General features: G+C 67.6%; 75 protein-coding genes. 68 read left to right on the top strand and 7 right to left on the bottom strand.

The genetic code is table 11. The features are described from left to right. Nucleotides 1-137 precede the first annotated feature (137 nt). Together ABT158_RS48850 and ABT158_RS48845 are read left to right on the top strand one after the other, a co-directional pair. Nucleotides 138-647: a YkgJ family cysteine cluster protein gene (locus tag ABT158_RS48850; protein ID WP_352365954.1), complete on the top strand. Its 510-nt coding sequence runs from the start codon at nucleotides 138-140 to the stop codon at nucleotides 645-647. Nucleotides 648-690: 43 nt separating this feature from the next. Beyond that, on the top strand, nucleotides 691-1,344 hold the full coding sequence (locus tag ABT158_RS48845) for a hypothetical protein (protein ID WP_352365952.1): 654 nt from the start codon (nucleotides 691-693) through the stop codon (nucleotides 1,342-1,344). On the opposite strand, the gene ABT158_RS48840 is transcribed toward ABT158_RS48845, so the two are convergent. Next, a complete protein-coding gene (locus ABT158_RS48840) occupies nucleotides 1,345-1,758 on the bottom strand; it encodes a GntR family transcriptional regulator (RefSeq protein ID WP_352365950.1) in 414 nt (137 codons plus the stop codon). It lies immediately after the preceding gene. 139 nt (nucleotides 1,759-1,897) lie between these two features. On the opposite strand from ABT158_RS48840, the gene ABT158_RS48835 reads away from it, so the two are divergent. Together ABT158_RS48835 and ABT158_RS48830 are read left to right on the top strand one after the other, a co-directional pair. Next, nucleotides 1,898-2,050: a hypothetical protein gene (locus ABT158_RS48835; RefSeq protein WP_352365949.1), complete on the top strand. Its 153-nt coding sequence runs from the start codon at nucleotides 1,898-1,900 to the stop codon at nucleotides 2,048-2,050. Next, nucleotides 2,047-2,685, top strand: a complete 639-nt coding sequence (locus ABT158_RS48830; RefSeq protein WP_352365947.1) for a hypothetical protein — start codon at nucleotides 2,047-2,049, stop codon at nucleotides 2,683-2,685. The genes ABT158_RS48835 and ABT158_RS48830 overlap by 4 nt, the downstream gene beginning before the upstream one ends. Here the strand turns inward: ABT158_RS48830 and ABT158_RS48825 are convergent. After that, nucleotides 2,675-3,226: a hypothetical protein gene (locus ABT158_RS48825; protein ID WP_352365945.1), complete on the bottom strand. Its 552-nt coding sequence runs from the start codon at nucleotides 3,224-3,226 to the stop codon at nucleotides 2,675-2,677. The two genes, ABT158_RS48830 and ABT158_RS48825, sit on opposite strands and share 11 nt — an antisense overlap. Nucleotides 3,227-3,580: 354 nt before the next feature. Between ABT158_RS48825 and ABT158_RS48820 the strand changes: the two genes are divergently transcribed. From ABT158_RS48820 to ABT158_RS48755, 14 genes are all read left to right on the top strand, one after another. Next, nucleotides 3,581-3,874 carry a hypothetical protein gene (locus ABT158_RS48820; RefSeq protein WP_352365943.1) on the top strand — a complete coding sequence of 98 codons (294 nt, stop codon included), beginning with the start codon at nucleotides 3,581-3,583 and terminating at the stop codon, nucleotides 3,872-3,874. Further along, a complete protein-coding gene (locus ABT158_RS48815; protein WP_352365941.1) occupies nucleotides 3,871-4,548 on the top strand; it encodes a vWA domain-containing protein in 678 nt (225 codons plus the stop codon). Before ABT158_RS48820 ends, ABT158_RS48815 begins: the two co-directional genes overlap by 4 nt. Before the next feature lie 64 nt (nucleotides 4,549-4,612). After that, a complete protein-coding gene (locus ABT158_RS48810; RefSeq protein WP_352365939.1) occupies nucleotides 4,613-5,344 on the top strand; it encodes a DUF2786 domain-containing protein in 732 nt (243 codons plus the stop codon). A 55-nt stretch (nucleotides 5,345-5,399) separates the two neighbouring features. Then, complete coding sequence (locus ABT158_RS48805; protein ID WP_352365937.1) at nucleotides 5,400-5,840, top strand: hypothetical protein; 441 nt, start codon at nucleotides 5,400-5,402, stop codon at nucleotides 5,838-5,840. 29 nt (nucleotides 5,841-5,869) lie between these two features. After that, complete coding sequence (locus ABT158_RS48800; protein ID WP_352365935.1) at nucleotides 5,870-6,217, top strand: hypothetical protein; 348 nt, start codon at nucleotides 5,870-5,872, stop codon at nucleotides 6,215-6,217. Between the two features lie 4 nt (nucleotides 6,218-6,221). After that, the gene (locus ABT158_RS48795) at nucleotides 6,222-6,548 is read left to right on the top strand and encodes a hypothetical protein (RefSeq protein WP_352365933.1); all 327 of its coding nucleotides are present in this window, start codon (nucleotides 6,222-6,224) and stop codon (nucleotides 6,546-6,548) included. After that, nucleotides 6,545-6,775 carry a DNA-directed RNA polymerase subunit alpha C-terminal domain-containing protein gene (locus tag ABT158_RS48790; protein WP_352365932.1) on the top strand — a complete coding sequence of 77 codons (231 nt, stop codon included), beginning with the start codon at nucleotides 6,545-6,547 and terminating at the stop codon, nucleotides 6,773-6,775. Before ABT158_RS48795 ends, ABT158_RS48790 begins: the two co-directional genes overlap by 4 nt. A gap of 430 nt (nucleotides 6,776-7,205) precedes the next feature. Next, the gene (locus tag ABT158_RS48785) at nucleotides 7,206-7,754 is read left to right on the top strand and encodes a hypothetical protein (protein WP_352365930.1); all 549 of its coding nucleotides are present in this window, start codon (nucleotides 7,206-7,208) and stop codon (nucleotides 7,752-7,754) included. After that, the gene (locus tag ABT158_RS48780) at nucleotides 7,751-8,215 is read left to right on the top strand and encodes a DUF6166 domain-containing protein (protein WP_352365928.1); all 465 of its coding nucleotides are present in this window, start codon (nucleotides 7,751-7,753) and stop codon (nucleotides 8,213-8,215) included. The genes ABT158_RS48785 and ABT158_RS48780 overlap by 4 nt, the downstream gene beginning before the upstream one ends. After that, nucleotides 8,215-8,961: a hypothetical protein gene (locus ABT158_RS48775; RefSeq protein ID WP_352365926.1), complete on the top strand. Its 747-nt coding sequence runs from the start codon at nucleotides 8,215-8,217 to the stop codon at nucleotides 8,959-8,961. The genes ABT158_RS48780 and ABT158_RS48775 overlap by 1 nt, the downstream gene beginning before the upstream one ends. Continuing rightward, on the top strand, nucleotides 8,958-9,338 hold the full coding sequence (locus ABT158_RS48770) for a DUF6197 family protein (protein ID WP_352365924.1): 381 nt from the start codon (nucleotides 8,958-8,960) through the stop codon (nucleotides 9,336-9,338). The genes ABT158_RS48775 and ABT158_RS48770 overlap by 4 nt, the downstream gene beginning before the upstream one ends. 53 nt (nucleotides 9,339-9,391) lie before the next feature. After that, nucleotides 9,392-10,333: a hypothetical protein gene (locus tag ABT158_RS48765; RefSeq protein ID WP_352365923.1), complete on the top strand. Its 942-nt coding sequence runs from the start codon at nucleotides 9,392-9,394 to the stop codon at nucleotides 10,331-10,333. Between the two features lie 193 nt (nucleotides 10,334-10,526). Further along, nucleotides 10,527-11,444 (top strand): helix-turn-helix domain-containing protein, encoded by a 918-nt coding sequence (locus tag ABT158_RS48760; protein WP_352365921.1) that lies wholly within the window; start codon nucleotides 10,527-10,529, stop codon nucleotides 11,442-11,444. Beyond that, entirely contained in the window at nucleotides 11,383-11,643 is a 261-nt protein-coding gene (locus tag ABT158_RS48755) for a DUF397 domain-containing protein (RefSeq protein ID WP_352365919.1), read from the top strand. The genes ABT158_RS48760 and ABT158_RS48755 overlap by 62 nt, the downstream gene beginning before the upstream one ends. Nucleotides 11,644-11,689: 46 nt before the next feature. Here ABT158_RS48755 and ABT158_RS48750 read toward each other — a convergent pair whose 3' ends face one another. Next, nucleotides 11,690-11,923: a hypothetical protein gene (locus tag ABT158_RS48750; protein WP_352365917.1), complete on the bottom strand. Its 234-nt coding sequence runs from the start codon at nucleotides 11,921-11,923 to the stop codon at nucleotides 11,690-11,692. A 521-nt stretch (nucleotides 11,924-12,444) separates the two neighbouring features. On the opposite strand from ABT158_RS48750, the gene ABT158_RS48745 reads away from it, so the two are divergent. After that, nucleotides 12,445-12,627, top strand: a complete 183-nt coding sequence (locus ABT158_RS48745) for a hypothetical protein (RefSeq protein WP_352365915.1) — start codon at nucleotides 12,445-12,447, stop codon at nucleotides 12,625-12,627. A 353-nt stretch (nucleotides 12,628-12,980) separates the two neighbouring features. Continuing rightward, nucleotides 12,981-13,928: a helix-turn-helix transcriptional regulator gene (locus tag ABT158_RS48740; RefSeq protein WP_352365913.1), complete on the top strand. Its 948-nt coding sequence runs from the start codon at nucleotides 12,981-12,983 to the stop codon at nucleotides 13,926-13,928. Between the two features lie 2 nt (nucleotides 13,929-13,930). On the opposite strand, the gene ABT158_RS48735 is transcribed toward ABT158_RS48740, so the two are convergent. Next, nucleotides 13,931-14,458, bottom strand: a complete 528-nt coding sequence (locus ABT158_RS48735; RefSeq protein ID WP_352365911.1) for a hypothetical protein — start codon at nucleotides 14,456-14,458, stop codon at nucleotides 13,931-13,933. A gap of 249 nt (nucleotides 14,459-14,707) precedes the next feature. Between ABT158_RS48735 and ABT158_RS48730 the strand changes: the two genes are divergently transcribed. From ABT158_RS48730 to ABT158_RS48525, 42 genes are all read left to right on the top strand, one after another. Beyond that, nucleotides 14,708-15,235 carry a helix-turn-helix domain-containing protein gene (locus ABT158_RS48730; RefSeq protein ID WP_352365909.1) on the top strand — a complete coding sequence of 176 codons (528 nt, stop codon included), beginning with the start codon at nucleotides 14,708-14,710 and terminating at the stop codon, nucleotides 15,233-15,235. Further along, nucleotides 15,232-15,543: a hypothetical protein gene (locus tag ABT158_RS48725; RefSeq protein WP_352365907.1), complete on the top strand. Its 312-nt coding sequence runs from the start codon at nucleotides 15,232-15,234 to the stop codon at nucleotides 15,541-15,543. The genes ABT158_RS48730 and ABT158_RS48725 overlap by 4 nt, the downstream gene beginning before the upstream one ends. Next, the gene (locus ABT158_RS48720) at nucleotides 15,540-15,710 is read left to right on the top strand and encodes a helix-turn-helix domain-containing protein (protein ID WP_352365905.1); all 171 of its coding nucleotides are present in this window, start codon (nucleotides 15,540-15,542) and stop codon (nucleotides 15,708-15,710) included. The genes ABT158_RS48725 and ABT158_RS48720 overlap by 4 nt, the downstream gene beginning before the upstream one ends. Next, nucleotides 15,710-15,859, top strand: a complete 150-nt coding sequence (locus ABT158_RS48715) for a hypothetical protein (protein WP_352365904.1) — start codon at nucleotides 15,710-15,712, stop codon at nucleotides 15,857-15,859. The genes ABT158_RS48720 and ABT158_RS48715 overlap by 1 nt, the downstream gene beginning before the upstream one ends. After that, nucleotides 15,856-16,248 (top strand): hypothetical protein, encoded by a 393-nt coding sequence (locus ABT158_RS48710; protein ID WP_352365902.1) that lies wholly within the window; start codon nucleotides 15,856-15,858, stop codon nucleotides 16,246-16,248. Before ABT158_RS48715 ends, ABT158_RS48710 begins: the two co-directional genes overlap by 4 nt. After that, nucleotides 16,245-16,643 (top strand): hypothetical protein, encoded by a 399-nt coding sequence (locus ABT158_RS48705; RefSeq protein ID WP_352365900.1) that lies wholly within the window; start codon nucleotides 16,245-16,247, stop codon nucleotides 16,641-16,643. The genes ABT158_RS48710 and ABT158_RS48705 overlap by 4 nt, the downstream gene beginning before the upstream one ends. Beyond that, a complete protein-coding gene (locus ABT158_RS48700; RefSeq protein WP_352365898.1) occupies nucleotides 16,640-17,065 on the top strand; it encodes a hypothetical protein in 426 nt (141 codons plus the stop codon). The genes ABT158_RS48705 and ABT158_RS48700 overlap by 4 nt, the downstream gene beginning before the upstream one ends. Then, nucleotides 17,059-18,006 carry a YqaJ viral recombinase family protein gene (locus ABT158_RS48695; RefSeq protein ID WP_352365897.1) on the top strand — a complete coding sequence of 316 codons (948 nt, stop codon included), beginning with the start codon at nucleotides 17,059-17,061 and terminating at the stop codon, nucleotides 18,004-18,006. The genes ABT158_RS48700 and ABT158_RS48695 overlap by 7 nt, the downstream gene beginning before the upstream one ends. Then, the gene (locus tag ABT158_RS48690; protein ID WP_352365895.1) at nucleotides 18,003-20,738 is read left to right on the top strand and encodes a recombinase RecT; all 2,736 of its coding nucleotides are present in this window, start codon (nucleotides 18,003-18,005) and stop codon (nucleotides 20,736-20,738) included. The genes ABT158_RS48695 and ABT158_RS48690 overlap by 4 nt, the downstream gene beginning before the upstream one ends. A 65-nt stretch (nucleotides 20,739-20,803) precedes the next feature. Then, a complete protein-coding gene (locus ABT158_RS48685) occupies nucleotides 20,804-21,478 on the top strand; it encodes a hypothetical protein (protein ID WP_352365893.1) in 675 nt (224 codons plus the stop codon). Continuing rightward, on the top strand, nucleotides 21,475-21,750 hold the full coding sequence (locus tag ABT158_RS48680; protein WP_352365891.1) for a hypothetical protein: 276 nt from the start codon (nucleotides 21,475-21,477) through the stop codon (nucleotides 21,748-21,750). The genes ABT158_RS48685 and ABT158_RS48680 overlap by 4 nt, the downstream gene beginning before the upstream one ends. Then, nucleotides 21,747-21,884, top strand: coding sequence for a hypothetical protein (locus ABT158_RS48675; protein WP_352365889.1), 138 nt, complete (start codon nucleotides 21,747-21,749; stop codon nucleotides 21,882-21,884). Before ABT158_RS48680 ends, ABT158_RS48675 begins: the two co-directional genes overlap by 4 nt. 95 nt (nucleotides 21,885-21,979) lie before the next feature. After that, entirely contained in the window at nucleotides 21,980-22,177 is a 198-nt protein-coding gene (locus tag ABT158_RS48670) for a hypothetical protein (protein WP_352365887.1), read from the top strand. 200 nt (nucleotides 22,178-22,377) lie between these two features. Next, entirely contained in the window at nucleotides 22,378-22,524 is a 147-nt protein-coding gene (locus tag ABT158_RS48665) for a hypothetical protein (RefSeq protein WP_352365885.1), read from the top strand. After that, a complete protein-coding gene (locus ABT158_RS48660) occupies nucleotides 22,521-22,952 on the top strand; it encodes a hypothetical protein (RefSeq protein ID WP_352365883.1) in 432 nt (143 codons plus the stop codon). The genes ABT158_RS48665 and ABT158_RS48660 overlap by 4 nt, the downstream gene beginning before the upstream one ends. A gap of 127 nt (nucleotides 22,953-23,079) precedes the next feature. After that, on the top strand, nucleotides 23,080-23,307 hold the full coding sequence (locus ABT158_RS48655; RefSeq protein ID WP_352365881.1) for a hypothetical protein: 228 nt from the start codon (nucleotides 23,080-23,082) through the stop codon (nucleotides 23,305-23,307). Beyond that, nucleotides 23,304-23,804, top strand: a complete 501-nt coding sequence (locus ABT158_RS48650; protein WP_352365879.1) for a RusA family crossover junction endodeoxyribonuclease — start codon at nucleotides 23,304-23,306, stop codon at nucleotides 23,802-23,804. The genes ABT158_RS48655 and ABT158_RS48650 overlap by 4 nt, the downstream gene beginning before the upstream one ends. Then, nucleotides 23,801-23,992, top strand: a complete 192-nt coding sequence (locus ABT158_RS48645) for a hypothetical protein (RefSeq protein ID WP_352365877.1) — start codon at nucleotides 23,801-23,803, stop codon at nucleotides 23,990-23,992. Before ABT158_RS48650 ends, ABT158_RS48645 begins: the two co-directional genes overlap by 4 nt. Before the next feature lie 326 nt (nucleotides 23,993-24,318). Then, on the top strand, nucleotides 24,319-24,696 hold the full coding sequence (locus tag ABT158_RS48640) for a hypothetical protein (protein ID WP_352365875.1): 378 nt from the start codon (nucleotides 24,319-24,321) through the stop codon (nucleotides 24,694-24,696). Between the two features lie 89 nt (nucleotides 24,697-24,785). Beyond that, nucleotides 24,786-25,274, top strand: coding sequence for a hypothetical protein (locus tag ABT158_RS48635; protein WP_352365873.1), 489 nt, complete (start codon nucleotides 24,786-24,788; stop codon nucleotides 25,272-25,274). Next, on the top strand, nucleotides 25,267-25,692 hold the full coding sequence (locus ABT158_RS48630) for a hypothetical protein (RefSeq protein ID WP_352365871.1): 426 nt from the start codon (nucleotides 25,267-25,269) through the stop codon (nucleotides 25,690-25,692). The genes ABT158_RS48635 and ABT158_RS48630 overlap by 8 nt, the downstream gene beginning before the upstream one ends. A 37-nt stretch (nucleotides 25,693-25,729) precedes the next feature. Further along, a complete protein-coding gene (locus ABT158_RS48625; RefSeq protein ID WP_352365869.1) occupies nucleotides 25,730-26,056 on the top strand; it encodes a hypothetical protein in 327 nt (108 codons plus the stop codon). Then, on the top strand, nucleotides 26,053-26,604 hold the full coding sequence (locus tag ABT158_RS48620) for a hypothetical protein (protein ID WP_352365868.1): 552 nt from the start codon (nucleotides 26,053-26,055) through the stop codon (nucleotides 26,602-26,604). The genes ABT158_RS48625 and ABT158_RS48620 overlap by 4 nt, the downstream gene beginning before the upstream one ends. Continuing rightward, nucleotides 26,601-27,749 carry a hypothetical protein gene (locus tag ABT158_RS48615; RefSeq protein ID WP_352365866.1) on the top strand — a complete coding sequence of 383 codons (1,149 nt, stop codon included), beginning with the start codon at nucleotides 26,601-26,603 and terminating at the stop codon, nucleotides 27,747-27,749. The genes ABT158_RS48620 and ABT158_RS48615 overlap by 4 nt, the downstream gene beginning before the upstream one ends. Beyond that, complete coding sequence (locus ABT158_RS48610; protein ID WP_352365864.1) at nucleotides 27,746-28,165, top strand: hypothetical protein; 420 nt, start codon at nucleotides 27,746-27,748, stop codon at nucleotides 28,163-28,165. The genes ABT158_RS48615 and ABT158_RS48610 overlap by 4 nt, the downstream gene beginning before the upstream one ends. Nucleotides 28,166-28,242: 77 nt before the next feature. After that, nucleotides 28,243-28,449 (top strand): hypothetical protein, encoded by a 207-nt coding sequence (locus ABT158_RS48605; RefSeq protein WP_352365862.1) that lies wholly within the window; start codon nucleotides 28,243-28,245, stop codon nucleotides 28,447-28,449. A 328-nt stretch (nucleotides 28,450-28,777) separates the two neighbouring features. After that, nucleotides 28,778-28,966, top strand: a complete 189-nt coding sequence (locus tag ABT158_RS48600; protein ID WP_352365860.1) for a hypothetical protein — start codon at nucleotides 28,778-28,780, stop codon at nucleotides 28,964-28,966. Between the two features lie 830 nt (nucleotides 28,967-29,796). Continuing rightward, nucleotides 29,797-30,021, top strand: coding sequence for a hypothetical protein (locus ABT158_RS48595; RefSeq protein ID WP_352365858.1), 225 nt, complete (start codon nucleotides 29,797-29,799; stop codon nucleotides 30,019-30,021). After that, a complete protein-coding gene (locus ABT158_RS48590) occupies nucleotides 30,018-30,299 on the top strand; it encodes a hypothetical protein (RefSeq protein WP_352365857.1) in 282 nt (93 codons plus the stop codon). Before ABT158_RS48595 ends, ABT158_RS48590 begins: the two co-directional genes overlap by 4 nt. A 181-nt stretch (nucleotides 30,300-30,480) precedes the next feature. Then, a complete protein-coding gene (locus ABT158_RS48585; RefSeq protein ID WP_352365855.1) occupies nucleotides 30,481-30,675 on the top strand; it encodes a hypothetical protein in 195 nt (64 codons plus the stop codon). Further along, a complete protein-coding gene (locus ABT158_RS48580) occupies nucleotides 30,672-30,962 on the top strand; it encodes a hypothetical protein (RefSeq protein ID WP_352365853.1) in 291 nt (96 codons plus the stop codon). Before ABT158_RS48585 ends, ABT158_RS48580 begins: the two co-directional genes overlap by 4 nt. A gap of 1,024 nt (nucleotides 30,963-31,986) precedes the next feature. After that, nucleotides 31,987-32,256: a hypothetical protein gene (locus tag ABT158_RS48575; protein WP_352365851.1), complete on the top strand. Its 270-nt coding sequence runs from the start codon at nucleotides 31,987-31,989 to the stop codon at nucleotides 32,254-32,256. Nucleotides 32,257-32,310: 54 nt separating this feature from the next. Further along, entirely contained in the window at nucleotides 32,311-32,868 is a 558-nt protein-coding gene (locus tag ABT158_RS48570; protein WP_352365849.1) for a hypothetical protein, read from the top strand. A 61-nt stretch (nucleotides 32,869-32,929) separates the two neighbouring features. Continuing rightward, nucleotides 32,930-33,355: a hypothetical protein gene (locus ABT158_RS48565; protein WP_352365848.1), complete on the top strand. Its 426-nt coding sequence runs from the start codon at nucleotides 32,930-32,932 to the stop codon at nucleotides 33,353-33,355. A 57-nt stretch (nucleotides 33,356-33,412) separates the two neighbouring features. Continuing rightward, nucleotides 33,413-33,751, top strand: coding sequence for a hypothetical protein (locus tag ABT158_RS48560; protein ID WP_352365846.1), 339 nt, complete (start codon nucleotides 33,413-33,415; stop codon nucleotides 33,749-33,751). 54 nt (nucleotides 33,752-33,805) lie between these two features. Further along, nucleotides 33,806-34,159 (top strand): hypothetical protein, encoded by a 354-nt coding sequence (locus ABT158_RS48555; RefSeq protein ID WP_352365844.1) that lies wholly within the window; start codon nucleotides 33,806-33,808, stop codon nucleotides 34,157-34,159. Nucleotides 34,160-34,533: 374 nt separating this feature from the next. Next, nucleotides 34,534-34,719, top strand: coding sequence for a hypothetical protein (locus tag ABT158_RS48550; protein ID WP_352365842.1), 186 nt, complete (start codon nucleotides 34,534-34,536; stop codon nucleotides 34,717-34,719). 60 nt (nucleotides 34,720-34,779) lie between these two features. Beyond that, nucleotides 34,780-35,019, top strand: coding sequence for a helix-turn-helix domain-containing protein (locus ABT158_RS48545; protein ID WP_352365841.1), 240 nt, complete (start codon nucleotides 34,780-34,782; stop codon nucleotides 35,017-35,019). A 107-nt stretch (nucleotides 35,020-35,126) separates the two neighbouring features. Beyond that, complete coding sequence (locus ABT158_RS48540) at nucleotides 35,127-35,810, top strand: hypothetical protein (protein WP_352365839.1); 684 nt, start codon at nucleotides 35,127-35,129, stop codon at nucleotides 35,808-35,810. Nucleotides 35,811-35,869: 59 nt separating this feature from the next. Continuing rightward, on the top strand, nucleotides 35,870-36,448 hold the full coding sequence (locus ABT158_RS48535) for a response regulator transcription factor (protein ID WP_352365838.1): 579 nt from the start codon (nucleotides 35,870-35,872) through the stop codon (nucleotides 36,446-36,448). Nucleotides 36,449-36,613: 165 nt separating this feature from the next. Continuing rightward, the gene (locus ABT158_RS48530) at nucleotides 36,614-36,907 is read left to right on the top strand and encodes a hypothetical protein (RefSeq protein WP_352365836.1); all 294 of its coding nucleotides are present in this window, start codon (nucleotides 36,614-36,616) and stop codon (nucleotides 36,905-36,907) included. After that, complete coding sequence (locus ABT158_RS48525; RefSeq protein WP_352365834.1) at nucleotides 36,904-37,869, top strand: tyrosine-type recombinase/integrase; 966 nt, start codon at nucleotides 36,904-36,906, stop codon at nucleotides 37,867-37,869. The genes ABT158_RS48530 and ABT158_RS48525 overlap by 4 nt, the downstream gene beginning before the upstream one ends. Nucleotides 37,870-37,964: 95 nt before the next feature. Here ABT158_RS48525 and ABT158_RS48520 read toward each other — a convergent pair whose 3' ends face one another. Continuing rightward, nucleotides 37,965-38,405: a hypothetical protein gene (locus tag ABT158_RS48520; protein WP_352365833.1), complete on the bottom strand. Its 441-nt coding sequence runs from the start codon at nucleotides 38,403-38,405 to the stop codon at nucleotides 37,965-37,967. Next, nucleotides 38,402-38,968 (bottom strand): hypothetical protein, encoded by a 567-nt coding sequence (locus ABT158_RS48515; RefSeq protein WP_352365831.1) that lies wholly within the window; start codon nucleotides 38,966-38,968, stop codon nucleotides 38,402-38,404. The genes ABT158_RS48520 and ABT158_RS48515 overlap by 4 nt, the downstream gene beginning before the upstream one ends. Nucleotides 38,969-39,433: 465 nt before the next feature. On the opposite strand from ABT158_RS48515, the gene ABT158_RS48510 reads away from it, so the two are divergent. From ABT158_RS48510 to ABT158_RS48495, 4 genes are all read left to right on the top strand, one after another. After that, on the top strand, nucleotides 39,434-39,613 hold the full coding sequence (locus ABT158_RS48510) for a hypothetical protein (RefSeq protein WP_352365829.1): 180 nt from the start codon (nucleotides 39,434-39,436) through the stop codon (nucleotides 39,611-39,613). Nucleotides 39,614-39,615: 2 nt separating this feature from the next. Next, nucleotides 39,616-40,644 carry a hypothetical protein gene (locus ABT158_RS48505; RefSeq protein WP_352365828.1) on the top strand — a complete coding sequence of 343 codons (1,029 nt, stop codon included), beginning with the start codon at nucleotides 39,616-39,618 and terminating at the stop codon, nucleotides 40,642-40,644. Beyond that, nucleotides 40,644-41,255, top strand: a complete 612-nt coding sequence (locus ABT158_RS48500; protein WP_352365826.1) for a ParB N-terminal domain-containing protein — start codon at nucleotides 40,644-40,646, stop codon at nucleotides 41,253-41,255. The genes ABT158_RS48505 and ABT158_RS48500 overlap by 1 nt, the downstream gene beginning before the upstream one ends. 789 nt (nucleotides 41,256-42,044) lie before the next feature. Further along, nucleotides 42,045-43,142 (top strand): GNAT family N-acetyltransferase, encoded by a 1,098-nt coding sequence (locus ABT158_RS48495; RefSeq protein WP_352365824.1) that lies wholly within the window; start codon nucleotides 42,045-42,047, stop codon nucleotides 43,140-43,142. Here the strand turns inward: ABT158_RS48495 and ABT158_RS48490 are convergent. Beyond that, the gene (locus ABT158_RS48490) at nucleotides 43,129-43,662 is read right to left on the bottom strand and encodes an ASCH domain-containing protein (RefSeq protein WP_352365822.1); all 534 of its coding nucleotides are present in this window, start codon (nucleotides 43,660-43,662) and stop codon (nucleotides 43,129-43,131) included. The two genes, ABT158_RS48495 and ABT158_RS48490, sit on opposite strands and share 14 nt — an antisense overlap. Nucleotides 43,663-43,801: 139 nt before the next feature. Between ABT158_RS48490 and ABT158_RS48485 the strand changes: the two genes are divergently transcribed. Together ABT158_RS48485 and ABT158_RS48480 are read left to right on the top strand one after the other, a co-directional pair. Then, complete coding sequence (locus tag ABT158_RS48485) at nucleotides 43,802-44,230, top strand: hypothetical protein (RefSeq protein ID WP_352365820.1); 429 nt, start codon at nucleotides 43,802-43,804, stop codon at nucleotides 44,228-44,230. Further along, nucleotides 44,227-44,598, top strand: coding sequence for a hypothetical protein (locus tag ABT158_RS48480; protein WP_352365818.1), 372 nt, complete (start codon nucleotides 44,227-44,229; stop codon nucleotides 44,596-44,598). The genes ABT158_RS48485 and ABT158_RS48480 overlap by 4 nt, the downstream gene beginning before the upstream one ends. The last annotated feature ends 92 nt before the right edge of the window (nucleotides 44,599-44,690 follow it).

Raw genomic sequence — 44,690 nt, 5'->3', positions numbered from 1 at the left:
TTTTTGGTGGGCGGTTGTGTCGTCCCGCCTCGCCCCCCGGCCTCCCCCTGCGTGTGGCGGCGCGCGGGCGGGGGGGCCCCCCCCCCCCCCCCCACGCCCGCTTCCCCCTCCCGGAGAACTTGATGAGACGTTCCGACATGGACACCAGGCTGGCCGACCTGTACGCGCAGGTACCGCAGCCCAACTGCAAAGGGCTGTGCGCTGACTCGTGCGGCCCGATCGACATGAACGCGCGCGAGCGGCAGCGCATCCGCGCCCGCGGCGTCACCATCCCGCACCATGACGACCAGCTAGACCAGGCGGCGCGTGAAGGCGATTACACCTGCCCCGCCCTCAAGGATGAGCGCTGCTCCGTCTACGCCGACCGCCCGATGATCTGCCGCCTGTGGGGGGCCGCCGAAGCAATGGCCTGCCCCCACGGCTGCCGGCCTGAAGGCGGACTGCTATCCGACGAGCACGGCTCCATGCTCCTGTATGAGTCACTAGCTCTCGGCGCGGCCGACGCCGACGTGATCGAGCAGCGCCGACGCCAGCTGCAGCAGCGGTTCGCCGACCCCCAGTTCCGCCAGGCGTATCGGGAGTTCGTCCGCCGCCCCACACGGCTGCCCTCCACTCCGCATCAAGGCGGCCAGGCGACCAGCGGATAGGTCTACGATCATCGGGATACCCCTCCCGAGCGAAGGCCCCGCCATGACCGACCCTGTACGGCGTCCCGAGTGGTACAGCTCAGCGCAGCTTGACGCCTACCAGCTCGACCCCCGGCGCGGCTCGGTGCGCAAGACGGTGCTCGTGGCAGGGGAGCGGATCGGCAGCATCGAGCCCATCCGCAGCGACGCGACCGGCGCCGTCGTCGGCTGGAAGGCCCGCAGGCTGTCCGGTTTGACGGTGCCCCGCGCGTCCACTCGGTACGCGCGAGCGCAGGGAGAGGCCGTGCAGGACCTGATCGCCGACCTGCACGGCCGATGGCAGGACCAGCAGTCGCAGCCAGTTTCCGAACAGGATGCGGACGCGGGGCTCAAGCCGCCGCTGGCGCAGGAAGAACGCTCGGAGCTGCTGCGCCGCTACACCGAGGACCTGGACAGCACCGTGGCCGAAATCGCGGCCGACTTCGACGTGAGCACGGCCACCGTCTACCGGCTCGCATCCGACGCCGGCGTCCACCGGCCCAACCGGCGGGGCCAGGGCCGATTGCCGAAGATCAGGCTGACGGACGAGCAGATGGCGGACCTGCGCGCCTCGTACCCCACCGCCGAGTCTACGGTGGACATCGCCCGCAGACTCGGCATCAAGGTGGAGCAGCTCGCACGCATCGCGAGCCGGGAGGGCCTGCGCCGCCCCAAGTAATTAGCGGGGCGGGATCTCCAGCCTCGTTCGATTGGCCGGGAGCACGCGCTCCTGGCCGTCCTCCTCGACCACCAGGACGGGCACACCCTGCGCGGGCAGCCCGAGGTCGCGCCGCTCGTCCGGCGTCGGCATGCGAGCGCGCACAACGGCCGGCCCCTCCACGGTGACGGTCTGACGGTCGGCCTGTTCCAGGACGAAGCTGCCCACGCCCTTGCGTGACTCGATGAGTCCTTCACCGCGCAGTTCGGCGAGAGCGTCCTCCACCGTGGCGACGCTCACGCCGTACTCGGCTGCCAGGCGGTGCAGGGATGGCAGCTTGTCGCCCGGCGCGAGGGCCCGGTCACGGATCTTCTGGCGCAGCACATCGGCGAGCTGCTTGAACAGCGGGCGATCAGCTGTGTGGTCCAAGGTCACATGGCGATGACATCAGGGCTATAGCGCCGTCCCTCCATAGCGTCTTAGCGCTTAAGCGCTAAGGTTGCGATTTAATGGCTTTCCGAAACCCGGGGGCCCATCTACCCGTGGGCGCCCCCAGCGTGACGAGGACGAAAAGATGGCATACGGCTGGGGACCAGAAGAAGAACTCATCCGCCTGGAAGACGCGCTGGCCGAGATCAGCTACCGGCAGCGGCTATGCATGCTCCTGGAGGCAGGGGAGGTGGATCCGCAGGGCGTGCGCCTCAGCGAAGAGCTGGAGGTGCAGTGATTGACCGCACCGCCGCGGGCATGCCGGTCCCGGCGATTCTCGCCAGGACGGAGGAGGCGGTCTATCAGCAGCTGATCTTCAGGCGGCACACAGGATCCGAAGGCGCGATGCGCCTGGAGCACGTCAACGTCAATCCCCGCACGGACTGGCGGCGCGGCATTCTGCTGGGCCGTGTCCATGACACGATGCGCGGAGACCCGATGTGGCGCATGCTCAACCACAAGCGGCAGTGGACGATGATGCGCAAGAACCTCTGCCAGGTGTGCCGGAGATCAGCGGTGATCCCGGAGACGGGCAGGATCTCCTACGTGGTCACGAAGACCAACTTCGTCGCCAGCGAGCTCGATCGACTGACCAACGCGCCGCCCACCTGCCGCGACTGCATCAGCCTGTCTCTGGAGTGGTGCCCGCAGCTCCAGAGCTCCAGCACGGCCTACACGGTGGCCCGGACGGAGCCGGCCGGCGTTCTGGCGGACCTGTTCCGCCCCGGCGTACTGGGCCCGGTGAGGGAGGCCAAGAACGTGTTCGTCGGCTGGGACGAGTTCGCCAGGCACCCGGTGGCGCTCGCCAAGCAGATGGTCGTGCACCTCGTGGACATGCGGGCCGCCGACCCGCCCCTTACCGTCACGCGCTGATCGACGCCGAAGCGGCGCCGGTGCCCGAGCCTCGGATGCCCTTGCGGCTCATCCAGACGTTGAGTGCGGTGTTGACGATTCTCTCGGGGCCGTCGCCGGTGAGCTCCCACACGGCGGTGAGGCGGGCGTCGGTCAGCGGGTCGAGCCGGGTGCCGATCTTCGGAGGCTCTTCCCGTCTGACGCCTCTTGGGCTGCGGCTCCTACGGTCCTGGTTCACGGGGGCCGCGCGGCGGGGCCGGTCCTCCGGGTGGGGGATCGGGAGGTCGCGTGGGACGGCGAGGGCATCGGCGTAGGCGTTGAGCGCCTCAATCACGATCGGCTGGGGCCCCAGGTGAAAGCGCTGATGAGCGGTGGTGAGCCTAGCGTTCATCTCGGGAGTGGTACGTACCGTGAGCCGGTACACGTCCTTCGGGGCTGTGCGCCGCGCAACTGGCGTTTTCGCTTGCGGGTTGGACGTGCCCGCCGATTTGCCGGCGACGTCAACGACGGCGAGCTGGCGAGCGCCGGGCCCTTGCTGGGACTTCGCAGCTTTCCTGGCCATCGGGGGTGTCGCCTCCGTTGAGTCGCGGATCACGGTTGGCATCAGTCTTCAGCCGATGCGCGTTTTTCGCAACTGCGGCACGCTGTGCGCTAGCTGGACCGCAAGCAATTGACCAGGTCAGCGCACATCACACCGAGAACCCCTCAGAGCGTCGCTAACGCGCATATCCCGCACCGCGAGGGAATCGCTCACCCCGAACGGGAACCGCGTTCACAAGCACCCCTCAGCGTCTCTCAGAGTCATTGCAACAACGCACCGACTTCTGAGACAGTGATCACCCCCCGGAACCCCAACCCCCGACCGAGGGACTGTAAGCGCTAGCGTGACCGCTAGCCGATACCGAAACGGAGCTACATGCACGACATCATGCGCACCCTCCTCGGCGACCTCGCACCCAACACCGCCGCCGACCGCATGACCCTCAAGCACCTCATCACCCAGCAGATCACCTGCCCCCGGACCGGCGTCGTCCTCGACGTCCGCCAGGCCGTCGCCTTCACCCTGCGCGACCAGAACGGCGCTCACGCCGGCTACCGGGCCGTCGACGCCGCCTGGTGGAACGCCAACCGCGGCGCCTTCGATGAGCTGGCCACCGAGACGAACACCACCGTCGAACTCCTCGACGGCCGCGCGCTGTTCGCTGAGTGACCAGCCTGCGCAAGCCCAGAGCCCGGCCGTCCGGCCGACCCCTCACCTCCACCCTGAAAGGGACCAACGTGCCTAACAGCAACCGCCACGACATCACAGTGATCTTGGACCGCTCCGGCAGCATGCTGACTGTCGCAAGCGACACCGAGGGCGGCCTTAAGGCATTCCTTGCCGAGCAGGCCGCCAACCCGGGCGAGACCTACGTCTCGCTCTACCAGTTCAGCAACCACTGCGAGCCCGTCTACGAGTACTCCCTGTTGGCCGACGTCCCGGACTACACCCTTCACCCCACGGGCATGACCGCTCTCCTCGACGCCGTCGGCTCCACCATCACCACCAAGCGCGCCCACTTCGACGCCATGCCCGACAGCGACGTGCCTGGCCGCATCACCGTCGTCATCCTCACCGACGGTCTGGAGAACGCCTCCACCGAGTGGCGCTCTCGCCGCCAGGTCCGCCGCCTCATCAACGAGCTGCAGGCCAAGGGGTGGGTCTTCGTGTTCCTCGGCGCCGATCAGGACGCTTTCGCCGCCGCTGGCGACATGGGGATCGGAGCGGACACGACCCTGTCGTACTCCTCCCGCCGCACCGCCGAGACACTGACCCGCGCGGGACGAATGGTCTCTCGCGGGGGCGGGTTCACCGCAGACGACCGCAACGCCACCCGCCACTGATCACCCCGCGTCCCTGCCTCTACCCCCGGCAGGGCGCCCACCACCTCCCGAAGAACGGAGACCCATGACCACCGAAGCCAGCAAGAGGACCTTCAACCGCATCCGCAAAGCACTGGCCAAGGCCGAAGGCACTACCAACGAGCACGAACGCGAAACCTTCATGGCCGCGGCCCGCGCCCTCATGGCCAAGTACGGCATCGACCAGGCCCGCCTCGGCTACCTCTCCTCGGGACGGGAGAAGCCTCAGCTCCGCGAGATCGCGTGCCCCCATCCGTGGAGCAAGGAACAGGCCGTCCTTCTCCACAACGTCGCCAACGCCCTGCGGTGTCGCACGGTCACCATGCGCGTCCCCGGCCTGAAGGACGCCACCGTGGAAATGGTCGGCTTCGCCTACGACCTGGACAGGGTTGAGCTGCTCTACCCAAGCCTGCTGCTGCAGATGCTCGACGGCATGGCCCAGCAGCGCATCCCACAGGGGGAGTCGAAAACCGTCTACCTCCGCTCGTGGATGTTCGGCTTCATCACCGAAGCGACCGCCAAGCTCGAAGCGGCCGAGAAGCACGCCGCCGACGAGCAGGCCGCCCAGGACAAGCCCGGCGAGGTCAGCACTGCTGTCGTGCTTCTGAAGAACGACGAGGTCGTGGACACGCTGTTCGCCAAGCTCTACCCGAACCTGCGTCGGGCCCGCAAGGTCAAGGTCAACAACGACGCCTGGCACAGAGGCGCCGAGGCCGGCCGACGCGCCGACGTAGGCGGCACCCGCCCCGACACCAGCCCTACAGCATCTATCCGCTAGCGAAACCGCAGGCGGCCTCGCAGTAAGCGGGGCCGCCCCCTTCCGGAGGAGCATCGTGGCAGTTCGCTTCGACCTCACCACCACGGCGGGCATCATGTCCGCCATCCACCATCTGACCGGCCACCTCGACACGGGGCGGGTCGCCATCGCCTGGGGCGACCGCGAGGAGGAGTACAAGCGGCGCATGCTCGTCCGATTCATCGGGCTCGACCGCGACAACAACGGGAAGCTCACGCTGTTCATCCGAGGCACCATCCCTGCCCCCATGATGCAGGACTGGCTGATCTGCTGTGCCGACCGGCCGCCCGGCTCGCAGCCCAGCGACAGCACCGACCTGATGGCCCGTTGGACCGGCGCCAGCGTCGTTCTGAACCTGCCCAGGCACGCCCTCAGCGCCGAAGAGGCGCACCACCTGCACGCCCAGCTCGCCGACGTCATCCGTCAGGCGGGCGGTCCCGAGCAGTGCGAGATCGACCCGCCGGGCCCGGCGCGGTGACCGGCGCACCACCTGACGAGACGTTCCACATGCTGGCCTACGCCTGGGACGTTACCGCCGCCAAGGCGCTGGCCGCCGGACGCGAGCCGAACGGCAGGCTGGCCCCGGCCGACTGGGCGGGCATCCTGAGCCTCATCGCGACTGACAGGGACCATGCGAACGCTGTGGACCTGGACGAGCCTCTGATCGTCGTTCTCATCGCTGACGCGGGCCACTTCCCGATCGACGGCTGGCACCGCATCCGTCGTGCCCTGTTCGAAGGCATCGAGTACCTGCGGGCGATCGTGCTCAGCGCCGAAGAGGAGTACGCGATCCGCATCCATGGCGGCGACAAGCAGCCGCACTTCCTGCACCACCCCACCCACCGAAGGAGATGACGAGGTGGCCGATCCCCACGCCTGGATCATCACCGAAGATCGCATCGCGACCAGGCCCGAAGAGTCCCGGGCCAACAGGTTCATCGCTTCGGCGAATGCCGATCTCACCACGCACTACCAGCTCACCCGCCGTCTGAAGGCGGGCGAAGGCACGCCGTGGCGGCTCTACGACGGCGACGGCAACCTCGACTACGCCGGCCGGATCATCGTCCCGCCGGGACAGGAGGGCGGCGAGCTGTGGTTCGCACCGCTCGACTGGGCCAAGAGCGACACCGGGTCGGCTGAGATCCACTACCTCAACACCCGCACCGGCCAGTGGGAGGCGCTGTGACCGTCGCCGAGCTCATTGCGCAGACCGGCCTACCCGCCGATGCGGACATCAAGGCGACGTTGCCGGGCTTGACCTGGCACGTCACCACCCCGCTGGAGAAGGCGGGCATCACGACCATGGGCGGCCTGCGCGTCCGCAGTGACGCCGAACTGCTGGGAATCCCTCAGTTCGGTGAGCGCCGCCTCGACATGCTCAAGGCCGCGCTCCAGCAGTGGGAGGCGCGGTGACCAATCCGCCCGCCCACTACTTGCGTGCCGTGGACGAACTCACCCTGGACCCCATCGTGCGCAAGGTGGCCGCCCGCCTCGCCGACACCTCCGTCGAGCAAGGCGTCAACGCTGACGGCACCTTGAGCTACGCCTTCCTGCGGGCCTCCGCGGAGGAATACCTCCGCGGAGGTGGCCAGCACCGCGGGCCCGTGGGCGCGATCGCCCACGCGCTGCTCCGCCTCCGCGCCGAACCTGTCCCACCCAAACCGGCTGGCCCCGCGCCTGTCGAGCTGGCTGAAGTTGCCCAAGAGCCCCCGGCGGAGCCCGCGCCGGGGGTGACGGCGATCGCCGTCGACGACCCCCGGGGGTGCGTGTCAGCGCACGGCCCGAACTGTCCGCACGACCGGTGTGACCGGTACGGGTGCCTCCTGGAAGGAGATTGCTGCCAATGAGCATCGACGCCTACATCGGACGCGAGGGCATCAAGCAGGTCGTCGGCCTGCTCGGCGCCCCGCCCAGCAATCCCTACAACAGCGTGGAAATCATCCCGACGTCCGTCAATGGCAGGCAAGACAACCCCGTCACCGTCTATCGCGCGGCCCTGATGTGCGCGGAGATGGCAGCCGAGGACAACGTCGACTACGGAAGCGAGCAAGGGCTGTTCACCGTCAAGTACTCCTTCGAGGACGGCGACGACGGCAAGGTCATCGCGGTCACCCCGATGGAGGAGAACGACGCCGACGCCGACCGGCAGACGGCCCGCGAGATCGTCACCGACCTCACCGCGCGGTTCGATCTCGACCAGTACGCCAAGCTCGGGCTGACCGGCGACCAGGTGGCCGACCTCGTCAGGCTGGGCCTTGCCGTGTGCGCCGCGTCGGAGGACTCGAACCCGCTTCACTGGGCGCTCGACTTCTTCACCGACCCCGACGCCCTCGTCGAGTTGGGAGAGGCCACCTGGCACAAGCTCGCTGACCCCTACCGGGACATCGCATGACCGCGCCAGAGGTGATCTACCACGGCTACCGCCGTGAGGTCGGCGACTCGTCTATCGCCATCGAGACCCCCGGCGGTGAGCAGATCGGCGTGGTCGGGCACCTGCCGAAGCATTCACCCACGGGCATCGGGTGGGGATACCACGGCTCCGGCGCGGCCGATTGCGCCCGTTCTCTGCTGATCGCCGCCCTGGGCGATGACGCAGCCTGCCGGACCTGCAACGGTACGGCCAAAGTGGTGTTCGACCTCAAGACCGGCAACGACCTGCCGTACGACCCCGACAAGGCCGCGGACTACTATCCCGAGCTGATCTACCGATGCGTGTGCGAGGACGGCTACCGAGTCGGGCCCGCCCTCTACCAGGCGTTCAAGTTCGCGTACGTCTCCCAGTGGGGCGCCGAGTGGCGCATGTCCCGCTCCGACATCCTCCTCTGGCTCGCCACCCAGCCGGGAGGGACGTGATGGTCCTGCGTGCCGTGACGATGGACGCGAAGGCCACGAAGGTGCGCGTGCTGCGCGCCGACACCGCCGAGCTGAGCGACCTGTTCGACGGCTCTCCGCCGGACGGGTACGTGATCACACTCACCGGCCGCAACGACGAGACCGTGGTCTGCGGCAGTCACATCGAGATCGCCGCCATCGTCCGCAAGCTCGCTGTGGAGGCCCGGCACCGGTTCGCCGGCAGCGGCGTGCCCACCGTGCCGAACTACGACCTGCACGTGTACACCATCGCCGACCACCTGCGGTTCCTGCGTCTCGTGCCGGACGAGGACGGCGCGCTGCTGGCGGCCGGGCAGATCCTCGACCACCTACGCGGCAGAGGGTTCGACGTCATCACCCGCGCCGACGAAGCGGACGAGACCGGACCGCCGTCGCTGCCGGTGCTGTGGCCGGGCACGGACATCACCCCGGAACTGCTGAAGCCAGGACGGATCGTGCAGCGCTACCCCGAGCGCACCCGCGGCGGCCAGTGGATATCGGTCATGCCGTGCTGCGGCCGCGCGGCACGACTGCCGGACCCGCCCGGCGACGAAGAGAAGGGGGGAGGGGAGGGGGTTGCGGTGTTCTGCAACGCCTGCAAGATCCTCTACACGTTGCGCTGGCAGCAAGAGCCCGACGAAGGGTGGGGGCCGTCCTGGCTGGCCAGCTTCGAGGTCACCCACACGAAGGTGGCGACCGCCACCGGCAACTACCGGAGGAGATCATGAACGAACAGGCGCGGGCGCTGCTGCTCAAGGCGGCCGATGTTCAGGAAACGAACGGGCTGCACCAGGGCGGTTACTACGATCGGCGTCAGGCCGCGCAGGAACTGCTCGACATGCGCAAGTGCCGGGTCTGTGCGCTCGGCGCGATCGCCACGGCGGCGGGGCTGTTCCCGAACGAGATCATGTCCGGATTCCCCGGCGCGAGCACAGCGCGGCAGGCAGCCGGGCTGCTTGCCGCCTACCTGATCGAGCACAACCTGGCGATCCCGTCTGAGGAGGGCCCTCTCCCAGTGGTCGGTACGAACTGGGCGGACCGGCCAGGGCAGACTGCCGCCGGTGTCGCCTCCGTCATGCGGGCCGCCGTGCGAGATATCCGCTAGCAGTTACGCTAGCTTCCATGCCGCCCCTCCGGCCGAGGAAGAGAGCGTGAGAGTTGAGCGAGGCCCCGCTGTGTGTTGCCCCCCGCTGCGGCGGACAGCGGGGCCCCCGCCAGGCCGAATCGGGCTGGCTCATCTGCACGTCCTGCCAGACGCGGCTGGAGCGCGACGTGCGGATTACGCCCACGCTTGAGCGGTGGCTGGCCTATCACGTCGTACCCGGCAGCGGGGGAGGGCCGAAGGTCTCCGGTAGCCGCGAGGCCCCCGTGCCGGTCAGGCTGGACGTCCTCGATCACGTCGCTCACATCGAGCACATCCTGAAGTCCTGGGTGTGGCTCATTGCCGAGCACCGCGGCTTGATGTACCCGAGCCACACGTCGATCACCGGCCTCGCCCTGTGGCTGGCCCAGGATCTGCAGTGGCCGGCCACCAGACCATGGATCAGCGACATGTGCGACGAACTGGCGGGACTGCGCCGGACCGCGCACGCACTCGCTCCCTGGCGGGTGCAGGTGGACTACCTGACGGGCCCATGCCCGTCATGCGACCTCCGGGCCTTGATCCAGGTGGCCGGGGAGACGTACATCGAGTGCGACCTACGGGCCGGCGGCTGCAACAGCCTCTGGACCGGGCAGGAGTATCACCGCCGTGTGAAGGAGATCGCCGACGAGCACCAGGCGACTACGATGCTGACCATGGCCAGGCGACACCCCGGGCGGCTCCCCCCGGCAGAGCAACGCGCGGAAGCGGAACGGGATCTACAGACGGTGGCAGAGGAGTACGCGAAGGCCAAACAAGCTGCCGACGAGGCGTACCAGCGGGCGATGGCCAAGCCGACGACTCGCCTGCACGCCGCGATCCGTGTTGCGGCGGCCCCACCTGAGGGCGTTCCGGCCGCCGAGAAGAAGAGCCTGGTGACGCGGAACCGCATCTCCGAGATCACGGGTATCCCGGTTCGGGTGGTCCAGCGCATTGTCAACGAGGGCGAGGCGTCGTAGGGTCGCAGCGGTTGCGTTGCTCACGAAAACCCCGGCATGAAGGTGCCGGGGTTTTCTTGTACGTCACTCCAGGCTGAGGCAGACGCGCGAGATGGCAAGAAGGTTTACAGTAATCCAGTTTTTCTGATTACGAATTCAACGCGATTAAGTGCAGGCATGGAACGTCGAACGGATGCTCCGGGACAATCGCCGCATGCCGCGCATGAGTCCGCCCTTACAACAGGAGAAGCTAGGCCGTGAGCTGCGGGCTCTGCGGCTGGCGCGGGGCCTCACCATTACTCAGGTCGCCCAGAGGTTGGGGTGCGCGAGCGGAAAGGTCTCGCAGGTCGAGAACGGCCTGACCCTAGTTACGCCCGGGTATGTACGCGACGTCCTGGACCTCTGCCAGGCGGACGAGGGAACCCGCGAGCTCTGCCTGCAGCTGATCACCGATGCCCGGCGCACGCCCTGGTGGAGACGCGGCGAATTCCGTCAGGTTCTCGGCCCGTTCATCGTCTATGAGACCGAGGCCAGACGTCTGTGCTACTGGCAGGCCCAGGTGATTCCCGGGCTGCTCCAGACGTTCTCTTACGCCTGCGAGGTCATCAGCGCCGACCGGCCCTGGGAGGGGGAGGACCTCGTGCGGTTGCGGGCAAGGGCGAGAATCGCCCGGCGATGGGTCCTCAGCCATGAGTCTGATCCACTGATGGTGGACGCCATCGTGAGCGAGGACGCGCTGCATCGGCCAGTCGGACGCTCCGCGGTGATGGTGGAACAGCTCGCCCATCTCCTTGAGGTCGGCGGCTGGCCGACGGTGCAGTTGCGCGTGGTGCCGCGTTCGGTCGGCGCACACGCGGGCCTGACCTGCTCCTTCGTGCTGTTTCAAATGCAGGATGCACGGACCGTGCTGTATCGAGAGGGTGGCGTGGATGAGATCGTTGATCTCGGCGCGGGCGTTGCGCAGGAGTACGAGCGACGCTTCGAGCATCTGACCCGCGTCGCGCTGACGCCGGAGGCGTCGGCCGATCTGATCCATTCGATCCGCGAGGAGTTTGTGCGTGCCGAGCAGCATGACGAGCAGCGTGCCGAACAGCCTGCCGAGCAAGGAGCATTTGACGGAGGCATGGCGTAAGGCCACACAGTCGGAGTCCGGGGGCTGTGTGTGGGTGCGGTTGTCGGGGAACCGCATCGAGGTAGCAGGATCGTCCCCGGCCGGAGAGGGCCCCGATTTGGCCGGGCCGATCAACCAGTTCACCCCGCACGAGTGGCGCGTGTTCCTCGCCGGCGTCCGGGGGAGCCAGCGCTTCGACCTTCCCGACGGCTCTGTGTAGGAACACGCTCCAGGTCGGCGTGCCGCTGGCCTGGAGCGTGCCATTCTCAGCGTTGGCGCTGCGCGCTGCGATGGCCATCGCGCAGGCCCGCTTCGTAGGCAATCTCAGTGGGCACGGGGGGCGGCGATGGCCAGGACTCGACCCTTTTGGTGAATGCGCTGGTGAGCAGGGCCATGACGGCGACGCTAGTGCCGGCGATGGGCAGGGGCGGCTCGCCTGCGGCGGCGAGCAGGAAAGTGAACAGGGTGCTCATGCCGAGCACCCTGGTGGATTCGATCATGACGGCAGTCCCTCGCCTTAGGGATGTTGAGCTTTGAACCACCACACTGTGTCACGCATGAATTTCATCGTCACGCCTCTGGCGTCGATCGTTACGTTCTTTCACAATCTGCACCGATCACACACAGTTTTGGTAACGTCCCATATGGCACTTTCGTGCCATGGTTGGAACGTGCCGCCAGAAAGGCTGGACAGGAACACGGGTGGGCCATTTGCATATTCCTCCACGAGCGGTAACAAACATCGCTGACATCCAGGCTTGGCGTTCGTCAGCAGGTGAACCGCTGTACGTGGACAATCCCTCGAACTGAGAAAGGCACCACCATGCTGTCTCGACTGTCCCGCACCGCACGGACCCTGCTCGCCACGGCAGGGGCGGCCGTACTACTGGCCACGGCGACCGCGGCTTACGCCGATGACGAGCCTGCCCCCGCTACAACCGGCGCCAGCGAGCCGGTGCTCACGCAGGGACCTACGGTAAGCCCCGAGCCGGCCGCGTCGGAGAGTCCTGCGGGTTCCCCTGTGACGACCGCGCCGTCTGGCGCGCCCGTCACCACAACCAGCACCACCTACACCAAGGTCGTCAACCATGACGGGTCGGTGACGATCACCACGACGCGTATTACCACGACGAGTAAGAGCGTCACCTACGCCAAGGCGAACGAGGTGCCCGCTGCGCTGCAGGCGCACATGGGCGGCTGGTGATCGGGACGGTGCGCCCAGCGGATGTCCGGCCACGCCGATTCGATCGCGCCTGGCTGACATCCGCGATCGGGGCGGGCACAAGCTGGATCGCCTGTCCGGCCACCCTCACCGGGGGTGGCCACCTCGGTGAGGACGAGATGCTGCTTTTCGCTGGATGGGTCGCCGCAGTGGCGCTGCCTCTCACGTTGCTGGCGGTCCGGCTCCACCCCGCCCAGCGTCGGGCGGCCAAGGCGTATCGGGCGTATCGCATGGGACACATGCATGGACGAGAAGCCGCGGCTGACAGAGCTGCCAGGGCGGCCAGAACGTAGAAACAGGTCCCGGCCTGACGGGGCCCAGGCCATGGGGAAGGCATGTACCAGATTTTCGGCCTCGACGACGACGCCGAGGCGCTCTACCGCCTGTTGTTACGCGAAGGGCCCCTGCGTGCGGACTCCTTCGCCCTCAACCCGGCAGAGGGCGCCATCATCGAGCGGCTACGCGATGATGGGTTGATCTACGGGGAAGACGTGCTCACCGCAGCCCGCCCTGGCCTAGCTCTGAAGGGCCGGCTGCTGGAACGGCAGCGTGCCATCAACGCGGCCGAGGCGCTGATGACCGAGTACGAAGCGCTCTACCAGTCGAACAGCCGTCACTACAGCGACGGCGTGCCGGTCGAAGTACTGACCGACCCGGCGCACATCCGGCGGACCTTCAGCCACATCGAGGGCTCGGCCCGCAGCGAGCTGCTGTCGTTCGTGACAGCCCCCTTTCAGGTCGTCACGGGGGACCGGCGTGTGCTGGACCCCAGCGATCACCCGCGGTGCCGGATTCTGGTAGAGGAAGAGGTGTTCACGGACGAGGCCGCCGTCGCCGCTGCGCAGCACTCGGCCGACAGCGGGTGCGAGGTCCGCGTCATCGACAGACTGCCCTTCAAGCTGATCATCGGCGACCGGCGCCAGGCGCTGGTCCCTCAGGCGCCCGGGGAGACGATGCCAGTGCTCCTGATCCACGCGGGCACGGTGCTGGACGCGCTGGTGGCGACGTTCGACGTGTTCTGGGAGCGGGCCCTGCCGCGCAGGACGGCCTGGCGCAACAACGGAACGGATGACACCAGGCCCACCCAGCAGGAGATTACGATCCTGCGGCATCTGGCCAGAGGAGCCACCGAGCAGCAGATCGCCACGACGCTCACCATCTCCAAGCGCACGGTGATTCGCCGAATCCAGCAGCTCATGGATCGGGCCGGCGTGGACACGCGCTTTCAGCTCGCTCTGCACGCGGCGCGCGCTGGGTGGCTGTCGAAGGTAGTCGACGCCTGACCTCAGGCGGTGTCGATGCCGAGCTGGACGTCGACTAGGTCGGCGGTGGATTCGTAGTGCTTGAGCAGTGAGGCGATCATGCGGTCCTGCTCTGCGGGGGTGGTGTCGCGCATGGCGCGGATCTGCTGGATCTGGCGGCGCTGACGATCGGTGAGCTGGTCTAGATCGAGCGCTGGGTGCGTGGCGGGTACGGCATGGGGCGCTGGGATGCCGAGTTCCGGCGCTCCGTGCTCTCGTACGCGTTCCAGCAGGCGGGCGGCGCCGGGGCGGCCCATGTCGTGCTCGAGTTCGTTCGGCTCGATGTTGCGGTAGATGAGGGCGAGGACGACCACCTGGTGGTCGTCGGCTTCGCGCCGGCCGGACTCCCAGTGGTCGATGTTGTTGCGGCTGAACTTCCTGCGAGTCATCTCGGCGAAAAGCCGTGCGACTTCGGCGACTTTGAGGCCGTCGAGCCGTGCCGTTCGCTTGGCTTTGAGAAATGCGCCTTGCTGTGCGTACGGCAGGGTCTCGCCGCGTGTGCTGGTGGCCACGGCCGCCCTCCCTTCGTCATCTGACTGCGGTTTTTTCGCGCCGACGGCCACCGTATCAAGGCGTGTGGCTTTTGGCCTACACGTGTGCCGATCTGCTACACGAACTCACACGTATGCCCGCGTATGTGTGAGTTTGTGTGAACACAGAAGCGCAAAAGCGTTGACCTTCTCACACAAATCACACTATGTTCGACGGGTGCGCGACCATAGTTCAACCAAGATCAACAACACGTGAGAGGGGGTGCGCACGTGCGCAAGAAGCGAACGGAGATCTCCCGACGGGAACGACGGGAACGACGAGAGGCCGTGCTGCACGCCCTCCGCGAGTCGAAAGGAACCATCCCCCCGGACGTACTCACCGCGCTCGTCGCGGCAGGACTCGTCATCCTCTCTCAGCCCGCGAGAACTGCCGCCCCCAGGATCCGCCCCGCAGGCGCGGGACTCTCGGGCGAGTCTCTTTATGCCGCGCTGAGCTGGCCTTACCGCGACACCCTGGCCAAGCTCAAGGCGGGCGTCCCCGTCACCCTCGACGAGGTCGCCGATCTGAATCTGCTGACCGTCGCCGAGGCGGCCGAGCTCATGGCCGTCAGCGACCGCACCGTCCACGCCCTCGTCGCGCGCGGCGACATCGCCCACTTCCGCATCCATGCCCGCGCTCTGCGCATCCCCGCGGGCGCGGCCGTGGAGCACCTGGCCAGCCGACTGACCTACCCCTCCAGCACCGATGCGGAGGCGTCTACCCCCGCCCCCGCCGACCTCGAAACGAGAACCGCATGACCAGCGTCCTCGAAGCCGCTAGCGAGCTCGCTAGCCATGACGCGCGCTCACGGGAGTGCACCGCCCCTCACAGCGATCGTGTAGCCGAAGCGCGTCCGGAGCGGGGGCGCCTGGGCGCCCCCGCTTCCTCCTTCGGCGCCACGTTCGCCGAGAACATGAAGGCCCAGGCCCGCACCTTGTCAGGTGAGGAGCTTCTCGCCATGTACGAGGAGGGCCTGCAGCTCGCCCCCGTCTCTCACCTCGTCATGGACACGCTGCGCGCCGAGCTTCTGGAGCGCCTCAGCGCCGCCGCCCAGGAGGGAGCGTGACGAACGCGTCTCTCACCCGCGCCCAGGCCGCCGAGGCGCTCGGCATCACCACCCGTCAGGTGCGCCGCCTGGCCCTTGCCGGCCTGTACCCGCACCGGCAGCCCGACGGCCGCTGGCTCTACCGGCTGGATGAGGTCGAGGCCAGGAAGCAGGAGGTGTCCCGGTGATGGGCTCGCCGCTTCTGTCGGACGACGACGGCCTGGCCGCCCACCTGGAGTGGCTCGGCGCGCTGCACGAGGAGTCCGAGGCGAAGGGCTGGGAACCGGCCCCCTACCCGGCCTTCACGCCCTGGGCCACGTGGGGGAGCGCCAGATGATTGTCTACCGCGTGGGCGACCACGTCACTCTCACCATCGCCGGTGTCATCGACAGCGCCGACCCAGAAGACCCCGCCCGCTACCAGCTCCGCCACGGTGAGCGGGGCCTGGTGTCCTTCCGCACCGACGACCGCAGCATCCACCAGGCCCTGGTGGCTACAGCGGATTGGCCGCCGCTGCCCGGCGACGTGTGGCTCGACCGCAATCGCAAGCGCTGGTTCGGCCAGGTCGAGACCGACCCCGACCGGCCTGATCTCATCATCCTGGTCAGCGAGTTCGGGGCCTGCTACTGCGGCGAGGACCGCCTGCTTAAGGCGATCCAGGAGCACGGCACCTTCCACCTGGAAATCCCCGGCCGCGTCCGACTCGAAAGGGAGGCCGGGCGATGAGCGGCAGCCTCTACTCGATCGGCGACGAGGTCGAGTTCGTGCGTCGCGGGGTGATCACCGCCGTCGATCAGGCCGACCCTGCCTGGTTCGGCGTTGGCCAGCGCGGCAGCGCGACAGTCGATGCCTGGTTCCGGACAGACGACGGCAGTGTCCGGCACACGCTGGTGACCGCCGTGCAGTGGCCGCCACTGCCCGGCGACACCTGGACGGACGGCACGGGCAAGGACTGGTTCGCCCACGCGGCCGAGGACGACGGGCACGGCCTCGCCCTCACATCCGAGTTCGGTGCCCGCTTCGAGGCCAAGGACGGGGTCAAGCGAGCGGACGAGCTGTATGGACCGTTCCGCCTCAAGACGCCCGGCAAGCAGCGCCTCGAACAGGAGAGCAGCCAGTGAGCGGCCCCCGCTACCGCAAGGGCGACCACGTCGAAATCGTCCGCTGGGGCGTGATCGTCCACGTTGACCCGAAGGACCCGCACCGGTTCGGCATCGGTCAGCCCGGCAGCCGGATGGTCGATGCGTGGTTCCGCACCGACAAAGCAGAGGTGCGTCACCGGCTATTGACCACCGCCGAGTGGCCGCCGGTACCGGAAGACATGTGGCGCGACCGGAACGGCAGGCAGTGGGAGGCCAGCGAAATCGGCTGCCTCGATTGCACTGCTGACGGCCGCGAATGCGAGGACGGCTACGTCGCGCTGAGGTCGGAGTTCGGCGCCTACTACCCGGGCAGCCTTCAGATCGCGCAAGCGCACCGCTACTACGGCCCGTTCACGCTGGAGAAGCCGAGTCCGCGGCGCAGCCAGGAGCGGCCGTGCTGACCCAGATGGCGGGAACCGCCCGCCGTCTGGGCCGGTACCGCCCGGACAGCCGCCGCGGACGCCGGATCCGGCGCGGCCGGCTGGGCGGCTCCTCGATCGCCGCGGTGATCGGGAAATCGCCGTGGTCGTCGCCGTACTCGGAGTGGGCCTTGCAGAAGGGGCTCGTCCAGCCGGACCCGACCACGGCCTCGCAGAGCCGGGGCAACTACCTGGAGCCCGCCCTGCTCAAGTGGTACGCCGACCAGCATCCGGAGTTCCGGGTGCGGCGGGGCGGCACGTACGTGAACGTCGATCGGGACTACCACCTGGCCAGCCCGGACGGCCTGTGCTTCCGAGACGGCGTGCTGGTCGAGGGAGTCGAGGCCAAGACCGACGCGGACGCGGACGGCTCCGGCTGGGGCCGCCCGGGAACGGACGAGGTGCCGATCTACTACCGGGTGCAGGTCGTCTGGTACATGGACGCCTTCGGGGTGAAGCGGTGGCGGGTCGTCCTGCTCGACGGCCGCCTGCAGTTCCGCGAGTACGTCGTCGAGTACGACCCGGCCGAGGCGCAGGTACTGCGGGACGCGGCCGAGGACTTCCTGGCGTCGGTGTTCTGGGACGAGATGCCGGAGCTCGACGAGCACCCGGCCACGTACGCCACGGTCCGCAAGTTGCATCCGAAGATCGACCGCGACGCCACCGTGCAGTTGCCCGCCGAACTGGCGGCCGAGCTGCACGCGGCCGTCCTCGGCATGGACGCGGCTGAGAGCCGTAAGCGGCTGGCGCTGTCCAAGGTCGGCGCGTTCATGGGCACCGCCCGCCGCGCGATGCACGGCGGCTACGACTACGCGCTGCGCCAGTTGTCGAGCAAGGGCCTGCCGTACGTGAAGCCCGACAACAAGCTGGATCAGGTGCCACCGCCTGATCTCCCTGACGACACCACGGAGGAGGCCGCGTGAGCGACACCTTGCCCGCTCTGATCGAGGAGATGAACGCCCGCATCGGCAAGCACACCGCCGAGTTCGAGGCGGCGCTGCCGAAGGGAGTGACGGTCGCCCAGCTCAAGCAGGACGCCCTGAACAGCCTGCGTGCGACCCCGAAGCTGGCCCAGGCGCACGCGCCGACCGTGCTCGGCGCGCTGATGACGTGCGCACAGCTCGGACTGCGTCCCGGTGTCTCTGGTCTTGGCCACGCCTGGCTGCTGCCGTTCAAGAACTACAGGGAGAACAACCGCCTCGAAGCGCAGCTCATCATCGGCTACCGCGGCTACGTGGACCTGGCCTATCGCCATCCGGCCGTGCAGGGCGTCGTCTCACGCATCCGGTATGCCAAGGACAGGTTCAAGCTCATCTACGGGCTGGACGGCGACACGCTGGAGCATGAGCCGCCCGCTGACGGCGGTCCCCGCGGCGAGGCGTTGCTGTACTACGCCATCGCCCGGGTGCGCGGGCACAGCATCATCACCGAGCCCATGTCGCGCCGCGAGATGGAGGAGCATCGCGACAAGTTCGCGATGGCCAAGAGCAGAGATCGGGGAATCGTCGGCCCCTGGCGTGACCACTTCGACGAGATGGCACGCAAGGGTCTCGCCGTTGACACCCCGATACCGACCGTCGGCGGATGGTCCACGATGGGCGACCTCAAGGTCGGTGACCAGGTGTTCGACATGAACGGCAACCCGGCCGCCGTCCGCGCCGTCTCCGAGGTCAAGCACATCGACTGCTACCGGGTGACCTTCGCCAATGGGGCTTCCATCGTGTGCGACGCCGAGCATTACTGGCTCGCCAGCATCGGCACTAACGCTTCCCGTGACAGGGCCACCAAGGGCTGGGCCGTCCACCAGATCGCCGACCTCCACGCGGCCAAGCAGGCGGGTAAGTCCGTCGTCATGCCCGTCGTCGGACCGCTGGACACCGAGCCGGTTGATCTGCCGATCGATCCCTGGATGTTGGGCTACTGGCTGGGCAACGGCGCGAAGGACAATGCTCACGTCACCTGCCACGCTGATCATCTGGAAGAGATCAAGGCGGCCATCACACGATCCGGCTACACCGTGGGCGCGGTGCGACCAGACCCGCGCAGCAAAGCCGCCGGAATCGGCGTCCGTGGCCTGATCAGGGATCTGCGGTCGGCGGGAGTGCTTGGCCACAAGCACGTCCCCGCCGCATACCTCCGAGCCTCCGCCGAGCAGCGGATGGTACTGCTGCGAGGGCTCATCGACAGCGACGGATCAATCGACGCCGAACGGGGCCGCGTGCACTTTGCGAGTGTCGACAAGGGGCTGGCGGATGCTGTGGCCGAGTTGGCGCGCAGCCTCGGAGAGGTCGTCAATCGCTCCGAGCGTGACGCCGTCGGCTACGGCAAAACGGTGAGGGCCTACACGGTGCAATGGCGTCCGTCAGTGTGCCCGGCCACGATTTCAGCCAAGGCCGGCCGCTTCCGTGCCCGCACGTTGCGGCCTTACCGCAGCGTCAAGTCCATCCAGCCAATCCCTTCGGTGCCGACTCGCTGCATCGAAGTCGACTGTGAGACCAGCACCTACGCGGCAGGTATCGAGATGGTGCCGACGCACAACACCATGATCCGGGCCCGGCTGGTGAAGGCCATCCCGACCGCGCTCGACCTGGCCATCGGCATGTCCGTGGACGAGGGCGTACGGCTCGACTTCGACCCGACCGCCAACCCGGCCGAGGTGACTACCCACCCGGATCGCGCCGACGAGGCGGACGCGGAGAACCCCGCTCAGTCCGTCCGCGAGTCCGTCACCATCCGCGAGTCGTTCCCCAGCGGCGGCCTGACCGGGGACCAGGACCGTGAGATCGCCGGGCTCGTGCGCGACCGCAGGATGAGCAAGGAGCAGGCGCTCGATCTCGTGGAAAGGCTGTTCAAGGAGCGCAAGTCGGCCCGGCAGCTCAGCGAGGAGCAGGCCGCCGAGCTGATCGAAGAGCTGAAGAAGATCCCGTTGCCCACGATGGAGGGCGAGGTCTTCCCGCCCAGCCGCTCGCTGGCCGAGCCGGACCAGCCGGCCCCGGTGAAGCGGAAGCCGACCAAGGCGATGATGAACATGATCCACGCCGCGCTGGCCGAGCGGGATATCACCGACGATGAGGCGGTGCGCGCCGAGCTCGGCCGCATCCTCGGCGTGACGGTCGAGTCCCGCAAGGAGCTGACATTCGACCAGGCGTCTCAAATCCTTGATCGTCTGGAAGCCCCCGCAGACGCCGCTGCTCCCGTCCCGCCCGCGCCGGGTTCGGACGAGCTGACTCCGGAGCAGATCAGAGAGCTGATCCGCGCCGAGTGGGCCGAAGCGGGCGGCCAGCCGCAGGCCCTGGCGGGAGCGTTCCGCAAGGCTATGAACGTCGGTGCCCGTGAAGCCGCACCGAACGAGCTGAACGCGTTCCTCCAGCAGCTCCGCGACGGCAAGCACCTGCCCCGGCAGCAGGAGCGCAAGCGGTTCCTCGGCTCCATCGCGGCCCTGTTCGACGGGCTCGACAAGCCGATTCCCGAGGAGGACCGGCTGCGCGACCTGTCGGCGCTGCTCGGTTACACGGTCCTGCGGCCGCACCAGATCGCCTTCGACCATCTCCAGGACGTCATCGACGTCCTGACCGCCTGCAAGGGCCAGACCCACGCATGGGACGAGGCCCTCCAGGCGGCGCAGGCCGCACGCGGGGAACAGCCCGCGTCCTGACCCCATGCTCCGCGCCCGGCCCGCGCAGCGCGGGCTGGGCACCTACCCCTCAAGGAGATCCGCTCATGCCCATGTCCATCACCGTCAACAAGGGCCAGCCCAGCCCGGCCGACGTGTTTCATGACACGACGGCGCACGCCGTCACCCTCGTGATCGGCGAGTACCGGTACAGCGTCGACGCCAAGGACCCCCGAGACCTGATCGACGGAGCCCTCGTCCTGGACCGGCTGCAGGCCGTTCTGCCGGCCGTGCGCCGCGACATCGAGGCCGCTCTCACCCGGCACAAGCGCGCGGAGCAGGAACGCGTCCGCGCCGCTGCGGGGCTCACGGCGCAGCCGACGTGCTCGTGCGGGACGCCGGACATGCCCCAGATGGTTCACCGCCTGGACCTGCCGTGCCACGCCGAGAGCATCACCCCCTGCTTCACCTGCCAGGGAGGTGGCTGCCCGGAATGCGTGGGCACGGGCAACCAGGACGTCGTCGCCAGGGCAAGCACCCCCGTGCATCTGGTCCGCGAGACCACCCACGCGGTGCGCCCGTACGTGCCCGCCGTCACCCCGATCAGCACCCCCACGCGCGCGGCCAGCGCGCCGCCGCTCCAGCCGCGCGAGTGCGGGTGCAGTGAGCACGGCCCCTGCCCGGCGCACGGCGGACCGGCACCGGGGGAGGAGACCCGTGACCTGACCAGCGTGATGCCGAGGCCGGCACAGCCCGCCGCGACGCCACGGGAGGAGCGGTGATCTTCCGCACCTTCCCTGTCCACTGCGGCAGCGTGACGGTCGGCTGGGACGCCGACAACGACACCTTCTACGCGCGCGGCACCAACACGGCCGGCAGACGCGTGTGGGAGTACGCCAACGGCATGCCCACCCTCGCGCAGCTCCGCGCGGTGCTGTGCGGGCACCGCGTCACCCTGCACGGGGTCGACGCCACAAGCCTCCTGCACGACATGGACATCTCCCGGCAGCGCGCTAGCCGGACTGCCAGCCGGTGCACCCGAGGTGGCCGATGAGAGGCATCGCCTACCTCCTGGCTGTGATGGCCAGGGTGTACGAGTTCCTCGGGACGCTGATGACCGTGGCATTCGGCTGGGCCGTGCTCTGGGCCATCACGCAGGGGCTCGTCTCGCTGGCGTGGAGCCTGTGATCACGGTCCCCGCGTCACCCTCGGGTGCGGCGCAACCGCGAACACGCCGAGCCTTCTCTCGCATGACCCATCTCCCCGAAACCACGGAGCCCTTCATGACCAACCCTGTCGGCAACCAGCTCACTGACATCGCTGACGCCACCGCCGACCTGCAGATTCCGCTGGCCGATCTCGTGCAGGTCACCATCACGGTCAGCCCGTGCGTCGGGTTCCCGACCACGATCATCCGCTACCTGCGCAAGGGCGACGCCGAGGCGCTGCAGGCGACCGCCCGCGAGAAGCGTGTCCTGTGAACGGGAACTACGCCGCGCTGAGCGCTGTCGCTGTTCTCCTCGTGGCAAGTTGTGCGGCGTCACCTTCGCAGGGGCAGGTGACGCACCGGCGGTACGAACCGCCGCGCACGTGGACGACCACGAGCTGCGCAGCCTGGAAGACGACCACGTACCGCTCCGGCACTCAGCGGCGCACGACACGCACATGCGTCGCCCGCCACGTGAACGTGCACCGCAGCCTGCCGGAGTGGTACCTGACCCTGCTCGACGGAGACCACGAGGGCGAACGGGTCGTCAGCCGGACGACGTGGGACGCCTGCCCCGAGCGGGCAACGTACCCGTCCTGCGCGGAGGGAGAGTCGTGGTGATCGCCGCTCTGCCGTGGCTGGCCGGGTGGGTCCTTCTCACCGCCACGGCCTGCCTCATCACCTGGCGGCTGACGGTTCGGCTGATGGACATCCGGGAGACCGAGCTGTGGACGCTGGTGTACGAGATGCAGTTCCAGACCAAGGTACTCAAGGGGCGGCTGGTGGACGTCGGAAGGGGGGCTACCGCCTTCGAGGACGCGCTGAACGACATCGTGGACTTGGCGGACTGGGCCGACATTCCGCTGTCCGCTAGCGGAAACGCTCGCGTTCAGGAAGTTGTCGCCATCGCCAAGCAGGCACTCGAAACTCGTGCCTATCCCGGCAGGTTGCGGGCCGCTCAGGAGGCGCTGGAACAGGCCGAACGCGACATCCAGGAACTGACGGCCGAGAACGTGCGCCTGGCCGAGCTGGCGGTCGCGCCCCAGTGAACGGACCGCTGTTCGCGTCCCTCCCGGCGATGGGCCTGTTCGCATGGCTCATGGCCGGGTGGGGCGTCCTGTCGGCCACCATCGGCCTGCTCATCGGCTGGCACGCACGAGGCAAGGGGCCCCGCAGGTGATCGCCGTGTACGTGCTCGTTGGCCTGCTCGCCCTCGTTGGCCTGGCCGCAGCCCTCGTCGGCCTGGTCGTCGCCGCCGGCGTCGCGCTGGACGTCCGCCGTGACCGGCGCCGCATCGAGTTGGAGCGGCTCGCCGGCACGCATCGTCAACCCGATCTCGACCCCGATCCGTCGCTGGACGGGCTGGTAGTCGAGATCTCTCAACGCCTGAGGAGGGCACAGTGACACCACCCCTGATCACGATCACGGTGTACGGCACACCCGGCTCGCAGGGCTCCAAAAGACCTGTCGGCAAGAACCGGATGATCGAGCAGAACGCCACCGTCAAGCCGTGGCGGCAGGACGTTCGCCAGGCCGCGATGGACGAGATCGACCGCCGCGCTGCGGCCGGCGAACCGTTCGCGCGGCTGGACGGGCCGATCATCGCCGAGATGGTGTTCACGATGGGCGACAAGCCGTCCGGCCGCCCGACGTGGTGGCCGTCCGGCGTCCGCTGGTCAAAGGCCCTGTGGTGGCATCCCGCCAGCGCGCCTGATCTCTCGAAGCTCCTGAGGTCCACGGAAGACGCCCTCACGCAGGCCGGGGTGTGGAAGGACGATGCCCGCGTGGTCCGCTACCGGGAACTGGCCAAGGTGTACGTCGGCCAGGTGGACGAGCCGGACGCGCTGCGCGTGCCCGGCGCGGTGATCCGGCTGTGGTCGGGGCTGGACGTGGCCGCGTGATCCGACTGGCCGCGTTCCTCGTCGTCATCGCGGCGATGCTCGCCTCCAGCTGGTACGTCTTCCAGGTCGATCAGGGCCTCGGCGTGCTCATCCTCGCCATCGGCGTCCTCATCATCACCCCCGCCTTCTACAAAATCATCGACAGCGGACAGGCAGACCCGCTGGAGAAGAAGGACGACAGCGAGTGACAGGGGCGTCGCCGTCGACCGCGCCGTGCACCTTCGGCCCTGGCCCGTGCGGTAAGACGCCCACCCGCCTCTACACCTTCGGCAGACGGTGCGCCGACCACGCGCCTCCGCCGCCCCCGCCCGGATACTGCGCGCCGCTGCGCTGCTACTGCCCGCCCGACCAGCAAGGAGAACTCTCATGTTCGACCCCGACGACCGGCCCCCGAGACTCAAACCCGGACAGCGGCGCCGCAAGCGCTCCCGCCTCCAGCTCCCTCGCACTGCCGTCACCGACGAGCACGGCAACGCCCTCTGCGTCATCGAGGGATGGGGTGTTGGAGCCGACGATGTTGCTGCCGCCCGCGCCCTCCACCGGCACGGCCTGCCCGGGGGGATCGACCCTCGCACCAACCCGGCATGAGCTGTCCCGATGCGACGAGTGTGAGCAGCCGGTCCTGTGGACCATCACCGAGGCCGGGCGACCGTTCGCCGTGGATCCGAAACCGAACCCCGACGGCAACACCGTAGCCATCCGGGACGGGCTCGGCGTGTGGCGGTCTCGCCGCCCCTCCCGAGACCGGCCGAAGGCGCTGTTCGAGCAGGTCTTCTATCCGCACGTCGCATCGTGCACGAAGGGCGTGCCCATCGTCCTGCCGGACAACGTGACCCGGTTGGACGACGCGCGCCGCAGACGGCGCGGCCTTCCACCGCGACCCCGTCCGTGAGGGCCCGGCACCCGACGGGGTGCCGGGCCCTCGTTCGACCCACCCCACAACGCCAGCCCTTCAGCGCTGGCCAACATGAAAGGCGCACCGTGATCAGAACCGTGGCGGTCGACTTCGACAGAGTCGTGCACCGCTACAGCCGCGGCTGGGCAGACGGCACCATCTACGACCCGCCGATGGACGGCGCGCTCGATGGGCTGCGCACGCTGATGGAGCACTACAGCGTGTTCATTCACACCAGCCGGACTCCGGCCGACGTCGCCGACTGGCTCGCCGCGCACGAACTGCTGGTGGCCACCGACCCGTCGGACGACCTGCGCTTCTGGGTGGAGCGCGGCGTGCTGCTGGTGACCAACCGCAAGCTGCCCGCGTCCGCCTACCTCGACGACCGGGCCGTGCGGTTCACGAGCTGGCCCCAGGCGTTGCATGACCTGCTGCCCGACCAGGACCGCGACGCACGCCGCCGCACGATCCGGCGCGCACTGACGGCCGCGTGGCCCGACCTCGCCGGCGATCCCACCCACGTCGACCAGCTCGCCGAAGTCGCCTTGACCGCCCTGGAGCACGGCGATGGCTGACCGTATCCGTCCCGAGGACGAAGGATTCGTCCTGTATGAGCAGACCCCGCGGCGTAGAACGTACGTGCGCCGCTGGCGTGAGGGCGACCTGGAGGCATGCGCCGAGGCGACTAAGGTCCGCAACACCCCGTGTGAACCGCCGGTGGCGATGGTGCTCACGATCATGAAGATCTCGCGCAGCTACCCCACGACTTCGCGCCACGCCTCCTGTCCACTTCACCTGCCCTGGTCGCCTGGGACGGTGTCGATGGGCTTGAGAGCGCGCCGGGCGGCAGCGGAACGAGTGATTGCCGTCCACGCCGATCTGTTCGAGCAGTTCCGCCGCGAGGAGATGGACAGCCGCGTCGCGTCGCTGACGCGTCAGGTCCTGGCGGAGCTGGACAGGGTTCTGGGCGAGGACGGTGACGCCGATGTATGAGCACAAGAGACGGGAGCGCGAGAGGCGAGAGCGCCGCATGGCGACGGCGAAGGTGGCGCTCGGCACGGTCACGTCGATCGCCGCGATCGCAGGACTGCTGTACGCCGTCTCCGAGGAGGAGGTTGTCGCCGACTGCGTGATGGTCACGGCCGAGACCGACGGGACGTACCGGATCATGGATGACACCTACTGTGACAGCCACGCCGCGTACGTGCGGTGGGTGTACGGCGGCACCAGGACCGGCGTGTACGTGCGTGGCGGCACCGCTGTGCGCCCGTCCGGCAACGTGTCGATCACATCTCGGTCGGGCCGGGTCATATCCCGGGGCGGGTTTGGTGGGCGCGGCACCGGAGGTGGCGGATGACCGGCGCCCGGCCGACGCTGACCACGGCGCACCAGCAGGAGCTCGAAGCCATCTTGGAGCGGATCCTTGGTGACTACCCCATCAGCTCGGACGTGGTGAAGCACGTCATGGCGAACTTCGCCGCTGACGTCCACCGCTGGGCCGACCAGGAAGACCCGCTGACGATCGTCTACACCGGGTCGCGGCTCGCCGACCGGGCCAAGGTGCGCGCCGACCTGTCCGGCCTGTACGACCGGTTCGGCGGCTTCCGCATCCTCATCGGCTACGACCGGGACAAGGACCGGCCGTCCGGCGGCGACCGGTACGCCTATGAGTGGGCGGCGGCCGTTCCCGATGTGACGGTCGAGCTCCATCCCGCGCCGTGGCACATCCCGGAGCTGGCGAGAGCTGCCGGGCCGGCTCGTAACGGCTACATGGTCGGCCTGGTCCAGGGCCGGGGAGGCCGGTACGGCATGCTCGCGCACCTCTTCGACGGCTCGACAGGGTCCGCGGGTGCTGCCGCTTTCGCCCGGCACGTCGGCGTGGCGGTATGGCGGAGGCCCGCGTGAGCCGCCGCCGGGACATGGAGAAGATGGTCCGCCGCGAGGCGGAGGCGTACGGCTTCCTCGTGAGGAAGGTGGCCAGCGGGTGGGAGGTCACCAACCCCGCCACCAAGCGGTCGCAGTCCGTGCCGGACCGAGCGGTCGGGTCTGACCTCCTGAACGCACGCTCCCGCATTCGGCAGCTCGCCACGTGCACCCCCATGCAGGCCGCGGTCACCGACGCCGGCCAGGACGAGCGGCGAGGGGGAGACGACTGGCCGGTGCAGGGGCTGGTCGCCGCTGCTTACCGGTCCGGCGTGAGGATTGACGTCGTCGGTGGGCGCCTCGTCCTGGCGGCCAGTCTGGACAACCAGTCGTACGTGGATGTGCTGCGCAGGCGGGAGAACGAGGTCCTGGCCTTCCTCCTGGGCGAGCTCGCCCACCCCAGCCAGCCCGAACCCTCCCCCCTTCCTGAAACACCGCAAGGAGCTGACCAGGTAATGCCCAAGATCGGCGATGTCGCCCGGATCGAGGGGGCGTCGCGCAAGGAAGACCTCGCCGTCGACGCCAGAGCGCTGTACGACCTGCTGCGCGAGGAAGCCGCCAAGCAGGGCGACGAGACCGAGACGAATGCCCGCGTCGAAGGGGTGCTGTGGACGGGCACGCTCACGTCGGTGATGCGCAGCGTGGGAGCCGACTGGGATCCGGTCTACCAGGAGGAGGTGTCCCGGTACCTGCGCGACACCCAGCACATCAAGTGTCAGCGGCGCGGCAACCCCTCGCTCTGGTGGATCCGCGACACCTGGCACGACGGCAACCTGACCGTGACGCGTAAGCCGACGCCCGCCGATGTGCCCGCGCGCAAGGCCCCCACGTCCGCCCCTGTGCCCGCGCCGCCTCCGGGGCACCCACCGGCCGATGAGTACGCGCAGCTCATGAAGCTGCTGGAGACCGGGCGGACGGCGGCCGCCACGATCGATCGGTTGCAGGCCGAGGTTGCCGGCCTGCGGCGCGAGGTCGAGGAGAAGAACGCGATGTTCCTGTCGGTGCGGTCGGAGCTGCGCGCTGATGTCGAGGCGCTGCGGGCCGAGAACCGGCGGCTGAAGGAGGAGCTGGCGAAGTTGGAGCCGTTCAAGCAGTTCATCAGGGCAGTGAAGGAGACAGATCTGTGAAGCAGCTCGCCTGGTACTACACAGCGGGGGAGTGGATCGAGGGTGAAGACCTGGTCGCGGCCCAGGCCCGGCCGGACGAGGAAGAAGGGAAGCTACTGTCGCGGCTTGGCTACGAGCCGAGACAGCAGATCGGAAGCTGGGAGTCGGTGTCTCCGGCGATCGGGGTGTGGTTCAGGCGGGAGAAGGTGCCCCGCCATGTTCTGACCCTGTCGGGCGGCGATGGGTACGAGCGGGTGTTCGTGGACCGGCTACCAGACGTGTGGGATCTTTTGGCCAGGTGGGCGCCGGTGGTACGGGACGCCGCGACCGTGCGTCTGCTGGAGGACCTTACCGACGTCCAGCGCCGCCCGTACGGCATCGTCGAGATGATCGCCCGGCGTGCAGCTGGTGCAGTCCAGCCGTGGAGCAGCTCGTGACGCCCATAAGTGCTAGCGAAATCGCTGGCGCACGATCGAGCGGTGAGGCCGCGTGCGGGGCCCGCCCGGTGCCGGGCTTGAAGTGGACGGAGTGCGGCGGGGACCAGGCGGCCGTCTACGCGGCGATGTGCGTCCACGGGCACGTCCGGCAGGGCCGCCTGTGCGAGGTGCACCTGCAGCACGCCCGCGACGGCCAGGTGGTGGTGTGCCTCCCGTGCATGCGGGAGGGGCTCAACTGCCGGCTGGTCGGGGTCGCCGCGGTGGATGTCGCGGGGGAGGTGTAGCGGTGGCGTGCGACGTGCGCACGTGGGGGCCGGACGGTCCTGCGTGCGGGGAGCCGATGGTGCGCCGGTTCATCATGACGTGCGCGCACCGGCATCTGGAGGCCGACGAGTACTGCCACCACCACGTGCATGATCTCGCCAGGGGAGGCGGGCTGTGGTGCTCGCCATGCGGCCGGCGCGGTCACCTGTGCCGGTCGTGGCCTATCGCGGAGATCGACCAGGCGGGGAACCGGCGCGAACTGCCGGGGTCCCGATGACGGGCCCGTCGGAGGCCGGCTGCCGAGCTCGGCGTAGCCCTCATGGGGAGGCGTGCGGCGGCGAGGTGGTGGTGCGCCTGGTCGTCGGGTGCATCCATGAGCATGTGCTGCTTGCCGCCGCGTGCCAGTACCACGTCCAGGACGTGGCCGAGCGGCGGGGCGCGTGCGTGCGGTGCTTCGACGTCGACGGGCATCGCTGTCTCGTGGCCGCGCTGGGTGAGCTGGGCGAGGACGGGAGGTTGGTGGTTCTGCGTGGATAGGCGCGGGTCGTACCGTGATCAGCATCATGCCCTTCCCTCAGGGCGCGGTTCGAGCGTGTCGAGGGGAGCGGGGTGGCTGGCAAGCCGATCTACTGGACATGGATTGCCGTCGTACGGCGAGCCGAGTTGGGGTTCGGTGAGGGGAAGAAGCGGATCAACTCGGCAACCGTGCAGCATGTTGCGCTGGTCGCCGCCACGTACGGCAATCCGGACGGAACGAGGGTTCGGCCGTCGGCAGAGAGGCTGGCCCGGGTGACGCGATTGAGTGAGCGGACGGTGCGGCTGAGCTTGGGGCGGTTACGCGACGTTGGGCTGCTCGTGCGGGTAGTTCAGGGGTCGTCGCAGGGTCGTCGCGCGTTGGCGGACGAGTACCGGCTCGCGATCCCTGACGACCTGTTGGAGCGGGTATCGATGCTCGACCCAGGCGAGCGAGATCTGACCGTCCCGGAGGGGGTGGAGCCGCCACCACCGAAGCGGACCAGGCGGCCGCGATCACCGGATGCTGCCCCCGGTGATGGGCCTGTGGATAACCCTTGATCAGGTGATGCAGCATCCGGTGTTCCGGGGCGTACCGGCGAGTAATCACCGGATGCTGCTACCGGATCACCGGATGCTGCTACCAAGATCACCGGATGCAGCATCCGCCCACCTACCAAGCACCTCCCCACTACCTACCAATGACGCGCATGACCCTCCGTACGGCGCTGAGGTGGAAGGGGGAGAATCGAGCCCGCCACCACCAAGATCAACACTTGGATGATCCCCCTCCAAGAGGCCGAACCACCACCACCCCATAAGAGCTAGCGAAACGGCCAGCAGAAAGGATCCGCATGGCCGCCGACCCTGACATCGAAGCCACCTGGAAAACCATGCGCGCCGCACTCCGCGCCATCCTCCAACCCCACATCCAAGCCGCACTCCTCGAAGACGACGTCACCGCCATCGCCGACTGGCTCAACGCCAACGGCTGGAAGCCCCCACTCCGCAAACTCGACCCGATCATCGCCGCCGGCCGCGCCGCCCGCGACCACGCCGCCCGCAAGGAACCACAGTGACCCACGACCTGCGCGAACTCCACGCCCACATACGGACCCAGCTCACCCCCATGCTGACGCAACTCAGCGCCGCAGCCGAACAGCTCGGCGCCGCGTTCCACAAGCTCGGCCCCGCCCTCCACGCAACCCTCCTCATCAACGACACCTGGCACACCATCAGCCCCCGCCAGCGACGCGCCCACCTCAAGGAGCTCGACCAGCGCGCCCGCGCCCGGCGCAACACCCGCTGGCCCCGAGCCACCCACACGAAGATCACCTACCACCGGAAACGCCGATGACCCACCACCCCCAACCCCACCGCTGGCGAGGCGTCACCCCCACCAACATGTGGATCGACGAAACCACCCACCTCACCGACACCGACTGGCGACGCCTCACCCAACACCTCACCCGCGCACTACGCCGCACCACCTGGCCGGCAGCCAGCCGCGTCAAGACCCGCTACCGAACGAGACGACGATGACCGCCCGCACCTCCACCGAGATCACCTGCAACACCAGCCGATGCATGGCCGCCATCCGCGTCCACGCCACCGACCCCGAACTCGCCCGCAGCCAAGCAGCCGACGCCGGATGGAGCAGCCAGGACGACCTCGACTACTGCCACCCCTGCACCAACATCCGCGCCGCCGACACCCCAGAAGGCCCGAAGTGAGCGCCATCCCCACCATCACCCTCATCTGCAACCACCACGACTGCTACACCCACGCCGTCCTCATCGGCGCAACCGACCCAAGCGACGCAAGGCGCGAAGCCGCCTCCCGCGGCTGGACCAGCTACCACCACCAGGCGCCCGGCCACGAACACGACCACTGCCCCGACCACTCCCAGCCGCCCAAGCCACCCCAGAAGCGCAAACGGCTCCGCGACCGCATCCGCAACCTCGCGCCCCGGCTGTCGATGCCGCCCGTGCCCGCGCTCAGCACCACGACTCGCCCTTGACCGATTTCGTACTTACCATCCGATTCTGTAGCAGCTAGCGAGAAAGCTAGCTGATGACGCAACCCGCACACCCCTCTGTACGCGTCTGTAGATCACCACAGAGACGCGACAGGGGGGTTTTGCGTGTCCACATACCAAAAGGTCGAGAAAGAGCGCTCAGCGACCACTACAGAGCTTCGCTCGAACGTGAAGATCACCAACAAACCAGACACCGACGTACGACATACGACAACGCCAGGCCACAACATCCGGCGGACTGATCATCAGTATCACTGATGATTTGATTGAAGACTTTTAGCCTCGCTAATCGATGCTGCGATCCGGGGCGGGTGCGGGTCCCTGGGGGTGGGGTGACGTGATCGGGGAGGGTGCGAGGTGCGCTCTGAGGGTGCTCCGAGACGCGTCTACGGACCCTCATGAAAACAGAGAGCGTTACAGCTTCCGAGCGTGTTACAGGTCATTTCATGTGCTCTGACCTGAGAGTTCATCACCGTTATCTCACTGTTACATAATTAGTCGTAACGACCTTGCGCTGACTCCCGAAGAACTCGACGTGAGCAACCAACCAACACGCACCGTCGCAGCAGCAGCGGGGGCCATCGTCCCCGCCGCGCTGCTGCTCTGTGCGCTCACAGCGCCCGCTAAGGGCAGTCCAGTCACCCCCGACCCCACCCCCACGGGCGCGGTCACGACCATCACGCAGGAGGTCACCACCACAGCAACCGCAACGACCACAGCGACCGTGACGACCACAGCAAGCCCGGAACGCACGCCCACGACTACGGCCACCGTCACCACGACGGCCACGACTACGGCCACGGTCACGGTCACGGTCACGGCGAGCGCATCGGCAGCGCCTACGGTCACGCTCACAGTCGCGCCCACGGCCACGGTCACCGCACCGCCGACCCCATCGGCGGCAGCGCTACCCACCCCGACCGTGCCCGTAAGCGCGTCAAGCACGCGCCGCAAGCCTGCCGAACCGCCGGTACAGATGCCGTCAGTCGCAGGAGACGACCCCGGCATGGCGTCCGCGTTCAATGCGCTAGCGAGCCAGCTAGCCGCACAGAGCACGGCCACCACCGGCATGCCCACGGGCATGGCAGTGGGAGGGGGCGGCGCGGGAGCGCTCGCCCTGGCCATCATCGGCGCGCTTATCTACATGGTTCGGCGCAACCGGAAGGCGCGTAAGCAGCGCCAGCCGGAAGCCCCGCCCGTCAGTAAGCCCGCCCCCGTCAAGTCGTCGCAGACCAGCGACGACACGACCGCTATCGATCAGCCCGAATCCGAGTAACCAACAGGGCCGCCCGCAACGGGCGGGCGGCCCGCCATCACAGGAAGAATGATCATGGAATTCAAGCTCAGCCCCACCGCGATCCTGGACAAGATCCTCACCGTCATCGACGCCGACCCCCGCCAGAAGGGCAGCGGCGGCACCTGGGACCGCGACGTCCGGCGGGCGGGTCTGCCCGTCATCGCGTCGCACGTCATCGCGGGCACCTTCACCCTCGGCAAGGGGCAGTTGGACTACGCCGACGACATGATCCCCTGCCCAGAGGACATGGAGGCGGACGTGATCGACCGCCGCGACGGCAACAAGCCGAAGATCTTCCGATCCACGATCGGCATGCTCGCGCTCGGGGGTCTCAAGGCTGACGACCCGCTGGCCGCCGCCCCCGCGCCGACCGCCGACAAGCTCAAGGAGATGCGCGCGGAGATCGCCCGCGCCGAAGAGGTCATGAACCTTCGGACTCGGGTGGCCGAGCTGGAAAGGATCAACGCCGACCAGCAGGCGGAGATCACCCGGCTCACGGAGGAGCTGAGCGCCGCCAAGACCGCGCCCAGCGACCCCAAGCCCGCCCCCAAGGCACCCGCCAAGTCCGCTAGCGAAAACGCTGGCAAGTAGCCGCACGGTCGCGTCCCCGCCTACCCACGGGGGCGCGACCCCCAACCGGAACGGAGCAACCATGATCAACCCGCAAGAAGTGGTGAGCCTCGCCGAGTCGGCAACCCGCGCGGTAAACCGCGTGCTGGTCGCCGCCAAGCACGCGCCCGTGGACGTGCGGTTCCCGATCAGGGATGGCCGCCCGGACACAGTGGCGGACACGCGCGCTCTCAACATCACCGGCACGGCCGTCTACCAGATGCAGGACGGCTACCGGCGCAACATGGCCGTAAGCGCATGGTGCCTGTACCTGGAAGTGCTCAAGCAGGTCGCCCGCGAGGACATGGCCAACGCCTACCTCATGCACGTTCATGCGCTGGCTCTGCTGGAGCACGCCAACGTGCTGGAGGCACACAACCTGGTCAACGCGGTGTCACACGCCGCGCAGCAAGGGCTTACCGCCGCCACACACCAGCCGCCCGCGCGCGGCGCTCACCACCGCCGTTAACCCCTCCCTGCCCGCTGGCACTACCCGCCAGCGGGCACCCTCCCCGAACGGAGCAACATGAGCAGGCTCACCGCCCGCCAGGTCGCCGACCGCGCGATCGCCGCCTACCTGGGTACGCTCACCGCCGTCGGCATCACCCCGCCGAACGTGCGCGCCGCCCAGTACGCCGGGAACATCCGGCTTCTCCGCATCGGCGAGCAGGCGGCGGGCAACGCCGCATACCGACTCGCCGACGGCAATGCCCGCACCGCCGCCGTCACCGCCGTGGCGGTGTGGGGCGAGTTCGTCCACCTGTGGGAGCACAACGCCAGCCTCCGGGACCTTCACACGCTCGCCGAAGCGCTGGCCGACGTGAACGACCGCGCCAACTGGACCACCGCCGCCGCAACGGCCTAACCCCCCTGCCGCGCGGCCTACCCCGCCGCGCGGCACCTACCGAACGGAGCAACCATGAACGCCAGCCCTGGCCGCCATGACATGATCACCGACGCGCAAGACGCCCTGGTCGCGATCCTCCGCCACGACGACGTGCCGACCGATCTCGTCGGCGCGCCGCCCGCCGCGTGGTACGAGCACAGCCGCTCTGTCCTTCTGACCGCGCTTGCCATCCCCGACACGCACGCCCGCGACGTGGCCGTGGCGGCGCTGGCCGTGTTCGGCGAGTTCATCGGCATGTGCGAGGACCCCGAGACGCCGCCCTCGGAGATCGCCGGGATTGTCGGCACGCTGGCTCGCTTCGCCGTCCGCCGCGAGGGAATCGCGCAGCAGCGCGCCGTCCAACGCGTGAAGCGCTACGCCGACTAGCAGCCGCCAACCGGAAGCCGCGCGGTCATTGGCCGCGCGGCTTTCGCGTGTCGGCGAGCCCCCACCCTCCGGCAGCCGGCCTGACGGCCGCCTGGAGTTGGTGTCGGGTTTTTGGTTCATGCTGGTGGTGTGTGGGTGGATCTTGTGGGCGCGGCTGCGCGGTGTGGGGTGTCGGTGGGGTCGGTTCGGCGGTGGGTGGGGGAGGGGTGGTTTCGTCCGGACGCGGCTGGGCCGACGACGATGTTGCTGGGTGATGGCCGGCGGGTGGTGCGTGTTGATCGGTTGTTGCAGGTGGAGCGGGAGGTGCGAGCTCGGCGGTGCAATCGGGGTGCGCGGCCGGTGGGGAAGAGGGCGCGGTAGGTGCTGATCGTCAGGTGGGTGATGACGAGGGTGAGTGCGATGAGGCCGCCGAGGGCGATGATGAGCAGCATGAGCTGGTCGATGGTTTCGCGGGTGGCCTGAACAGCGGAGGGCATGTGGGTCCCTTCCAGGTTCTGGAAGGGACGGCGTTGGCCCTTGGTGTTTGGTGCTGTGTCATCCAGTCTGCCACGCTCGGATGACGGGTGGGGGTGGTTGCGTTGGCCTCGCGTCTTGGGGGACGCTGCGGGGGAGGGGGTGTTGTGGTGGCGGATGTGGGTGGCGAGCTGTCGGTGCAGCAGGCGGCGGACATGTTGAACGTGTCGCCAGCGTTCGTGGTGAAGCTATTGGAGGAGGGCGCGATCCCTGCCTGGGTGGATGGCGGTGAGTGGCGGGTAGCGCGGACGGACGTGGAGGAGTTCCGGCGCCGGGATGATGTGGAGCGGCGTGCTGCTGCGGACGAGCTGGGCCGGCTAGGTCAGGAGTTGGACGCCTCTGAGTAACGTGGCAGAGCTGGATCGGAGAACGCCTGCGAGGCGGCGTGCTCGCGCGTAGGGTCTGTGCTCTGCGGGGAAGTTGTCAGCGATTCGTGTGATGTGACGGGTGGAGCATGTCTGCCAAGAAGCGTGCGCCGAAGGATGCTCCCTCTGAAGGTGGGCAGATTGAGCCCACGGTTGAAGAGGTGTCTTCCTCGAAGCACGCCGTCGTGGTGGCAGCGATTACGGCTGCAAGCGGGATCGCGGTGGCTGGCATTACTGCTCTGGCAACGGTCCTTAGCAGCGGTAGTGCATCGCCGACCGTCACTCCGAGTGGGGACGGCCCGGCTGGCAGCGTCTCCGCGTCCTCTGCCGTGGGGCGCGGCCTCATGGATGAGGTCAAACCTGATGCTTCGAGACGAGATTTCTCCCCTGACCTAAGCATCACGTCTGTGACCGTAGAGCCGATCAACCAGCCGAAGGGTGAGGTCCGCTACACACTCAAGGGGACAGTCCGGACCACCGATCGCTTCGTGTTTAGCCACATCCTGCATGGCTGCCTCGCGACCGTTGCCGTGATTGCTGGCGAGCGGGTCTCGCCTCCGGCGCAGATGAGCGAACGCATGTCCGCAGTAACGGCTCAGGAGTATGTAGCAGATTGGACGATCACGTGGGATCGCCCAGAGGCTGAGAAGAAGCGCACCATTCGCGTGGTCCTACTCTACGACTGTCAGCACAACAGTGACCCAAGCCCCAACCCCTTGGATGGCGTGAGTAGTAGGTCTGACGATGTCGAGCTGCCCCGGACTGGCGGATGAGTTAGTGGCCATGCGGCGTTGCCTCGTAACACTGGGGCGCTGACCTGCGATTCTCTGTCATGTCGGGTTTCGAGCTGGTGGCGTCTCTCGTGGGATCTCTCGCCTGGCCAGTGGCTGTGGTGGTCGCCGTGTGGGCGTTGCGCCGCCCGCTGGCCGCGGCAATCGGTCGGGTGAAGCATCTGGAGGCCGCGGGCGTGGCCGTCGAGTTGGCGGAGGCTGAACTGGCTGAGGTGGAACAGGCTCGGGAGGGAGTCGAGGCCGAGCTGGCGGAGCCGCCGGACAAGGTTGAGGTGGATGAACTGGTGAAGCGCGCCGCCGAGCTGGGATGGAGCCTCGGGCGGATCGCGCCAGACGCTAAGCCCGATGTGGTGGTGGATAGGTCCGGGGAGAAGCCTGTGGTGCGTTCGCCACTGGAGGATCTTCTGCGTGGTTCTCTGTCCGAAGATTCATCGCTCTCCACTTTGGAGCGGCAGGTGTTGCATTCTCTCGGGCTGTTCGGCACTGATGAGGCGGCGGCAGAGGCGCTGGGGATCAGTGTGAGGACCTATCGGGGCGCCGTGGCGAATGTGATGCAGCGGCTAGGTGCTAGGACTCGGTTTCAGGCGGCCTTGCTTGCTAGGGAGCGGGGCTTGCTGTGATCAAACACCGTTCGGTATGCGCACGTATCGAAGCCAGGATCAAGGATCATGCGGATAGTGCTGTGTGGTCGGGGCGTAGTTCATGATCTCTCTCAACCCCTCATAATCCACGTTATGGGGGTATAGCATGATCGCTGCTACATCCCCCCGAGAGAGCAACCGATCATGAGCGACCCTCACGGTCTACCCCCACAGGCAGATGCGTTTCTTCGGCCTCCCACTCTTGAAGCACCTGCATCCCGCGACGACCTCTATGAGGTTGCCGTCCTGGTAAAACACAAGGACGGCAGGCGGGACTGGACCATCGTCTGCGCATTGCCCATGCGCCAGCCCGCCGAACTCTTGGCCAAGTCACATCTCATGCGCGTCGACGTTCAGGTCGAGGCTGTGCAGATCCGGTACAGGGGAGTGATCGTTGCCGATTACCGCCCCGAAGACTTCTTCGGAGACGCGCCGTGACGGTCGAGCTGGTCCCGCGCCCCAGCAGCGAGGTGGCGTTCCCGCCCAACCTGCTCGGCTACGTCCAGGACCTGACGAAGGCGTGGCTCCTCAGCTACAACTCCGCGAACACCCGCGCCGCCTATAGGCGCGACATCGAGATGTGGTTCGACTTCCTCACCGAACACGGCCTCGACGTCGCCGAGGTGCGGCGCCCGCACGGCGACGTCTACAAGCGGTGGCTCGACCTGCAAGCTCACAAGCCCCTGCCAGCGAAGACGCTCGCGCGGCGGCTCGCCACCGTGTCGTCCTGGTACCGCTACCTGGTCGAAGAGGAGGCAGCCGACTTCAACCCGTTCGACAGAGTGAAGCGCCCGAAGGTCGACCGGCAGCACTCCGAGACGGTCGGCCTCACCCGCGCCGAGGCCCGCGACGTACTCCACGCGGCCGACAACGACCACGGCCGGGAACGCCTGCGCACCGCGGCGCTGATCCGGCTGCTCCTGCAGACCGGCATCCGGGAGACCGAGGCCCTGGCCGCCCAGATCGACGACCTCGGGTACGAGCGCGGCCACCGCACCTTGCGCATCGTCGGCAAGGGCGACAAGCCGAAGACGCGCAAGGTCCCGCCGGCGGCGGCGCACGCGATCGACGTGTACCTGGCCGACCGCGCCGAGCGGGCCGGGGTGGCGGTGGCGGCGCTGACCGGCCCGCTCTTCGCGTCGGCCACGGGGCGGCGGCTCGACCGTAAGGACGTGTACGAGCTGGTCCGGCGTGTCGGCCGTCAGGCCGGGATCGAGGACGTGCACCCGCACAAGCTGCGGCACACCTTCGCGACGCTCGCCGAGGAGGCGGGCGTCAGCGTGAAGAAGATCCAGGAGGCGCTAGATCACGCCCAGTCCTCGACCACGGACATCTACCTGACGGCCGCCCGGCGGCTAGAGGACGACCCATCCGACCTAGTCGCCGCCGCGATTGAGTAACCGAAGCGCTCTGCGCCCTAACGACAACGTGCCACCGGAGAGCCCAATCCGACCCGGCCCTCACTAGTCAGGCCCCTAAGCCATCCATGAGTCTTTCACACTAGTGGGGGAACATCAGATTGGGCCGAGGTTGGCGCCATTGGTGAGGGAAGCGTAATGGCGCGTCGCATCTCTCGAATATCAGCAGCAGCAGATCGACCGAGTACAAAGATCTTGACTAGTGCGATCACCCCGGGCCCGGAAAACGCGGCTGCGAGCCATGGTTGATCATTTAAGCCAAGGAGTGCAGCAGTGCCCAGCATGCCCAGAGCTACAATGAGCCCAGCCACCATGCCGACCATGTATTTTATCATGGCTCGACGCTCTCTGGACGCCTTATCTTGAAGCTGCAGAATAGCCATTCGATACTCATGCTCGCGAGCAAGCTGTGGCTCAAGACCTTTAAGGGCGGAGCGCAGATGATCTGGCGGCAGCTTTGACCATTGCAACGCAATTTCGAGCCCGGTTAGAGGCTTTTCATCTCCCGACGGCTTCATTCTGCCATCCCTCCGCCTCCGCCAGACAGCAACGGTTCAGAGTCTGCTCCAAGAGATTCTGGAGGCGGTCCCAACCTTCGGAATAGGTCATCAAGGCCTTGCGCCACTGCGATGGCTGCAGCGCGCATCTCTTCGCGCTCGGTGGCCTGGATGAGATCGATGGTGGGCTCCGCCTGGTCGGAGTCACTCGTCGTCAGGGCGTCCCGGTACGCCTCAGGGAGCTCTGATATCTCAAATTCGTCGAGCCTTCTTCCCGTCCAGCTTTCGCGGAGGATCTGTTCGGCGGGAATATTTTGTAGCTGCTCTAGAGCGGTTTGCATATCGCGTAATTGCTTGCGAAACGCTTTCAACGCTCGAGATTTCGGCGTAAGGGCGATGCTTTCTCTAAGACTCCTCCATGTGAGGGCTATGCGGGTTCTGAAACCATCTCCAATGCGGTGACCTCCAATACGGTGAGCCTTTCCGTTGCTGTCGATTGCGAACAGCTTTCTGCCGCGAGTTTCGAAACGAAACTCGATGAAATCCTCGTGCGTTGACTCTTCTGGCGACTCGTCCTCTTCCATGAGATCTCCTGAGCTGCTCAGGCAACGGGCAAATCTTATCTCCACGTACGCCATCTGTCCCGGCAAACAACGATTCGCGGCACGATCGAGCCACTGTGTGACGATGCGCCCTTGCCCGGCTTGACAACCGCGTGTACCCTCATGATCAATCTGGAAGTCGTGTCGGTACGCACCGGTTTGCGACCGCCTGCGAGGTTCAGGGGAACCGCTGAGAGCGTCCCTCCCGCACGAACACCACCTCACCGACACGTAGGGATACCCCGAGCGGTCACCCCCTAAGAATCAAGATCACGAGCTAGGCCCTGGATACTCCCCGGTCCAGGGCCTTTCGCATGCCCTCAACCAGCACAGGAGCCCTCCGCATGAGCGCCGCGACGACTACGAGACGTTCCAACGGGGCCGCACCCCCGCGCTCCTCGGCAGACCGGCAGGGACGGCCACGTCGCGCACGTCGGCTCCCGTGTCATGTCCGACGACGTCTTCCCCGCCGTGATCGTGCGCACGTCCGGCACCGCCCACGCCAACCTCCAGGTCCACCTGGACGGCAACGACACCTACTGGGTCACCAGCCGGAGCGGGGCGACCAGCCCGGCACTTGGCACTGGCCGCCCCGCGCCTGACACCTCTCACCCCTCGGAGACCTGATCATGTGGTGGCACTCAATCGACTACCTCAAGCGGGACGGCCGCCAGCGCGGCATGCTCGTCCACCGCGGGTTCTGGGCGCACCAGGTGCCCCGCCTCATGGTCTGGTGCCGGCTCCGTGGTCACAAGCCGGTGGTCGACGGGTACGGGCCGACGCCGCCCGGCACCGACGCGGCCCGGTGGGTGGTGTGTGACCGGTGCGGTGTCCGCCCTGACCCGCAAGGCAACCTGCCTGTGAAGCACTTCGACGTCGGACAGCCCTACAGCGGCAAGGTGTACACGCCCGAGTTCACCCAGGCCATGCAGGTTCTCGGCTCGACAACGTGGGGGCCCGGCCCGTGGCCCGACCGGCCAGCCGGCACTCTCGGCGGCGAGCTCGTCGTCGGCAAGACGTTCGGCGTCTTCTCCGCCCAGCTCACGATGGGCGCGGCCGGGGCCGATCACCCCGTGTCCGGGCACCTGCGGATGTGGCCGCTCGGCGCGCTCTACCTCCACACCGAGGCGTTCGGCACGTGGCTACAGCGCCGCCTCGTCCCCGAGGGCTACGAGTCCCGCGTCATCAACGTGTCGATCGGCGAGTGGGCGATCCGCTGGAAGTGGTGGGCGCGCGAGAACCACTGGTCACGTGACGACCCGTGGTGGATGCACGGCTCCATCAGCCTCGACCTGGTCCAGGCGCTGTTCGGTCCGAAGAGGTACAGCTTCGAGACAGTTGAGGGGCCGGTGCTCGGCTGGATCAAGATGCCCGAAGGCGACTCCCATCAGGTGCAGCTCACCCTCCAGCGGCAACGCCTCGGCCGCCCCAGGCTCAAGCGCGCCAAGTGGGCTTGGACCGTGGAATGGGAGACCCCGAATGGCGGCATCCCCACCAAGGCGGACGGCCGGAACCGGATCACCGGATCGGCCGTGAGCATCATCGACGAAGCCGTCGAAACCCACACCTGGGACGTGCTCGCGTGCGCGCTCATCGCCCGCCAGCTCAGCGACGAGCGAGCCCAGTACGGCTACCGCGCACAGAACACGGAGGGCTGATGCGCCGCATCGAGCACATGCGCCTGCACGCGATCCCGCGCGCGGTCCGCAACCCCAAGGAGCACGACCTCCCGGCCATCCGCCGCTCGATCGAGGAGTTCGGCTGCGTCATCGCCGGCGAGCTGGACGAGCGGACAGGGCGGCTCGTCGTCGGCCACGGCCGCCTCCAGGTCCTGGAGGAGATGGCCGCCGAGCAGGAGTCCCCGCCCGAGGGCGTCCTAGTCGACGACGACGGGACGTGGCTGCCGCCGATCGTGCGCGGCTGGTCGAGCCGCAGCGACGCGGACGCCGAGGCGTACCTGATCGCGAACAACCGCACCACCGAGAAAGGTGGTTGGGAAGAGCGGATGCTCGCCGAGGTCCTGGCCGACGTCCGCGACGCCGACCCGGACCTGCTCTCGGCGACCGGCTATACCGCCGACGACCTGACCCGGATGGCTGCGGCCGACGACCACCGGCCTGAGGAGGAGCTGCCCGAGCCAGGTGACGCCGACGAGGACGTCCGGCCAGAGGTGTGGGGCATCATCGTCACCTGCGACAATGAGGAAGAGCAGACCCGCCTCCTGGAGCGCCTGGCCGACGAAGGGTGGCAGGTCCGCGCCCTCATGTAGACCAGAACCACCTCTGCTGGGCTTGGCACTGACCGCTTCCCAGGCATGAGGGGGCAGCCCCTGCCGTTATACGTCGTAGTACGTGGCGCTCTGGTCGTAGATAGGCCGGAAGGGCGCGACATCCTCCCGTATCACTACACGGGTAGTTATTTTCGCGCCCCCAAAGATCGTTTCGGTAGCAAGGACATAGTGGTTGTTAACATTGATGTTTGAGCACCCGGTGAGGTCGTAATATATTGGCGACCCGTCATTGAAGGTGGCATATCCGCTGCCCCTGCATCCGTTTCCTGTCCACCCCTTGGCGATGATGTAGATATCCGAGGCGGCGAATATGCCGCTTTTGCTCGCGCAGAGCCGGATAGTCCAACCATTCTCCGACTTGTCGGTGCATCCGCCGGCTGCTTGGGCGGGAGTTGCCGCTCCGAACAGCACGGATGCGCCCAAAAGGAGAGCGCCGATGATTGCGCCTGCGCGGCGGATGAGACTGGCGCCTCGCGTAGGCCAACCCGTGGCGCTCCGCACCTCTCCCGAATTCTTGGTACTGCGATGACTTGAGCCCTTATTGGCCATAGCCCGCTCCCTTCGTTGACCGCGTTCCGAGGTGCCTGCGTAGCCGCAGGACCACCTAGCTCATATCTATATTCGGCGTCAGGGAAAGACAACTGGTTCTTTTCATCCACGAAGCGTCAGAGCTGTGGTGTTTTTGAGGGACAGGCATCACATCCATAGAGAGGCAGTGTCAGTTGCCTACACAGGTGCGTAGCCGCACTCGTCCTCTAAAGGGACAGCATGCGAGCTGAGATCACGTTGTCGACACTCGTAACGTCCAGCGCGCGGGTGCTCCAGTTGCAGGGCCTATTCGACGTGCCCGTCACCGAGAAGCTGACCAGCTCGTGGAGCGTCAACCTGCCGATCGAGGAGCGGGCGTGGAATGTGGGCCTGCTCGTCGGTCCGAGCGGGGCGGGCAAGTCCACGATCGCCCGGCAGCTCTGGCCGGGCGCGCTCGTCGGCACCCAAGAGTGGAGTGATCGGGCGCTCGTGGACGACTTCCCGACCGGCATGTCCATCAAGGACGTTGTTGGGCTGCTCGGCGCGGTCGGCCTGAACTCGCCGCCGGCCTGGCTCAGGCCTTACGCCACCCTCAGCAATGGGGAGGCGTTCCGGGCCGGGCTCGCGCGAGCTCTGGCCGAGCATGAGGGCCTGGTCGTGATAGACGAGTTCACCAGCGTGGTGGACCGGCAGGTCGCGCGGATCGCGTCGCACGCTGTGCAGAAGGCGGTCCGCCGCCGTAAGCGCCAACTCGTGGCGGTGACGTGCCACTACGACGTGCTGGAGTGGCTGCAGCCGGACTGGACGTATGACGTGGCCAGCGCCGAGTTCGCCTGGAGGTCGGTTCAACCCCGGCCAGAAGTCCGACTCTCGATTCACCAGGCGGACCGCTCCCTCTGGCGAGTGTTTAGCCGCCATCACTATCTGACCGCTGACCTGCACCCGGCCGCACAGTGCTTCGCCGGATACGTGGACGGCGAATTAGCCGCGTTCACTAGCTACCGGCATTTCCAGCACCCGCGCACGCGGAATTTGAAAATGGCGCATCGCACTGTTGTGCTGCCGGACTATCAGGGATTGTCGCTCGGTGGCCGGATGACGGAATGGATGGGGCAATACCTGTATGAACGCGGCTATCGGATGCGCGCCGTCTCCTCCCACCCGGCGCTGAACGCCTACCGGGCCCGGAGCCCGCGCTGGCGCATGCAGCGCCAGGACCGCAAGCTGGGCACCTCCAGCACGCACGCCTGGATGCATGAACAGTCCCTGGACCCGCGCAGGCTCGGCGTGATCTCTTTCGAGTACGTGCCTCCCGCCGCCCAGCTCACGTCACGTTGAGCGCGGCCATCAGGGCCGCCGCCGGATCTACCCGGAGCCGGAAGGGCGATCCGAGGTCATCCGGCTCCGCGTCCCTGACCCGCGACAACGCAGCACGGGACGCATCGGTCTCGGAAAAACCCCGCTGCCAGTCGGCCGGCGGATCGAACAGCCGCCCCTGCTGGCCCCGCACCTCCAGCAGGCGCACGGCCGGGCTCGGCTCGGAAATCTGCCAGTGCTGGCGGAACGGCCGGGCCCACGGGCTGCCGCTGTCGCGCACGATCTCGCCCAGCACGACCGACCCGAGCATCACCCCGCGGTGCAACGTCCCTACGACGTCCAGCCCGAGGGCGTCCACCCTTTGCATGCCGACCGGGTCGATTTTTCGCGCGGCGTGAATCAACAGTTTCCCCTGATAAGCGGTCGTCCATGACCGATTCTCGACGTCCTTAAACTGCCGATTTCCATTCTCGTCAACGTATCCGTACACGACGAGGGCGGCCCACGGTTGCTGAATGGTGATCATTTTGACGTGCTGCATTTCCGCAGATTAACCCATTGATCGCGACCACGGATTGTGTCCGTGGTCACAATTCACATATTCGGGGGTTCCCCTCATGGCCCGTCCTACTAAGGCCCGAGCGGTCGCAATCGCTGAACGGCGCACCAAGGCCGTCCAGATGAGACTGGCAGGCGTCCAGTACAAGACGATCGCCGACAAGCTCGGCTACAGCAGCCAGGCCGCCGCCTCGAAAGATGTCACGCGCGCTCTCCAACTGGCTTCCCGCGCCCAGCAGGAGTCCAGCGAGCAGCTCCTGCAGATCGAAATCGACCGGCTCGACCGGATGATGGCCGCCCTGTGGACCTCCGCGTGCGGCGGCGACGTCAAGGCCGTCGAAGCCGTCGAGCGGCTGATCGCCCGACGGTGCACCCTGCTCGGCCTCGACCTCCTCAACCGCAACGGCGCCGAGAACAGCGACGTCGCCTCGCTGCTGGGCAACCTGTTCGCGCAGATCCAGGCCACCAACGGCCAAGCCGCGCTTCCGTCCGCCGCCATCGTGGACGCCGAGGAGGTGGAGGTGGTGGAAGCGGTCGAGGTCATCAGGTGACCGCTCCCGTCTCCCTGTCGGCCAAGCAGGCCCGCTCCATCGCCGAGGCGACCGCCCGCATCAACATCTGGAGCGGCGCAGTCAGATCCGGCAAGACCATCGCCAGCCTCTTGCGCTGGCTGATGTACGTCGCGACAGCACCACGCGGCGGCTCCCTGGTCGTGGTCGGGAAAACGAATGACACCGTGGCACGGAATGTGTTCGAGCCGTTGATGGACCCCGCGCTCACCGGACCCGTCTCGCGGCGGATCTTCTACAACCGCGGTGCCCCCACCGCCAACGTGCTCGGCCGGCGGATCGAGATCGTCTCGGCGAACGACATCCGCGCTGAGTCACGACTCAGGGGAATGACCTGTGCCGGAGCCTGAATCGTCCCGGGTTCGGTGGAGACTTGATCTCTTGAGAGGATCGAGTCCATGCCAGGTAAGTCTCCCTATCCCGCCGAGCTGCGCCGTCGAGC

Origin of the sequence: Nonomuraea sp. NPDC001636 (assembly GCF_040298265.1) — a bacterium.
GTDB lineage: Bacteria > Actinomycetota > Actinomycetes > Streptosporangiales > Streptosporangiaceae > Nonomuraea.
The sequence above is the reverse complement of the archived record's forward strand: the minus strand, read 5'-3'. Positions and strand labels throughout refer to the sequence as shown.

What these genes read in the sequence shown, in the direction of transcription:
- ABT158_RS48820 (WP_352365943.1), top strand. Translation starts at nt 3,581, where the DNA reads ATGCACGACATCATGCGCACCCTCCTCGGCGACCTCGCACCCAACACC.
- ABT158_RS48685 (WP_352365893.1), top strand. Translation starts at nt 20,804, where the DNA reads ATGCCCATGTCCATCACCGTCAACAAGGGCCAGCCCAGCCCGGCCGAC.
- ABT158_RS48740 (WP_352365913.1), top strand. Translation starts at nt 12,981, where the DNA reads ATGTACCAGATTTTCGGCCTCGACGACGACGCCGAGGCGCTCTACCGC.
- ABT158_RS48835 (WP_352365949.1), top strand. Translation starts at nt 1,898, where the DNA reads ATGGCATACGGCTGGGGACCAGAAGAAGAACTCATCCGCCTGGAAGAC.
- ABT158_RS48505 (WP_352365828.1), top strand. Translation starts at nt 39,616, where the DNA reads ATGTGGTGGCACTCAATCGACTACCTCAAGCGGGACGGCCGCCAGCGC.
- ABT158_RS48770 (WP_352365924.1), top strand. Translation starts at nt 8,958, where the DNA reads ATGAACGAACAGGCGCGGGCGCTGCTGCTCAAGGCGGCCGATGTTCAG.
- ABT158_RS48535 (WP_352365838.1), top strand. Translation starts at nt 35,870, where the DNA reads ATGTCGGGTTTCGAGCTGGTGGCGTCTCTCGTGGGATCTCTCGCCTGG.
- ABT158_RS48630 (WP_352365871.1), top strand. Translation starts at nt 25,267, where the DNA reads ATGGCTGACCGTATCCGTCCCGAGGACGAAGGATTCGTCCTGTATGAG.
- ABT158_RS48595 (WP_352365858.1), top strand. Translation starts at nt 29,797, where the DNA reads ATGGCCGCCGACCCTGACATCGAAGCCACCTGGAAAACCATGCGCGCC.
- ABT158_RS48760 (WP_352365921.1), top strand. Translation starts at nt 10,527, where the DNA reads ATGCCGCGCATGAGTCCGCCCTTACAACAGGAGAAGCTAGGCCGTGAG.
- ABT158_RS48780 (WP_352365928.1), top strand. Translation starts at nt 7,751, where the DNA reads ATGACCGCGCCAGAGGTGATCTACCACGGCTACCGCCGTGAGGTCGGC.
- ABT158_RS48485 (WP_352365820.1), top strand. Translation starts at nt 43,802, where the DNA reads ATGAGACTGGCAGGCGTCCAGTACAAGACGATCGCCGACAAGCTCGGC.
- ABT158_RS48565 (WP_352365848.1), top strand. Translation starts at nt 32,930, where the DNA reads ATGATCAACCCGCAAGAAGTGGTGAGCCTCGCCGAGTCGGCAACCCGC.
- ABT158_RS48625 (WP_352365869.1), top strand. Translation starts at nt 25,730, where the DNA reads ATGGCGACGGCGAAGGTGGCGCTCGGCACGGTCACGTCGATCGCCGCG.
- ABT158_RS48530 (WP_352365836.1), top strand. Translation starts at nt 36,614, where the DNA reads ATGAGCGACCCTCACGGTCTACCCCCACAGGCAGATGCGTTTCTTCGG.
- ABT158_RS48775 (WP_352365926.1), top strand. Translation starts at nt 8,215, where the DNA reads ATGGTCCTGCGTGCCGTGACGATGGACGCGAAGGCCACGAAGGTGCGC.
- ABT158_RS48725 (WP_352365907.1), top strand. Translation starts at nt 15,232, where the DNA reads ATGACCAGCGTCCTCGAAGCCGCTAGCGAGCTCGCTAGCCATGACGCG.
- ABT158_RS48675 (WP_352365889.1), top strand. Translation starts at nt 21,747, where the DNA reads ATGAGAGGCATCGCCTACCTCCTGGCTGTGATGGCCAGGGTGTACGAG.
- ABT158_RS48845 (WP_352365952.1), top strand. Translation starts at nt 691, where the DNA reads ATGACCGACCCTGTACGGCGTCCCGAGTGGTACAGCTCAGCGCAGCTT.
- ABT158_RS48705 (WP_352365900.1), top strand. Translation starts at nt 16,245, where the DNA reads ATGAGCGGCAGCCTCTACTCGATCGGCGACGAGGTCGAGTTCGTGCGT.
- ABT158_RS48570 (WP_352365849.1), top strand. Translation starts at nt 32,311, where the DNA reads ATGGAATTCAAGCTCAGCCCCACCGCGATCCTGGACAAGATCCTCACC.
- ABT158_RS48520 (WP_352365833.1), bottom strand. Translation starts at nt 38,405, where the DNA reads ATGAAGCCGTCGGGAGATGAAAAGCCTCTAACCGGGCTCGAAATTGCG.
- ABT158_RS48800 (WP_352365935.1), top strand. Translation starts at nt 5,870, where the DNA reads ATGCTGGCCTACGCCTGGGACGTTACCGCCGCCAAGGCGCTGGCCGCC.
- ABT158_RS48710 (WP_352365902.1), top strand. Translation starts at nt 15,856, where the DNA reads ATGATTGTCTACCGCGTGGGCGACCACGTCACTCTCACCATCGCCGGT.
- ABT158_RS48585 (WP_352365855.1), top strand. Translation starts at nt 30,481, where the DNA reads ATGACCGCCCGCACCTCCACCGAGATCACCTGCAACACCAGCCGATGC.
- ABT158_RS48755 (WP_352365919.1), top strand. Translation starts at nt 11,383, where the DNA reads ATGACGAGCAGCGTGCCGAACAGCCTGCCGAGCAAGGAGCATTTGACG.
- ABT158_RS48715 (WP_352365904.1), top strand. Translation starts at nt 15,710, where the DNA reads ATGGGCTCGCCGCTTCTGTCGGACGACGACGGCCTGGCCGCCCACCTG.
- ABT158_RS48670 (WP_352365887.1), top strand. Translation starts at nt 21,980, where the DNA reads ATGACCAACCCTGTCGGCAACCAGCTCACTGACATCGCTGACGCCACC.
- ABT158_RS48560 (WP_352365846.1), top strand. Translation starts at nt 33,413, where the DNA reads ATGAGCAGGCTCACCGCCCGCCAGGTCGCCGACCGCGCGATCGCCGCC.
- ABT158_RS48555 (WP_352365844.1), top strand. Translation starts at nt 33,806, where the DNA reads ATGAACGCCAGCCCTGGCCGCCATGACATGATCACCGACGCGCAAGAC.
- ABT158_RS48750 (WP_352365917.1), bottom strand. Translation starts at nt 11,923, where the DNA reads ATGATCGAATCCACCAGGGTGCTCGGCATGAGCACCCTGTTCACTTTC.
- ABT158_RS48640 (WP_352365875.1), top strand. Translation starts at nt 24,319, where the DNA reads ATGTTGCTGCCGCCCGCGCCCTCCACCGGCACGGCCTGCCCGGGGGGA.
- ABT158_RS48785 (WP_352365930.1), top strand. Translation starts at nt 7,206, where the DNA reads ATGAGCATCGACGCCTACATCGGACGCGAGGGCATCAAGCAGGTCGTC.
- ABT158_RS48540 (WP_352365839.1), top strand. Translation starts at nt 35,127, where the DNA reads ATGTCTGCCAAGAAGCGTGCGCCGAAGGATGCTCCCTCTGAAGGTGGG.
- ABT158_RS48575 (WP_352365851.1), top strand. Translation starts at nt 31,987, where the DNA reads ATGGCGTCCGCGTTCAATGCGCTAGCGAGCCAGCTAGCCGCACAGAGC.
- ABT158_RS48515 (WP_352365831.1), bottom strand. Translation starts at nt 38,968, where the DNA reads ATGGAAGAGGACGAGTCGCCAGAAGAGTCAACGCACGAGGATTTCATC.
- ABT158_RS48495 (WP_352365824.1), top strand. Translation starts at nt 42,045, where the DNA reads ATGCGAGCTGAGATCACGTTGTCGACACTCGTAACGTCCAGCGCGCGG.
- ABT158_RS48510 (WP_352365829.1), top strand. Translation starts at nt 39,434, where the DNA reads ATGTCCGACGACGTCTTCCCCGCCGTGATCGTGCGCACGTCCGGCACC.
- ABT158_RS48825 (WP_352365945.1), bottom strand. Translation starts at nt 3,226, where the DNA reads ATGGCCAGGAAAGCTGCGAAGTCCCAGCAAGGGCCCGGCGCTCGCCAG.
- ABT158_RS48850 (WP_352365954.1), top strand. Translation starts at nt 138, where the DNA reads ATGGACACCAGGCTGGCCGACCTGTACGCGCAGGTACCGCAGCCCAAC.
- ABT158_RS48500 (WP_352365826.1), top strand. Translation starts at nt 40,644, where the DNA reads ATGCGCCGCATCGAGCACATGCGCCTGCACGCGATCCCGCGCGCGGTC.
- ABT158_RS48490 (WP_352365822.1), bottom strand. Translation starts at nt 43,662, where the DNA reads ATGCAGCACGTCAAAATGATCACCATTCAGCAACCGTGGGCCGCCCTC.
- ABT158_RS48620 (WP_352365868.1), top strand. Translation starts at nt 26,053, where the DNA reads ATGACCGGCGCCCGGCCGACGCTGACCACGGCGCACCAGCAGGAGCTC.
- ABT158_RS48810 (WP_352365939.1), top strand. Translation starts at nt 4,613, where the DNA reads ATGACCACCGAAGCCAGCAAGAGGACCTTCAACCGCATCCGCAAAGCA.